The 48,962-nt window shown below is 72.4% G+C and carries 34 protein-coding genes; 7 read left to right on the top strand and 27 right to left on the bottom strand.

Annotation, left to right across the window (positions count from 1 at the left end):
- Nucleotides 1-1,225: phenylacetic acid degradation protein PaaN (paaN, locus tag ACWCXX_RS31165; RefSeq protein WP_451133077.1), on the top strand; the 1,225-nt coding region annotated here is incomplete at its 5' end.
- Nucleotides 1,226-1,306: 81 nt separating this feature from the next.
- On the opposite strand, the gene ACWCXX_RS31170 is transcribed toward paaN, so the two are convergent.
- The 3 genes from ACWCXX_RS31170 to ACWCXX_RS31180 form a co-directional block, all read right to left on the bottom strand.
- Nucleotides 1,307-1,939: a TrmH family RNA methyltransferase gene (locus ACWCXX_RS31170; RefSeq protein WP_451133141.1), complete on the bottom strand. Its 633-nt coding sequence runs from the start codon at nt 1,937-1,939 to the stop codon at nt 1,307-1,309.
- A gap of 155 nt (nt 1,940-2,094) precedes the next feature.
- Nucleotides 2,095-3,384, bottom strand: coding sequence for an HTTM domain-containing protein (locus tag ACWCXX_RS31175; protein WP_451133079.1), 1,290 nt, complete (start codon nt 3,382-3,384; stop codon nt 2,095-2,097).
- Nucleotides 3,381-4,142, bottom strand: coding sequence for a DUF5819 family protein (locus ACWCXX_RS31180; protein ID WP_451133081.1), 762 nt, complete (start codon nt 4,140-4,142; stop codon nt 3,381-3,383). Before ACWCXX_RS31180 ends, ACWCXX_RS31175 begins: the two co-directional genes overlap by 4 nt.
- 115 nt (nt 4,143-4,257) lie before the next feature.
- Here ACWCXX_RS31180 and paaA point away from each other — a divergent pair, with 115 nt between their 5' ends.
- From paaA to ACWCXX_RS31210, 6 genes are all read left to right on the top strand, one after another.
- Complete coding sequence (paaA, locus tag ACWCXX_RS31185; RefSeq protein ID WP_451133083.1) at nt 4,258-5,289, top strand: 1,2-phenylacetyl-CoA epoxidase subunit PaaA; 1,032 nt, start codon at nt 4,258-4,260, stop codon at nt 5,287-5,289.
- The gene (paaB, locus tag ACWCXX_RS31190) at nt 5,286-5,576 is read left to right on the top strand and encodes a 1,2-phenylacetyl-CoA epoxidase subunit PaaB (protein ID WP_093548044.1); all 291 of its coding nucleotides are present in this window, start codon (nt 5,286-5,288) and stop codon (nt 5,574-5,576) included. The genes paaA and paaB overlap by 4 nt, the downstream gene beginning before the upstream one ends.
- A complete protein-coding gene (gene paaC / locus ACWCXX_RS31195) occupies nt 5,573-6,274 on the top strand; it encodes a 1,2-phenylacetyl-CoA epoxidase subunit PaaC (protein ID WP_451133085.1) in 702 nt (233 codons plus the stop codon). Before paaB ends, paaC begins: the two co-directional genes overlap by 4 nt.
- Entirely contained in the window at nt 6,268-6,774 is a 507-nt protein-coding gene (paaD, locus tag ACWCXX_RS31200; RefSeq protein WP_451133087.1) for a 1,2-phenylacetyl-CoA epoxidase subunit PaaD, read from the top strand. Before paaC ends, paaD begins: the two co-directional genes overlap by 7 nt.
- Nucleotides 6,775-7,833 carry a 2Fe-2S iron-sulfur cluster-binding protein gene (locus ACWCXX_RS31205; protein ID WP_451133089.1) on the top strand — a complete coding sequence of 353 codons (1,059 nt, stop codon included), beginning with the start codon at nt 6,775-6,777 and terminating at the stop codon, nt 7,831-7,833.
- A gap of 162 nt (nt 7,834-7,995) precedes the next feature.
- Complete coding sequence (locus tag ACWCXX_RS31210; RefSeq protein ID WP_451133091.1) at nt 7,996-9,183, top strand: acyl-CoA dehydrogenase family protein; 1,188 nt, start codon at nt 7,996-7,998, stop codon at nt 9,181-9,183.
- 269 nt (nt 9,184-9,452) lie between these two features.
- Here ACWCXX_RS31210 and ACWCXX_RS31215 read toward each other — a convergent pair whose 3' ends face one another.
- The 24 genes from ACWCXX_RS31215 to ACWCXX_RS31330 form a co-directional block, all read right to left on the bottom strand.
- A complete protein-coding gene (locus tag ACWCXX_RS31215) occupies nt 9,453-9,797 on the bottom strand; it encodes a rhodanese-like domain-containing protein (protein ID WP_451133093.1) in 345 nt (114 codons plus the stop codon).
- A gap of 46 nt (nt 9,798-9,843) precedes the next feature.
- Nucleotides 9,844-10,770 (bottom strand): hypothetical protein, encoded by a 927-nt coding sequence (locus tag ACWCXX_RS31220; RefSeq protein ID WP_451133095.1) that lies wholly within the window; start codon nt 10,768-10,770, stop codon nt 9,844-9,846.
- A gap of 239 nt (nt 10,771-11,009) precedes the next feature.
- Nucleotides 11,010-12,488 carry a DUF2252 domain-containing protein gene (locus tag ACWCXX_RS31225; protein ID WP_451133097.1) on the bottom strand — a complete coding sequence of 493 codons (1,479 nt, stop codon included), beginning with the start codon at nt 12,486-12,488 and terminating at the stop codon, nt 11,010-11,012.
- Between the two features lie 260 nt (nt 12,489-12,748).
- Entirely contained in the window at nt 12,749-13,963 is a 1,215-nt protein-coding gene (locus ACWCXX_RS31230) for a nitric oxide synthase oxygenase (protein ID WP_451133099.1), read from the bottom strand.
- Between the two features lie 134 nt (nt 13,964-14,097).
- Nucleotides 14,098-15,318 carry a 4-nitrotryptophan synthase gene (gene txtE, locus ACWCXX_RS31235; protein ID WP_451133101.1) on the bottom strand — a complete coding sequence of 407 codons (1,221 nt, stop codon included), beginning with the start codon at nt 15,316-15,318 and terminating at the stop codon, nt 14,098-14,100.
- Nucleotides 15,319-16,132: 814 nt separating this feature from the next.
- Nucleotides 16,133-16,861 (bottom strand): class I SAM-dependent methyltransferase, encoded by a 729-nt coding sequence (locus tag ACWCXX_RS31240; RefSeq protein WP_451133103.1) that lies wholly within the window; start codon nt 16,859-16,861, stop codon nt 16,133-16,135.
- A gap of 98 nt (nt 16,862-16,959) precedes the next feature.
- Complete coding sequence (locus ACWCXX_RS31245) at nt 16,960-18,384, bottom strand: acyltransferase family protein (protein WP_451133105.1); 1,425 nt, start codon at nt 18,382-18,384, stop codon at nt 16,960-16,962.
- Nucleotides 18,377-19,330 (bottom strand): alpha/beta hydrolase, encoded by a 954-nt coding sequence (locus ACWCXX_RS31250; protein ID WP_451133107.1) that lies wholly within the window; start codon nt 19,328-19,330, stop codon nt 18,377-18,379. Before ACWCXX_RS31250 ends, ACWCXX_RS31245 begins: the two co-directional genes overlap by 8 nt.
- A 224-nt stretch (nt 19,331-19,554) precedes the next feature.
- Nucleotides 19,555-20,820, bottom strand: coding sequence for a sensor histidine kinase (locus ACWCXX_RS31255; protein WP_451133109.1), 1,266 nt, complete (start codon nt 20,818-20,820; stop codon nt 19,555-19,557).
- The gene (locus ACWCXX_RS31260; protein WP_451133111.1) at nt 20,775-22,127 is read right to left on the bottom strand and encodes an FtsX-like permease family protein; all 1,353 of its coding nucleotides are present in this window, start codon (nt 22,125-22,127) and stop codon (nt 20,775-20,777) included. The genes ACWCXX_RS31255 and ACWCXX_RS31260 overlap by 46 nt, the downstream gene beginning before the upstream one ends.
- Nucleotides 22,121-22,885 carry an ABC transporter ATP-binding protein gene (locus tag ACWCXX_RS31265; protein WP_451133113.1) on the bottom strand — a complete coding sequence of 255 codons (765 nt, stop codon included), beginning with the start codon at nt 22,883-22,885 and terminating at the stop codon, nt 22,121-22,123. Before ACWCXX_RS31265 ends, ACWCXX_RS31260 begins: the two co-directional genes overlap by 7 nt.
- Nucleotides 22,886-23,022: 137 nt before the next feature.
- Entirely contained in the window at nt 23,023-23,688 is a 666-nt protein-coding gene (locus ACWCXX_RS31270; RefSeq protein ID WP_451133115.1) for a response regulator transcription factor, read from the bottom strand.
- A gap of 13 nt (nt 23,689-23,701) precedes the next feature.
- The gene (locus ACWCXX_RS31275) at nt 23,702-24,691 is read right to left on the bottom strand and encodes a TauD/TfdA family dioxygenase (RefSeq protein ID WP_451133117.1); all 990 of its coding nucleotides are present in this window, start codon (nt 24,689-24,691) and stop codon (nt 23,702-23,704) included.
- Nucleotides 24,688-25,698 (bottom strand): 2,3-diaminopropionate biosynthesis protein SbnA, encoded by a 1,011-nt coding sequence (gene sbnA, locus ACWCXX_RS31280; RefSeq protein WP_451133119.1) that lies wholly within the window; start codon nt 25,696-25,698, stop codon nt 24,688-24,690. The genes ACWCXX_RS31275 and sbnA overlap by 4 nt, the downstream gene beginning before the upstream one ends.
- A 30-nt stretch (nt 25,699-25,728) precedes the next feature.
- A complete protein-coding gene (gene sbnB, locus ACWCXX_RS31285; RefSeq protein WP_451133121.1) occupies nt 25,729-26,760 on the bottom strand; it encodes a 2,3-diaminopropionate biosynthesis protein SbnB in 1,032 nt (343 codons plus the stop codon).
- Between the two features lie 17 nt (nt 26,761-26,777).
- Nucleotides 26,778-27,761, bottom strand: a complete 984-nt coding sequence (locus ACWCXX_RS31290) for a TauD/TfdA family dioxygenase (protein ID WP_451133123.1) — start codon at nt 27,759-27,761, stop codon at nt 26,778-26,780.
- Nucleotides 27,758-30,802 carry a non-ribosomal peptide synthetase gene (locus ACWCXX_RS31295; RefSeq protein WP_451133125.1) on the bottom strand — a complete coding sequence of 1,015 codons (3,045 nt, stop codon included), beginning with the start codon at nt 30,800-30,802 and terminating at the stop codon, nt 27,758-27,760. Before ACWCXX_RS31295 ends, ACWCXX_RS31290 begins: the two co-directional genes overlap by 4 nt.
- 79 nt (nt 30,803-30,881) lie before the next feature.
- Nucleotides 30,882-31,709 (bottom strand): ABC transporter permease, encoded by an 828-nt coding sequence (locus ACWCXX_RS31300; RefSeq protein WP_451133127.1) that lies wholly within the window; start codon nt 31,707-31,709, stop codon nt 30,882-30,884.
- On the bottom strand, nt 31,706-32,638 hold the full coding sequence (locus tag ACWCXX_RS31305) for an ATP-binding cassette domain-containing protein (protein WP_451133129.1): 933 nt from the start codon (nt 32,636-32,638) through the stop codon (nt 31,706-31,708). Before ACWCXX_RS31305 ends, ACWCXX_RS31300 begins: the two co-directional genes overlap by 4 nt.
- A 4-nt stretch (nt 32,639-32,642) precedes the next feature.
- The gene (locus ACWCXX_RS31310; protein ID WP_451133131.1) at nt 32,643-32,855 is read right to left on the bottom strand and encodes an MbtH family protein; all 213 of its coding nucleotides are present in this window, start codon (nt 32,853-32,855) and stop codon (nt 32,643-32,645) included.
- On the bottom strand, nt 32,852-36,490 hold the full coding sequence (locus ACWCXX_RS31315; RefSeq protein ID WP_451133133.1) for an SDR family NAD(P)-dependent oxidoreductase: 3,639 nt from the start codon (nt 36,488-36,490) through the stop codon (nt 32,852-32,854). The genes ACWCXX_RS31310 and ACWCXX_RS31315 overlap by 4 nt, the downstream gene beginning before the upstream one ends.
- 14 nt (nt 36,491-36,504) lie before the next feature.
- Nucleotides 36,505-37,275, bottom strand: coding sequence for a thioesterase II family protein (locus ACWCXX_RS31320; RefSeq protein WP_451133135.1), 771 nt, complete (start codon nt 37,273-37,275; stop codon nt 36,505-36,507).
- A gap of 67 nt (nt 37,276-37,342) precedes the next feature.
- Nucleotides 37,343-47,338, bottom strand: a complete 9,996-nt coding sequence (locus tag ACWCXX_RS31325) for an amino acid adenylation domain-containing protein (RefSeq protein WP_451133137.1) — start codon at nt 47,336-47,338, stop codon at nt 37,343-37,345.
- Nucleotides 47,338-48,962: condensation domain-containing protein (locus tag ACWCXX_RS31330; RefSeq protein WP_451133139.1), on the bottom strand; the 1,625-nt coding region annotated here is incomplete at its 5' end. The genes ACWCXX_RS31330 and ACWCXX_RS31325, both read right to left, overlap by 1 nt.

The raw sequence follows: 48,962 nt of genomic DNA on the forward strand, positions 1-48,962 counted from the left end.
GCACGCACAGGACCGCGGTCTCGAAGCCGTGGCGTACGCCTACGAGGAGCAGCTCCGCACACCGGGAAACGCCGACTGGTCCAAGCCCCAGGGCAGGCGCGACCCGCTCCGGCTGCACAAGTCGTTCACCGCCGCACCGCGCGGCATCTCGCTCCTGATCGGCTGCAACACCTTCCCCACGTGGAACGGCTACCCCGGCCTCTTCGCCTCCCTGGCCACCGGCAACCCCGTGCTGGTCAAGCCGCACCCGCGCGCCGTGCTGCCGCTCGCGCTCACGGTGCAGCTGGCCCGCGAGGTGCTCGCCGAGGCGGGCTTCGACCCCAACCTGGTCGCGCTGGCGACCGAGCGGCCGGGCGAGGGCATCGCGAAGATCCTCGCGCTCCGCCCCGAGATCAGGATCATCGACTACACCGGCTCCACCGCGTTCGGCGACTGGCTGGAGGCCAACGCCCGCCAGGCCCAGGTCTACACGGAGAAGGCCGGGGTCAACACGATCGTCCTCGACTCCACGGACGACTACCGCGGCATGCTGTCCAACCTGGCGTTCTCGCTCTCCCTGTACAGCGGCCAGATGTGCACGACCCCGCAGAACCTGCTGATTCCCCGGGACGGCATCACCACCGACGCCGGCGACAAGTCGTACGACGAGGTGGTGGCCGACATCGCCGGCGCGGTGACCGGTCTGCTGGGCGACGACGCCAGGGCGAACGCGCTGCTCGGCGCCCTGGTCAACCCGGATGTGAAGGCACGCCTGGAGGCGGCCCCGGACCTGGGTGAGGTCGCCCTGGCCTCCCGTGAGGTGCCCAATCCCGAGTTCCCCGACGCCGTGGTCCGCACCCCTGTCGTCGTCAAGCTGGACGCTGCCAAGCCGGACGACGAGCAGCACTGCCTGTCGGAGTGCTTCGGCCCGGTCGCCTTCGCGGTGGCGGTCGACTCGACGGCCGACGCCCTGGACCTGCTCCGCCGCACGGTCCGGGACAAGGGCGCGATGACGGTCGGCGCGTACACCACCTCGCCCGAGGTGGAGAGCGCGGTGGTGGACGTCTGTCTGGACGAGTCGGCCCAGCTGTCGCTGAACCTGACCGGCGGGGTGTACGTCAACCAGACCGCGGCCTTCTCCGACTTCCACGGCTCGGGCGGCAACCCTGCGGCGAACGCGGCGCTGTGCGACGGGGCCTTCGTGGCCAACCGCTTCCGCATGGTGGAGGTCCGCCGCCAGGCGTGATCACCGGCGGAGAGGTGTGGGCATCCAGGCCGGACGCCCACATCTCCCCCGCCCGCCCCGTTCCGGCCCGGCGATCGCCCCTCAGTTCTCCGGGATCTCCGCGTACCGCTGCACCCACGCGTGCATGGCGATGGCGGCCGCGGCCCCCGCGTTGATCGAGCGCGTGGAGCCGAACTGCGCGATGGAACACACCATCGCCGCATGCCTGCGGGCCTCCTCGGTCAGCCCGGGGCCCTCCTGCCCGAAGAGCAGCACACAGCGCCGCGGCAGCTCGGTCCGCTCCAGCGGCACCGCCCCCGGCAGGTTGTCGATCCCGATGATCGGCAGCCCCTCGGCCTCCGCCCACGCGGTCAGCGATTCCGTGTCGGGGTGGTGCCGCACATGCTGGTAGCGGTCGGTGACCATCGCGCCCCGTCGGTTCCAGCGCCGCCGGCCCACGATGTGGATCTCCTTGGCGAGAAAGGCGTTCGCGGTGCGCACCACCGAGCCGATGTTGAAGTCGTGGCCCCAGTTCTCGACCGCCACATGGAAGTCGTGCCGCCGCAGATCCAGATCGGCGACGATCGCTTCCCGGGTCCAGTACCGGTAGGCGTCGCCCACGTTGCGCCGGTCGCCGTGGGCGAGCAGCTCGGGGTCGTACCGCTCGTCCGAGGGCCAGGGCAGCGGATGCGGCCCGACGCCGATCTCCGTCCCGAATCCCTCGTCGTACTGCATCGGCTCTGCGGACGGTCCGTGCTCCTCCGACGGCGCGTGCCCTGCCGAGGGAGCACGCTCCGCCGGGGGGACGTGCCCTGCCGGGGAAGCCTGCTCCGTCACCGTCACGGATGCGCCACCGGCACGACCGGTGCTGCCGCTCTCACTGCTGCTGCTCACCCGACGAGCGTATGGCCCCCGTCGCCGCTGCGCTGCGGGGCCTCCTCGTCGTCGGCGGGACCGCGCTGATCGGGGACCTCCTTCTCGCGCGAGAACAGCAGTTTCCGCGCGAGGGTCACCCGGCCCCCGAGCCAGACCAGGAAGACGGTCGGCAGGAAGACGGAGTCGGCGGCGATCATCGCCATCGAGAAGAAGGGCAGCCCGAGCAGCAGGGCGATGCCCGCGTGCTCACAGATCATGGCGACGAGCAGGACGTTCTTGACCCGTCGGTTGAACAGGGTGAAGGGGAACGCGACCTGGACGATGACGGTTCCGTACGTGATCAGCATCACCATCACGCCGTTGGAGGCGAGGATGTCCGACAGTCCGGGCCACGGCGTGAAGTAGTCGAGCTTGAGCGGATAGTAGAGCGCCGTGCCGTCCTGCCAGCGCGAGCCCTGGATCTTGTACCAGCCGGCCGTGGCGTAGATGAGGCAGACCTCGGCCATGATCACGACGAGAGTCGCGTTGTGGGCGAGGTTGGCGATGACGTCGAGCAGGATGCGCGTCTGGCTCCGCGGGGCGTAACGATTCACGGCCCACCAGGCGCCCTCGCCGATCCACAGGATCCACAGGAGTGTGGGCAGCCACCAGGTACCGCCGAGCCCGTCCGTCGCACTGGCCGCGATCAGCACCACGCCGAGCACCGCCCACAGCGCCGGTCCGACCACGTTCCCGCGCGTCGAGCGCCGCGGAACATCGGCTTCCGTGCCCGCCTCCCACGCCGCTGCCTTCGCTTCCTCCGCCTCTTCCTCCGCGCGTGCCGCGCGCGCCGCACGCCGGGCGTCCAACGACCAGACCTGCCCGCAGCGCGTGAGCACCAGGTAGATCGCCATCAGGTGGATGACGTTGTCGCCGCCGTCGCCCATGAAGATGCTGCGGTTCTGCAGGGAGAGGACCCCGGCCATGAAGAGGACCGACATGGCGCGCGTGTGCCACCCGACCATCAGCAGCGCCGCGGAGATCAGCGCGACCGCGTAGACGATCTCGAACCAGACCGTGCTGTCCGACCACATGAGGGCAGTGAAGGCCTGGTTGCCGGATATGAGCTGCTGCGCCATGTCCCAGCGCCAAGGGGCCTCGGGCCCGTACATCTCGTGGCGGTGCGGCAGCTCGCGCAGCAAGAAGAGCAGATAGGTGGCCGAGAAACCGATCCGGATGACGGCGCTCTGGTACGGGCCGAAGGCCGAGGAGGTGATGCGCTGGACGGCGCGGGCGACCTTGCGGTCGAAGGAAAGCGTGCTCACTTGTCCGCCCCTTCGGCATCTGCGGGAAGGTCGGCGGAGGTGATGTTCCACCAGGGCAGCACCCGGTAGGACGGCCTTGTACTGATCTTCTCGTCGCTCCACTCGGGTGCCGCGACGGACCGCGTCTCGGAGCGGATCTGGATGCGCTCGACGGTGCCGCCGTAGTCGTGTTCGCTCAGGCGCAGCATCGCGATGCGGCGGATGTAGCGCTCGGAGAGTCGGCCGCGAAGGCCGTTGGCCCGGTTCTCGTTGTCGTGGGAGCCGAGGTAGAAGTCCCAGCCGCGGCGGAGTTCGTTCTGATGGACGTGGCTGGGGAGGAGGTTGCCGCGGATCGCCTTGCCGTCCTCGCCGGAAAGGCTCATCCAGGGGGTGGTGCGGCGGCCGTCGGGGCCCGATATCTCGGCGCGCACGTGCACGGCGATGTTCTGCTGGAGCGGGTTCGGGGCGAAGAGCTTCCAGTTCTGTTCGAACTCGGGATAGACCCAGTCGTCGACCGCCTCGCCGTGCTGCTTGGTCAGCGTGTTCGAGGGGGCGACGTGCAGGAACACCATGGCCAGCTGGGTACAGGCGACCACGCCGATCACCGACAGCACGACCGCCGCCACGATCTGGTACGGAAGCGACAGGGCGGCCATCCCGCCACGGGTGCTCGTCTCCGGTTCCCCGTCGGCGGCGGAAGGGGGGTCCTCACGCGGTACCGGCCCCGGCCCCGCGTCGCCGTTCCCGCTCTCGGCGCCCCTGTCGTCGTACGAATCCATCCCGCCCCGATCCCCGTCGCTCCCCGGTCAGTTATCCACAGGGTTGACACCCTACGGGCCGCCGACTCACCATTGAAGACATTGAACCGAACGATCGGTCGGTAGGGAGTCCGGGATGGCGGCAGTGACTGCGGACCAGGCGGCGCAGGCGGGAGCGGGCGGTCCCGAAGGGGCGGACGGGGCCCTGGAGGCAGCGTTCGACGCCGCGGTGGCGGCGGACGAGCGCATCGAGCCGCGCGACTGGATGCCCGAGGCGTATCGCGCCTCGCTGGTCAGGCAAATGGCCCAGCACGCCCATTCCGAGATCATCGGGATGCAGCCGGAGGCCAACTGGATCTCGCGGGCGCCCTCACTGCGCCGCAAGGCCATCCTGATGGCCAAGGTGCAGGACGAAGCGGGGCACGGGCTCTACCTCTACAGCGCTGCGGAGACCCTCGGCACCGGCCGCGAGGAGCTGCTCGACAAGCTCCACGCGGGCCGCCAGAGATATTCGTCGATCTTCAATTACCCGACGCTGACCTGGGCGGACGTCGGTGCCATCGGCTGGCTCGTGGACGGTGCGGCGATCACCAACCAGGTGCCGCTGTGCCGCTGCTCCTACGGCCCGTACGCCCGCGCGATGGTCCGTATCTGCAAGGAGGAGTCCTTCCACCAGCGCCAGGGGTACGAGCTGCTGCTCACCCTCAGCCGCGGCACCCCGGCACAGCACGAGATGGCGCAGGACGCGGTGAACCGCTGGTGGTGGCCGTCCCTGATGATGTTCGGCCCGCCGGACGACGCCTCGGCCCATTCCGCACAGTCGATGGCCTGGAAGATCAAGCGCCACTCCAACGACGAGCTGCGGCAGCGCTTCGTGGACATCTGCGTCCCCCAGGCCGAAGCGCTGGGCCTCACCCTCCCGGACCCCGATCTCCGGTGGAACGAGGAGCGCGGACAGCACGACTTCGGCGCGATCGACTGGAAGGAGTTCCAGGAGGTCCTCAAGGGCAACGGCCCGTGCAACGAGCAGCGCCTCGGCCAGCGCCGCCGGGCACACGAGGAGGGCGCCTGGGTCCGTGACGCGGCGGTCGCCTACGCCGAGAAGCACTCGACAGCACACACGACGGCGCGGACCGCGACCGTACCGAACGGGGAGGCGACAGCATGAGCAGCTCGACCGAATGGCCCCTGTGGGAGGTGTTCGTGCGTTCGCGCCGCGGGCTTTCCCACACCCACGCAGGCAGCCTGCACGCCCCGGACGCGGAAATGGCCCTGCGCAACGCGCGCGATCTGTACACCCGCCGTTCCGAGGGCGTCTCCATCTGGGTGGTCCCGTCCGCGCAGGTCACAGCCTCTTCGCCGGACGAGAAGGACTCCTTCTTCGAGCCGGCCGGTGACAAGCCGTACCGGCACCCGACGTTCTACGAGATCCCGGAAGGGGTGAAGCACCTGTGACCGCGGCCCTCGCCCTGGGCGACGACGCGCTGGTGCTCTCGCACCGGCTGGGGGAGTGGGCGGGCCACGCCCCGGTGCTGGAAGAAGAGGTGGCCCTGGCCAACATCGCCCTGGACCTGCTGGGGCAGGCCCGGGTGCTGCTCTCCCTCGTCGGTGACGAGGACGAGCTGGCCTACCTGCGCGAGGAGCGCGCCTTCCGCAACGTCCAGCTGGTCGAGCAGCCGAACGGCGACTTCGCCCACACCATCGCCCGCCAGCTCTACTTCTCCACCTACCAGCGGTTGCTGTACGAGCAGCTGGCGGCGGGCAAGGGCCCGTTCGCCGGTCTGGCGGCGAAGGCCGTCAAGGAGGTCGCGTACCACCAGGACCACTCCGAGCACTGGACACTGCGGCTCGGCGACGGCACGGACGTGAGCCACGAGCGGATGCAGAACGCCGCGGATGCCCTGTGGCGGTTCACCGGCGAGCTGTTCCAGCCCGTCGAGGGCGTGGAGATCGACTGGCAGTCGCTGCACAGCGGCTGGCTGGAGTCCGTCACCGCGGTGCTGGAGCGGGCCACGCTGACCCTGCCGGCCGGTCCGCAGTCCGGGGCGTGGACGGCGGGCGCGGGACGCCAGGGCATCCACACCGAGCCCTTCGGCCGGATGATCGCCGAGATGCAACATCTGCACCGCAGCCACCCGGGGGCGTCATGGTGACCGGGACGCTCCTGGAGGAGGAGCTGCGCCGGCTCGCGGGCTCCGTACCCGATCCCGAGCTGCCCGTGCTGACCCTGGACGAGCTGGGCGTGCTCCGGGGCGTGGACGTCCTCGCCCCCGGCAGGGTCACCGTGCGCCTCACCCCGACCTACACCGGCTGCCCCGCGATCGAAGCCATGTCCGCCGACATCGAACGGGTGCTGCACGACCACGGCATACCGGAGGTCTCCGTGGTCACCGTGCTCTCACCGGCCTGGTCCACGGACGACATCAGCGCGGAAGGACGGCGCAAGCTGGCCGATTTCGGCATCGCACCCCCTCGCCCGCACGATGCCGCGGCCCCCGCCGGGGGCCCGGTGCCGCTCACGCTCTCGGTGCGCTGCCCGCACTGCGGCTCGACCGACACGGAGCTGCTGAGCCGGTTCTCCTCCACCGCGTGCAAGGCGCTGCGCCGCTGTGTGACGTGCCGCGAACCGTTCGACCACTTCAAGGAGTTGTAGATGTTCCATCCGCTCCGGGTCCGCACGATCGAACGGCTCACGGACGATTCGGTGGCCGTCACGCTCGCCGTACCGCCCGAGCTGCGCGAGACCTTCCGCCACCAGCCCGGCCAGCACCTCAATGTGCGCTACACGGTCGACGGCGAGGAGATCCGCCGCTCGTACTCGATCTGCTCCCCCGCCACCGAGGAACCGGACGAACCCGTACTGCGCGTGGGCATCAGGCTGGTCGACGGCGGTGCGTTCTCCACGTACGCGCTGAAGGAACTCGCCGTCGGTGACGTGGTCGAGGCGATGCCTCCGATGGGCCGCTTCGTGCTCACGCCCCGTGCCGGGTACTTCGCGGCGATCGTCGGGGGCAGCGGGATCACACCGGTCCTGTCCATCGCGGCCACGCTGCTGGCGCGGGAGCCGGACGCCCGGTTCTGCCTGATCCGCAGCGACCGGACGTCCCTGTCCACGATGTTCCTGGACGAGGTCGCCGACCTCAAGGACCGCCATCCGGACCGGTTCCAGCTGATCACGGTGCTCTCCCGGGAGGAGCAGCAGGCCGGCCTTCCCTCCGGCCGGCTGGACCGGGACCGTCTCGCCGAACTGCTGCCCGCGCTGCTTCCGGTGACCGAGGTGGACGGCTGGTACCTCTGCGGGCCGTTCGGGCTGATCCGGTCCGCGGACCGGGCGCTGCGCGACCTGGGCGTCGACCGGACCCGTATCCACCAGGAGATCTTCCATGTGGACGACGGCCCGATCGCACCCGTCCGCATCCCGGTCGAGTCACCGGCCCACAGCAGACTGACCGCGACCCTGGACGGCCGCTCCGGCACCTGGCCGGTGGAGAAGGGCGAATCGCTGCTGGAGACCGTGCTGCGCAGCCGCGCCGACGCCCCGTACGCCTGCAAGGGCGGGGTCTGCGGGACCTGCCGGGCCTTCCTGGTCTCGGGCGAGGTCCGGATGGACCGGAATTTCGCGCTGGAGCCGGACGAGACGGAGGCGGGCTATGTGCTGGCATGCCAGTCGCATCCGATGACGCCGGAGGTGGAACTCGACTTCGACCGCTGACCGCCCCGCCGCGCCGCTCCCGGGTTCCCGGGCTCCCTGTCCCGCTGTTCTCCTGGTTCTCCTGTTCCGCTGCTCTCCTGTTCCCTTCTCGTAGAACCTGTTCTATCTTGACGGGCCGTCAGATTCGGGTACGGGAGCAGCGGTTCGCGGGAGGCAAGGACAGTGGACTTCACCTTCACCGAGGAACAGCAGGCGGCCGTGGAAGCGGCACGAGCGGTCTTCTCCGGGGTCGCCCCCGACGGAGTGCCCAGCCCCGCTCTCGCGCCGGGCGCGGTGGCCGAGGACATCGACCGGCCGCTGTGGGCCGCCCTCGCCGCCGGCGACCTGCTGGGCCTCCCCCTGGAGCCGCGGCACGGCGGGTCCGGGCTCGACCTCATCGCGCTCTGCCTGGTGCTGCGCGAGTCCGCCAGAGTGCTCGCGCGGGTTCCGTTGCTGGAGACGTGCGCGGTCGCCATGGCACTCCAGCGGTACGGAGACCCCGGGCTGGCCGCCGAGCTGCTGCCCCTGGTCGGCCGGGGCGAACTGGTGCTCACCGTCGGGGCCAATGGCCGCTCGGGCCACGGCCCGGCCGAACTCGCCGTCACCGCCCGCCGGGAGACGGCCGCGAAGGACCACCTGCCGGACGAAGGTTCCGGTGACACCACCGGCGCCGCTTCGGAGTGGGTGCTCGACGGGGTGCAGTCGGCGGTGCCGTGGGCGCAGGCGGCGGACTGGATCGCGGTTCCGGCACACACGGGCGGGGGCGGGGCCGTGGTCGCCCTGGTCAGGCCGGGCCAGGACGGTGTCGAACTGGCCGAGCAGGTCTCCACCAACGGTGAGCGGTTCGCCGAGGTCCGGCTGCGGTCGGTACGGGTCGACCGGCGCGCGCTGATCGGCGGTGCCGGGGCCTGGGAGTGGCTGCGGGCCCTCCTCACCACCGGGACGTGCGCGCTCGCGCTGGGGCTGGGCGAGGCGGTGCTCGCCATGACGAGCGAATACACCGGAAAGCGCGAGCAGTTCGGCTTCCCGATCGCGACGTTCCAGGCCGTCGCCATGCAGGCCGCGGACCGGTACATCGACCTGCGGGCCATGGAAGTGACGCTCTGGCAGGCGGCCTGGCAGATCTCCACCGGGGCCGAGAGTGCCCTGCCCGCGGAGGGCGACATCGCCGTGGCGAAGATCTGGGCATCGGACGGTGTCCGCCGGGTCGTGCAGACGGCCCAGCATCTGCACGGCGGTTTCGGCGCGGACACGGACTACTCGCTGCACCGCTTTCACGCCTGGGCGAAGCAGATCGAGCTGTCCCTCGGCCCGGCAGCGGCCCACGAGGAGGCCCTGGGCGACCTGCTGGCCACCCACCTCCTCGGCTGACACGAGCGGCATCGTCGGCGTCGCCAGCATCGCTGGCATCGCTGGTGCCTTCGACACCACTGGCGTCCTCGGCAGCATCGGCACCCTCGGTACCGCCGGCACCCCTGACGCCGTCGGCATCGCCCACGGCCGAGTCGAGCGCGGACCGACCGGCTGGCCGGTCGGTCCGGCCCCGGACAGCAGGCCGCCCACGGCGATGTCGTGCTCGGTGGGCAGGCTCTGCTGAACGGTGTTCGGCGGCCGGTTGCCCCGGGTCGGGTGGGGCCGGTTCAGAGCACGAAGGCCGGGCTGTCGTCGTCGGTGACCATCGGGCGTCCGGCACCGTCCCAGGCGAGCATGCCGCCGTCGATGTTCACGGCATCGATGCCCTGCTGCACCAGGTACTGGGTGACCTGGGCGGACCGGCCGCCGACCCGGCACATCACATGCACGCGTCGGCCGTCGGCGACGGCCTCGGTCAGCTCACCGAAGCGGGCCACGAAGTTGCTCATCGGGATGTGCAGGGCGCCTTCGACGTGCCCGGCCGCCCACTCGTTGTCCTCCCGGACGTCCAGCACGAGGCCGTCCGCCGGAACCGCCGCGACGTGCACCGAGGGCAGCGGGGCGAAATTCATGGGTCATGCCTTCTCTCGTACGTACGCTCCAGGGTCACCGGAAACGCTACTGCACCAGGCCCGCCAGCTCGGCCTCGCGCTGCGCGACCTCGCCCAGCAGCTGCTCGGCGATCTCGTCGAGCAGCCGGTCCGGGTCCTCGGGCGCCATCCGCAGCATGGCGCCGATCGCGCTCTCCTCCAGCTCCTGTGCGAGCACGGTCAGGAGTTCCTTGCGCTGGGTCAGCCAGTTCAGCCGGGCATAGAGCTCCTCGCTCTCGCCGAGCTCCGTCTCCGGTGCCGCGGGGCCCGCTTCCCATTCCTGTGCCAGTTCCATCAGGAGGGCCTCGTCCCCGAGCCCGTAAGCGGCGTTCACCCGGGCGATGAACTCGTCCCGGCGGGCCCGCTCCGTCTCGTCCTGCGCCAGGTCGGGGTGGGCCTTGCGGGCCAGGTCGCGGTAGAGCCTGCGCGCCTCCTCGGTCGGCCTGACCCGCTTGGGCGGCCGCACCGGCTGTTCGGTCAGCATCGCCGCCGCCTCGGGAGACAGCCCGTCCGAGTCGATCCAGTCGTGGAACAGTTCGTCGACGCCGGGCATCGGCATCACGACCGCCCGCGCCTCCTGCGCCTTGCGGATGTCCTCCGGGTCACCCGTCCTGGCGGCACGGGCCTCCGCGATCTGCGCGTCGAGCTCGTCGAGGCGGGTGTACATCGGGCCGAGCTTCTGGTGGTGCAGCCGGGAGAAGTTCTCGACCTCGACCCGGAAGGTCTCCACCGCGATCTCGAACTCGATCAGCGCCTGCTCCGCCACCCGGACCGCCCTCGCGAGCCGGGCCTCGGGCCGCTCCCCCGCAGTGGTGTCGGCCGGCTGTTCTCGCTGCTCGGACGGCTCGCTCGGGCCGTGCTCTTCGTGCCGGGCACGCTGCTCGTGCTGCCGGTCGTTGTCCTGCCGGTCATCGTCGTTCCGGGTGGTCGGCACTCCGGCGGCTTCGTGGGTCACCCGTCCAGCGTATGACCACGGCCGACGCCCAGGGGACGCGCGGTCGGCTCCCACGCTCCCCGCACGCGCGACCGACCCCGCCCCCGCCCCCGTTTCCGACCTTGTTTCCGCCCTCGTTTCCAGCCCTGTTTCCGGCCCCGCTCCCCGGTCCCGCTCCCGGCTCCGTTTCCGACGCCGGTCGCGCTTCCGGTGCCGTGCTCAGTGCCGTCGCCGGACCTCCCGGGTGGTCCCGGCCCCTCTCAGACGCCCAGCTCAGCGGCTATCCGACCCGAACCGATGGCCTGCACCAGCTCCGTGTGGTCCGCCTCCGTACGGTCCGCATAGGTCACCGCGAACGCCGCCACGGCCTCGTCCAGCTCCTCGTTCTTGCCGCAGTAACCGGCGATCAGCCGGGGGTCCGCGCTGTGCGCGTGGGCGCGGGCCAGCAGCGCACCGGTCATCCGGCCGTAGTCGTCGATCTGGTCGGCCGCCAGCGCCGCCGGGTCGACGCTGCCCTTGCGGTTCCTGAACTGCCGTACCTGGAACGGGCGCCCGTCCACGGTCGCCCAGCCCAGCAGGATGTCGCTGACGACCTGCATCCGCTTCTGTCCGAGCACCACCCTGCGCCCCTCGTGGGCCACCTCCGGCACGTCGAAGCCGACGGCCGGCAGGTATGGCGCCAGCGCGGAGGGCCGGGCCTCCTTCACCTGGAGCACCAGGGGCTCACCGCGGTGGTCGAGCAGCAGCACCACGTACGAGCGGGTGCCAACGCTCCCGGTACCGACCACCCGGAACGCCACGTCGTGGATCGCGTACCTGGCGAGGAGGGGTACCCGGTCCTCGGAGATCGTGCCCAGGTAGTCCCCGAGCGCCGCAGCGACCGCCGCGGCCTCGTCGTCCGGCACCCTCCGCAGCACCGGCGGCGCGTCCACGAAGCGGCGCCCGCCGTTCCCCGAGTCCTCGGTCGACTTGGCCGCGAAACGGGCACTGGTGTTGCTGCGGGCCTTCTCCGAGACCCGCTCCAGGGTCCCGAGCAGATCCCGGGCGTCCGTGTGCGAGACGAGTTCCTCGTCCGCGATGGCGTTCCAGGCGTCGAGCGCCGGGAGCTTGGCCAGCAGCCGCATCGTCCGCCGGTACGCCCCCACCGCGTCGTACGCCCCCTGTCGGCAGGTGTCCTCGTCCGCACCGGCTTCGCGCCCGGCGAGCACCAGCGAGGCGGCGAGCCGCTTGAGATCCCACTCCCACGGGCCGAAAACGGTCTCGTCGAAGTCGTTCAGGTCGATGACCAGGCTGCCGCGCGCATCGCCGTACAGCCCGAAATTGGCCGCGTGGGCGTCGCCGCAGAGCTGGGCGCCCACCCCGCTGACCGGGGTGCCCACCAGGTCATGGGCCATCAGCCCGGCCGATCCGCGCAGAAAGGCGAAGGGGGTGGCCGCCATCCGGCCCACCCGGATCGGGGTGAGAGCGGGCACTCGGCCCCTGCTCGACTCCTCCACCGCCCGCACCGCGTCGGGCCGCCCGGCCGGAAGGTCGAGGAAGGCGTGCGAGGCCCTGGGCACCTTCTCCCGCAGGGCCCTGCCCTCCCTCCGCGGCGACCGCGCCACGCCCCCTGACGCCCCGGACGCCCCGCCCGCCCCGGGGGCCCCGGTGGTCCGCCGGGCGAATCCGGGCACGAGCGGGATGCGTGGATCACTCGCCGCGTCCCTCTGAACCGGCACGGTCGCTTCGATTTCACCCATGGTGCGCAGCCTCCCCCGCTCGCCCTGCGCTCCTGGCCCTGTGCCCTGTCGCAGATCAATTGCGAAGAAGGTACCGCCATTGGCCGAAAGCCGTCTGCCCCAGGCGCACCGACCCCCAGGGCACGCCGCCCGCCAGGGCACGCCGGGCGCTTCGAAGCCCTGATCCGGGGTCGCCGGGGCGGAGAAGTCCCACGGACCGTCGGCCCGTGGGACTTCCCTCTCGGGGGGGCGCCGATGTGGTTCGGCACGAAGGTCGCGTACTACGCGCCGGGGCATTTCCCCCGGGCGAGGGAGCGGGCCCGGTCGTCCAGGCGGAAGCTGGGGTTGAGGTCCGCCTCGTCGTAGTAGCGGTGGAAGACGGGCGTGATCCCGCCGGAGACCGGCGGAACGATCCAGCTCCAGTCGGTCGGCACGATCCGGCCCTGGCTCTCCTCCTTCGCCAGGTGGGTGAGGAAGCGGCGCGACTCGGTGTGGTGGTCGGTGATCTTCACGCCCGCCGCCTCGAAGGAGTGCAGGACCGCGACGTTGATCTCCACCAGGGCCCGGTCGCGCCACAGGGTGGACTCGCTGCCGGTGTCCAGACCGAGGTGCCCGGCGACGACGGGCAGCAGGTTGTAGCGGTCCTCGTCGACCAGGTTGCGGGCCGCGATTTCGGTGCCCATGTACCAGCCGTTGAACGGGGCCAGCGGGTAGTCGATGCCCCCGATCCGCAGCCGCATGTTGGAGATGACGGGGACGGAGTACCAGCGCAGGCCGAGCCGCGCGAACCACGGGTGGTCGGGGTGGCTGAGGGGGACCTCCAGGACGAGGTCGCGAGGCGTCTCGAACAACTGCGGCTTGTCGGCCGTCTCCACGACCAGGGGCAGCAGGTCGAAGGGACCCCCGGGAGGTTGCCAGCCCATCTCCCGCACGGCATCGGTGAAGCCGACGAGCGCGGGGTCGCCGGTGACGCCGCCGTCCGGCCCGCGGTGACCGGCGTAGCGGACGAGCTGGTCGTTCCACACCCTCGGGCCGGGCCGGTTCGGGGTGTCGGGGGCGAATACGGATATGACGGGCCGGATGCGTCCGCCGTTGGTGGCCAGACGCAGGTGTTCGCACAGCTCCCGGTGGATCTCGTCGGGGGAGGTCACCCGGCGCAGGTCCCGCACGTTCAGGCTGTTCCAGTAGAGGCGGCCTATGCAGCGGGAGGCGTTTCGCCAGGCGACCCGGGCACCGAAGGTGAGTTCCTCGGGCGTGTGCGTGTAGGTGCCGGATTCCTCGGCCTCCGCGCGCACCTGGCGCAGGCGCTGCGCCAGGGTGACGGACTGTGCGGGGTACTCGGCGTAGTACTGGCCCAGGAAGCCCTCCGCCTCCTCCAGATCGACGGTGCCGTCGGTCGGGGGCGCGGAAGCGGTGGGCGGCTGCGGTGCGGGGATGCCCGGTTCGAGGGCCGTGTGCTGAGCGCAGGTGGGCAGCAGAAGGGTTTCGGACTGCATGGTGCTCCTCGCAGTAGCCTGTGGGTCCGTCCGCCGCCCCCTCCGGCGGAGCGCGCGGCGGGCTCGGTCGGGTGTCGGCCGCGTTGCCCGAACTGTGGGTGGGACCCGACGGTCCCACGTCGCAGCCCGTTCGGTCAGCCGAACCTCAGCGGCAAGGACTCGAGTGACCGGAACTCCAGGTTCGAGTTCCAGGTGGGGTCACCCGCCAGGCCGATCTTCGGGAAGCGCGCGAACAGCGCGGCGAAGAACCACTTGAGCTCGAGACTGGCGATCTGCCGGCCGAGGCACGAGTGCGGTCCCACGCCGAACGAGAGGTGCTTGTTGCTGTTCTGCCGGCCGAGGTCGAACGCGTCCGGCCGCTCGAACATGCGGGGGTCCCGGTTCGCGGCTCCCAGGAAGAGGGCGACGTTCTGCCCTTCCTCGATCTTCACCCCGTTCATTTCGACCGTCGTTCCCGCCACGCGCCACGTGAACTGGTTCGAGGCGTTGTACCGAACCACCTCGTTGGCCACGTTGTCCGCGCAGGCGGGGTCGGTCAGGAAGCGCTGGATCTGGTCCGGATTCGTCGCGAACGACAGCATGCCGCTGCTGGTGGAACCCGGGGTGGTGGGAGCGAAGAGGGCGATGAGCAGCAGGACGAGTTGATGGATCGTCTGCTCCGGCGTGCAGTCGACGTTGTCCGCCTGGGCGGCCGCGAGGCGTGCGATGACCGTGTCCGGGAGGACCGTCCCCCGCTTGCCCCGGACGAGTTCCTCGGAGTACGTGTGCAGATCCGCGAGGTGGTCGAGCAGGAGGTCGAGCTGCAGCGGCTGGTCCTGCGGGCCGGACCAGTAGGTCATGATCGTGTCCACCCGCGGTATGACGAAGTCCAGGTCCTCTTCCGGGACTCCGAAGGCGTGGACGGCGGCGTTCACCGGGAGCTTGGCGGCCAACGCGGGTACGGCGTCGAGCTCCTTCGTGCCCGCGGGGATCGAGGCGACCAGGTCGTGGGCCACGCGCTCGATCACCTGGCTGTAGTGCTCGTGTGCCTCACGGGTGAAAGCCGCACGGGTGGACCGCCGCAGCGCGGTGTGGCGCGGGGCGTCCGTGTACATCATGACGTTCTTGGTGAACCGGTGGTAGATGTTGTCCGGCGCCAGCTCCCGGCCCTCGAACTTCGCGTCCAGCACCTCCTCCATGCGTTCCGCCTTGAAGTCGGAGCTCTTCAGCGCGGCGGCACAGTCCTCGTACCTCATGACGGCCCAGGCATCCAGCCCCTCGCACCAGTGAACGGGCTCGCGCTCCGCGAGAGCGGCGTAGACCGGGTAGGGGTTGGGCACGATGCCCGGATCCGACAGCGGCGACGAATCACGCATGGGGAAAAGCTCCTTTGGGCTTTGGGTTCGAAAATCACCGGCTCGCTGACGGTGAAATGCGGGAGCGGAACAGGACCGGCCCGCGAAAGAAGACCGGACGGACGCACCCCGAGGACTTGGGCACCCCGAGGACTTGAGCATTCCGGGAACTTCGGCATGCCGAGGAAACGGGCATGCCGAGGACGCGGACCGTTCTGATGCACCGGACGAGCGGGGGTTCGATGGGCAGTCGGGGGCGCACCCGGCTTTTCCGCAGAGAAAAACCGGATTGCTCATGCCGCATCTCCCGTGCCACTGAATGGCACACCACCGTTCCGGCCGGGCCGTGCAGGGGAGAGACTATGAGGGCGTGTTTTTCTCTCGTTATCGGACGAACACCGGAAGGTTTTTCACGCCATGCGTTCCCCGTGGGCCGTGTCCTGTGCGAGGGGGTGGACGAGGCGCTCGCGGCAGCCGGGGGGCGCAGAAAAAGGGGGTACGAGGAGGAGCGCGGCGAGGAGCGCAAAGAGGGGCCCCACGAGGGACGTTCGTCGGTGCGGCACCCCTGCCGGGCGCTCGTCGGCGCGGACAGCGGCGGGGAAGGCGCGGGCCGGTATCACGAAGGCGACCCGGCGGGCCCGGGAGGCCGGAGAACCGGAGAACCGGAAGGAGTGGTGACGGGCGGGACGGTGGTCGCGGGGTCCGGGCCGGGCCCCGCGGCCACCGTCCCTTCGCGAGTCCGCGCGACTCACGATGCGCAACGGTGGCCGCGCCCATCTCCGTACCGGCATCGGCCGGACCGGGATCGGCCTAATCAGGATCGGCCGGCCCTGGATCAGCCAAGGGTGAAAAAGATCATCGGGTTGTGCTTGCTGTCGCGGACCGGCTCGTCGAGATTCAGGTCCTTCTTCACCACCCGGAGCTGCGCGATGACTTCGGGAGCCCTCGCGGCCGACGGGGTGAAGTACTCGATTCCCTGTTCGGCGAGCCACTTGATGATCACCGAGCCCTCGCTCAGCGGCTTCGGCCGACGGCCGTGGAAGACGTCGTGCACGCTCGTCGGCGTGCCCGCGGGAACCAGCGGGAAGACGTTCTCGATGTACCAGCGGGCAAACCGGGCCCCGTGGTCGGCGTCGATGAAGAGGTAGTCGGTCCGGGCCGGAAAACGATCCAGCTGCTCACGGACATCGCCACTGGTGAAGGTCCAGCGACCGTCGGAGAGCTCGGACGGCACATTGCGCACCACATGGTCGACCATGTCGAACGAGTAGAGGTGCCCCATCCCGTTGTCGCGCAGTGCGCTGAGAATCCACATCGTGGACCAGCCGTAGAAGGTGCCTATCTCGACGACGCTCTCCGGACGGTGCTCACGCAGCAGCAGATACGTGATCTCGGCCTCGTAGTCGTCGAGTTGCGCCTTCATCGCCTTTCCGCGCTGCCGGAGGAACTCGCGCCGCTGGTCCCTGACGGCGGCCAGATCATCCCGATACTTCTCGTAGAGCGCGCTCACGGATTCGACGGAGAGACCCTGGGGGGCCTTTTCCGCACTCTCTGAAAAAGTCACAAAACTCTCCTTCTTCTGGCTTCGCCCGAGCAGACGGCAAATGATTCGAACCGTACACACGCCGAATATCGGGCCGATATCTTCTGGATATGGGAGATCTATTGGGCGGAACTTCGGGCTTTGAATTCAAGATCACGGAACGCGACCCAGCACGCGGTCAGCACGGCCGCGAAGACGGGAAGCCAGGCAAGGCGGGTGAGCACCCAGAAAACGGTGTCCGGCACGGTGTGGAGACCGAGGAGCCGGTCTCCGAAGGCCAGCGAGACCACCGTGGTGGTGAGCATCGCGGTCTGGTGCCAGAGGAACACCGTCAGGGCCGAGAGGTTGAGCAACGCCACCCCCGCCCAGCAGAACTGACGCGCAGTCGCACGGGGCGGACCCTGCTCACCGGCCCGGCCTCGACCCCCGACCCGGGCCGCGCCCGGGTCCGAGTCGGGGTCCGGGGCCACGCCCGAGGCCGCGCCCGGGGCCGGGGCCGTGCTCGTGCCCGGGTCCGGGTCCGAGGGCTCCGGTCGCCCGACGAGCCGACGGATCGGACCGCACAGCAGCAGGCCGGCACCGCACTGGGCCACGCCGAAACAGACGGCCGCCAGGCTCGGCGGGTCGAGGTTGGACACCTCGGTGCCGGGGACGCCGACCATGCTCGCGGGATAGCCGAAATACAGCGTCAGCACGGCGGTGACGGCCGCTCCGCCGACGAGCATGCCGACGGCATGTCCACGACGGCCCAGTCCGTTCGCCGCGCAGAACGCCCCCAGCGCATAGGGCACCAGCCAGCCCGCGGGAACGTTCAGGGAATGCAGCAGGTCGGCCCATTCCGCGCCGTCCGACAGCCGGTACGTCGTGTCCGTGGTGACGACCACGAGGAAGGCGACGACCGCGCACCGGCCCGCGTACCTCCGTATCAGAGGGGTGGCGACGGTGAGCAGCAGGTACACGCCCAGGAACCAGAGCGGGGACAGGGCCAGCATCAACAGGGTCCGGATCGTCTCGAAGGCCACCCCCGTCAGGGCCAGGCCCAGCAGCACCAGCGACCAGGTGGCCACGAAACCTGCCGTCGGCCGTAACAGCAGCCGTGCCCGTCGGGCCAGCCAGCCGCGGTGGGTCCCGCCGCGCGCCGTCGCGGAGCGGTGGCTCCGGGCCCCGCTCCATCCGCCGACGAAGAAGAAGACGGCCAGGGGCTGGAGCAGCCAGGTCAGCGGGGTGAAGCCCGGCAGGTAGTGCAGCGGGCTGTCACCCGTCAGATGGCCGCTCGCCCGGAGCACGACGGCGCTCACCAGCCAGTGCCCGAGCATCACGCCGAGAACGGCGAAGGCCCGGAGGACGTCGATCGCCCGGTCCCGGGAGGCCGGGCTCGCCTCGTCGAAACGCAGCACCGCCGAGTGGAGGCGTTCCACGAGGGCCCGCCCGGCGGAGTGCTCGGCGATGTGCCCGGCAGCGCCCCCAGCAGGCCGGGGGAACGGGCGGTCCGGCCCGGCCGGGGGAACGGAACCGGAATCCGGGCGGGGACGGGCCTCATCCACCGGTCACCTCCGAGCCGCGCCCCAGACCGACCAGGGCGATGTTCCGCAGGGAGAGGCCGCCCGGTCGCAGGTAGTCGCTGTGCTGGGCCTCTCCCGTGGGAAGGACCCTGGCGCCGAAATCCGCGGACACCGGGTCGGCGCCGAAGCCGACCTTCCCGCCGAACAGGCCGATGCTGGTGTGGGGCACCTTCGCTATCCAGTCCCGGCTGCCCCGGCCGGCCCAGAACGGGACCTTCTCGGCATGGAGTTCGGAGGCCGACTCCGCCCCCGTCCCCGGGCTGCCGAACACGGCGACGCCGCTCAGGCCCGGCTGCGGTCCCGTCCCCGCCCGCAGCGAGTGGGCGCACACCACGGAACCGTACGAATGGCACAGCAGGGTGATGGAGGCGCGGTCGTTCACCTGCCTCAACTCGCGTATCTGGGCCCTGAGAAGGACGCCGCCCGACACGGCACGCGCTTCGGTCAGTACGTCGCGGCTCTTCGTGCGGGGGGCCCGGTAGCCGTACCAGGCGACCACGGCGACCGGTGCGTCGGGAGCGAGTAAGCGCATTTCGCGGTACAGGGCACGGGCGCCGCCGCCTGCCGAGGCGTGGTCCGAGCCGAGGTGGTCGAACGTGTCGATGGTGGTGTCCGACCCGGGCACGAGGAGGGCCACGTGCCGCGCGTGCGCCAGATCGCCGAGCACCTCCACGGCCTGGCCGTCGCCCTCCGTGTCGAGCGCGAGGAACTTCCTTCCTCCGGAGCCGAGCCGGGTGAGCGTCCGGCTGCGGCTGTCGTCGCCCATGCGCTCCGCCGCTCGTGCGGCCTCGGCGGCGTACCGCCGGTTCGCCGCGTACCGGTCGGGGAGGTCTTCCGCGGTGACGGGGGAACGAGCGGGGGCCGAGGGCAGACCGGGGCCGGCCGACGCCGCGCCGGCCGTGACCGAGGCGACTATGCATCCGGCCACGAGCGCTGTCCCTGTTCCCTGTCTGACAAGCGCACCTCGGCGCATGGTTCTCTCCTTTCCGCGGGCATGGCAAAAGGTCCCTGCGGGCATGGGGGCACGAAATTTCTGCGGGCATGGGGCATGAAGCGGCCGACTTGTCACGCCGATGAACGAACAAGTCGGCCGCCAGAACGGAACCGGACCGGGCCGGACCGGAAAGCGAAGTGTTTCGGGGAGGGAAGTCCTCAGATTCGGACGGGCAGTTCCACCACGGCCGTGGTCGAGCCGGAGGCCGGGCTGTCGATGCGCAGAACACCGTCGACCGCCGCCAGCCGTTCCTGCAGCCCCGCCAGGCCGCTGCCCGCGCCGATCCGGGCGCCACCGCGGCCGTTGTCGTGGACCCGGATCGACAGCAGGTCCCCCACCAGCGCCGCGTCCACCGACGCCTGCGTCGCCCCGCTGTGCTTGGAGACGTTCGTCAGCAGCTCGGCGACACAGAAGTAGGCCACCCGCTCGATCACCTCGTCCAGGCGCTCACCGATGGAGACCGTCAGCGCGACGGGAACCCCGGCCTGCGCCGTCAGCTGCGACAACGCGTTCTCCAGCCCCAGGTCGAGGGCGGCCGGGCTGATCCCGTCGATGAGGCGCCGCAGCTCCGCCATGGCCGCGTCGGTCTGGGTCCGGGCCCGTGCGACCAGCGCCCGGGACCGGTCCGGGGTGCCCTCCTGTCCCTCCTCCAGTGCGTCCGACGCCAGCGACAGTGTCATGGCGATCGCGACGAGCTGCGCCTGCGTGCCGTCGTGCAGGTCCCGCTCGATCTGCCGCAGCGTGCGGGTGCCTTCGGCGAGCGCGGTGCCGCGGGCCCATTCGAGGGTCCGCACCCGCTTCTGCGAGGCGCTGGGGCCGAGCAGCGTACGGGCGAGGAGACCCTGCAGCCGCATCGCCGCGCGGACCGCGAACGGGACGAGCGTCAGCACCGCCAGGCCCACCAGCACGGTGGCGGTCCCCAGCACCACGCCCGGCCGGTCGATCAGCGTCCACACCACGGACCAGACCCACAGCGCCGGAAGCCCCAGCACGGCCACGAACGAGCAGACGTCGACCGGGAGTTTGAGGACCAGGTACAGCAGGGTGCGCCAGGCGACCACGTCCGAGAGGCTGCTCCGGACCCACTGCGGCAGGCCCGGAGCCGACTGCGCCGGACCGGGGTCCTCGACCGGCTCCCCCAGCACCGCCCGGATCAGCCGGGCGTGGGCCCGTCCGAGCAACCGCGCCCCCCGCAGCCCCAGGGCGAGGAACGGCAGGCCGATCAGGGTCAGCGACAGCAGACCACCCGCGTAGAGGACGGCCAGCGCGTAGGCGAACCCGACCAGGGAGAAGGGCAGTCCGGCCAGTGCGTAGGCGACCGTCGCCGGTCGTATCGCCCACCACCTGGTGGTGGGCCTTCCGTCGTCCGTCTCCACCGTCATGGCGCGGCCACGGCCGATACGGCGGGCCTCGTCGTGGCCCACGCCCCGCTGAGCATGATGGTCACGGCCGCCAGCGCCATCGCGCCCAGGACCAGGGGGCTGTACGTCTCCACGGGGATCCAGGGCCACGGCTTGTCCGTGGCCGCCCACGCGAACGCCACGCTCACGGGAGCCGCCACGAGGACACCGAGCAGCGCACCGGTCGTCGCGGTCACCACGGCTTCCGCCCCGAGCATCCGGAACAGCTGCCGCCGCGTCGCGCCGGTCAGTGTGAGCAGCGCGTACTCCCGCCGCCTCGTCGACGTCAGCGAGACCAGGGTGTTCACCGTGGCCACCGCGCCGAAGCCGGCCAGCATCGCGAGCTCCACCCCGCGCAGCCAGATGTCGCTCTCGGAGTACGCCCCTTCCGGAACGCCCTGCGTCACGGAGTGCTGGATCGTCCCGGTGATCGCCGTGAACGTCAGGGAGAGCCCGATCAGCAGCGCGATCGGCACCACCGCCGAAGCCATCCGGTGCGCGTGCCCCAGCAGATTGGTGGCGGCGAGCCAGCCGCCCGCCTCGCCCCGGTGCGTACGGCAGGCCAGGCGCAGCGGAACGCCTACCACCGCGACCACGGCCCGTGCCAGCACCGGCCCCAGCAGCCCGACGGCGAGCATGAACACCAGCGCCCCGAGCAGGGCGCCCTGCGCCGCCTTGTCCGCCGGCTGCCCGGAGATGAACACGCACACGCCCCCGGCCCCCACCAGGGCGATCACGCCCGCGATGCCGCGCACCCAGCCCAGCTTGCCGTGCTCGGTCACGGCCAGGGCCATGGCCGTCGACGGCCTGCCGAAGATCACCCGGCGCACGGCGAGTTTCGCCGCGCCGACCCCGACGAGCAGCGTGGCCGCCGTGCCGATCAGCATGGGCCACGGGGACCAGGGCACCGTCGTGGTGGCCGGTGCCATGTCCCGGGCGACGATCTCGGTCAGGAACCATCGCGCGCCCCAGGCGCCGAGCAGCCAGGCCAGGGGCGACACCAGCAGGGTCACCAGCAGCACCTGGAAGCGGACGAGCCGCTTGATCTGCACCGGTGTGGCGCCGCTCGTCCGCAGCATGGCCACGTCGCGGTACTGCTGGCGCACGGAGAAGCCGAGCGTGTTCGCGACCACGAACAGCGACATGAGCATCGCGATCTCGCCGAACGCCCCACCGATCATGCCCAGCCGGGAGGCCCCGTCCGTGCTGATCGCGGTCGCGATGAGAGACCCGAACAGGGTGACGACGGCGACGGCCAGCAGCAGGGTCATGGCCAGCCCGGCGAACGACGCGGGGCGTGCGCGCAGGGCGCTCAGCGCGAGCCTCAGCATGAGAGCCCACTCATCCTCTCGGCGATCAGCGCGGCCGAGGGACGGTCGAGGTCGTCGGCCACGGCCCCGTCGGTGAGGACGACCACCCGGTCGGCGAAGCTCGCCGCGACGGGGTCGTGCGTCACCATCACGCACGTACGGCCCCCCTTGTCCACGCTCTCGCGCAGCAGCCACATCACTTCGCGGCTGGTGGTCCGGTCGAGTGCGCCCGTCGGCTCGTCGGCGAAGAGGATCTGCGGCCGGGCGTACAGCGCGCGGGCCACGGCGACCCGCTGCTGCTGGCCTCCGGAGAGCTGGCCAGGCCGCTCCTTCTTCCGGTCCGACAGGCCGACCTCCGCGAGCGCGGTGGCCACCGCGTCCCAGTCCACCCGGCTGCCGGCGAGCAGGGCGGGCAGGGCGACGTTCTGCTCGACCGTCATCGCGGGCATCAGGTTGTACGCCTGGAAGATGAAGCCCGCCCTGGCCCGCCGCAGCAGCGCCAGCCGCCGCTCCGGCATGCTCGTGATGTCCGTGTCGCCCCAGTGGACCGTGCCGGACGTCTGCCGGTCCATGCCCGCGACGCACTGCAGCAGGGTCGACTTGCCCGATCCGGACGGTCCCATGACCGCGGTGAACGTACCCGCGGCGAAATCGATGTCCACCCCGCGCAGTGCGTGGACGGTCGCGCTGCCGCGTCCGTACGTGCGCTGCAGGCTCCTGACGTGGATTCCGATACCTGTCGCCTCAGCGGGCTGGGCCAGACCGATGCTCAATGACATGGTCCGATTCTCTGTGACACGGTGTCACCGGACCACCGTGCCACCACTTCGGTCCGGGGTTCGGATATCCGCCCCCTCCCCGGCACGCGGCCGGACGGCGGCGGCTCGGGGACCCGGCCGGGTGCGCAGGCACCGGATCAGGTCCTGGTCTCCTGCAGATAGGCGACGACCGCCTTCACCCTGCGGTTGTCGGTGTCGGTGGGCGGCAGGTCGAACTTGGTGAAGACGGCCGCGGCGTGCTTCTCCACCGCGCGTTCCGTGATGACGAGCAGCGAGGCGATGGAACGGTTCGAATGGCCCTGGGCCATCAGGTCCAGCACTTCGCGTTCCCGGGCGGTGAGCCGGTCGAGGCGCCGCTCACGGCTGGTCAGCATGCGGCTGACGATGTCCGGGTCGAGGGCGACACCGCCCTCCGCGATACGGCGCAGCGCGTCGATGAAGTCGGAGGTGGCGGCGACGCGTTCCTTGAGGAGGTAGCCGATGCCGGAGGCGTTGTCGGCGAGCAGCCGGGCGGCCCAGACGGGCTCGGCGTGCTGGGAGAAGACGAGGACGCCCACGTCCGGGTGGTCCGCGCGGAGCCGCTCGGCGGCGTGGATGCCCTCGTCGGTGTGGGTCGGTGGCATGCGGATGTCGACGACGGCGACGTCGGGGGGATCCGCGGCCACCGCCGTGAGCAGTTCCTCCGCATCGCCCGCGGTGGCGATGACCTGGCAGCCGCGCGCGGTCAGCAGTTCCACCATGCCTTCACGAAGGATCACCGAGTCCTCGGCGATGACCACCCGCACCGGGTACCCCCTGTTCACGACTGCCGTCGTGTCATTCAACCAGAACGTATCCGTCGTCCGGCCGCCACTTCCGCGAGCGGCGCAGGGAGGTGAGCGCGAAGGTGCGCTGCAGCCACCGGTCCCGGCCGTCGTAGCGCGGCCGGAAAGCGGTGCGGCCGTGCACGGTCACGTGGTTGTCCACGATCACCAGGTCGCCGGGGAGCAGGCTGGACGTCGCCGACACCTCCTCGAAGAGGGCTCCCAGCTCGGCGAGGGCCGCCGTTCCGGCGGCCGTCGTCGCCCGGGTCGCGGAGAAGTCCACCCGCAGGTCCGGGTCCTCCCACGAACCGCCGAGCACCGGGTGCAGCGGGGCGTCCGCACAGCCCGAACCGAACGAGGGCGGCGCCTCGGTGCGGAATTCCGGCCGGGACAGCGCCTCCCGGGCCCCGGGGCCGAGCCGGTCCAGCACCTCCCGGACGCAGGCGGTGCGGGTCCCGGCGACACCCTCGTGGTCCGCGCGCAGGCACAGCAGCATCACGTAGTCCGGGCGGTACTCGTGGAACGCGTTCTCGGTGTGGAAGGAGAGCAGCACCGAGCCGGCGTTGCCCTGGAACTCCTCCCGCCCCGGCACCGGCACGACGTCCTGCACCAGCGCACCGGACTTCTCCTGCCGGTAGGCGGCCGGGTCGCCGAGACCGGAGGCCACCATGAGGAGGGTCGCGGCCGGGACGGAGGCGTCCCGCTGGACGGATTCGGCGGTCATCGGGGTGTCCCGGTACGCGTCGTCGCCCACCGGGAATCCCCGGATCAGCAGCCGTCCACCGGGGCCCGAGTCCCGGCGGAAGCGGCGTATCGCCTGCCGCAGCGGAGCCGGCAGGCGCTCCCAGGACTCCCGGGCCGCGGCGACGAACTCCGGGGAGTCCACCCGGCCCTCCGCGACGTCGAGCATGTCCCGCGCCACGGCCTCCACCAGGGCGGCCTCGCTCCCGCCGAGCGTGAGGACCGCCTCCTGGCCGGTGTCGGCGTATACGAGTTCGGTCATCGCGCAACTCCCGAGCTGAGCATGGAGACTTCTTCCGGTTCTTCGTAGTCGTCGGCGAGCGCGGACCTGCCGTAGATCTCCTCGACCCAGCTCTCCTGGTAGACCGAGTCCAGGTACCGCTCTCCCATGTCGGGCGAGATGGCCACGGCGGTCCGCTCCTCGCCCGGTGCGTGCTGGTCGAGCCAGCTCAGGGCGCCGCTGATCACCGTCCCGGTGGAGCCGCCGAGGAGGAATCCGCGCCGGGCCAGCCGGTGGCAGGCGCGGACCGTGTCCACCTCCGCGACGTGGATGACGTCGTCCACGTACGACCGGTCCAGGAGCGGCGGGCGGACGCCCGTGCCCAGCCCGGGGATCATCCGGGGCAGCGCCGGGCCCCCGAAGGTCACCGAGCCGACGGCGTCGACCGCCACGACGGTGACCTCGGGCCGGTGCTCCTTGAAGTAGCGGGCGCAGCCCATGAGGGTGCCGGTGGTCCCGGCACCGATGAAGACCACGTCCAGCTCGGGGAACCGCGCGTCGATCGCCGGGGCCGTCGAGCGGTAGTGCGCCAGCGCGTTGTTGGGGTTGGAGTACTGGTTCAGCCAGACGAAACGGTCGTTCGACTCGCACAGTTCCCTGACCAGGCGGAGCCGCGCGCCGAGGAAACCGCCGTCGGCGGCCGGTTCCGTCACGGTGTAGACCGTGCCGCCCAGGGACTCGATGAACTGTTTCGTGGTCAGGTTGCACCGGCTGTCGGTGACGCAGACGAACTCGTAGCCCTTGCTGGCGGCGAGCACGCTCAGCGCGACGCCGAGGTTGCCCGACGACGATTCCACCAGGACGGAGCCGGGCCGGAGCGCCCCGGCGGCCTCCGCCGCCTCGACCATGGACCGGGCGGCCTTCATCTTGATCGAGCCGGCGAAGTTGAATCCTTCGCACTTCAGGTAGAGCTCGCGTCCGAAGGTCCGTCGAAGGTCCACGAAGAGATCGTCCTCGTGGTACTCCTGTGCCTCGGAGATGATCGGCACAGCTACCTCCCGTTCCGGGGCTGTCGCCCCTTAGCCGCCGTACCGGTTCATCTCGTGGAAGAAGTCGTCGACCGTGTTCAGCTCGCCGGCGGACGACAGGCTCCGGTGGACGTGGGCGCCGACGGCCAGGTCGAGGACGCCGAGGCCGAACGGTGAGAACACCACCGTGCGGTCGGCCGGGACGGTCGCCCGGCCGGTCAGGACGTCGTGGAGCGTGCCGTCGAGGAAGTCCCGGTGGCCGACGAGCTGTTCCGCCAGGTGCGGCGAGGTGTTCGCCTTCAGGCAGTGCTCGATGTCGTCGACGTAGTTGGCGGAGTCCAGGACGATCTCCGGCGACAGGTCGCGCAGGGAGACGTGCAGGACCAGCGGGTGGTGGGCGAACAGGGCCGGGTCGGTGACGTGCGGGGTGCCCGCGACGGTCGCGAAGACGACCAGGTCGCTGCTGCGGATCAGGTCGTCCGCGCGGGCGTGCACGGTCACGTGGCCGCTCTCGCCCGAGCGCTCCAGGTAGGAGCTGAAGCCGACGGCGTGCTCGGCCGACAGGTCGTGGACGCCGACCTCCTCGAAGGACCAGCCGGTGCCCGCCAGGTAGGTGTGCACGTAGCGGGCGATGAGTCCGGTGCCGATGAAACCGACCCGGGTGGGGCGGGTCCGGTCGCGGGAGAGGCGGTCGGCGGCGAGCGCGGCGGACGCGGCCGTCCGGCTGGCGCTGATGATCGAGCTCTCCATGCACGCGTACGGGTAGCCGGTGCGCGGGTCGTTGAGGATCAGCACCGCGGAGGCGCGCGGGATGCCCTCGGCGACGTTCTCCGGGAAGCTGGAGATCCACTTGATGCCGTCGACGGCGACCTCGCCGCCCAGCGAGGCGGGCAGGGCGATGATGCGGGAGGAGGGCCGGTCGGGGAACCGCAGGAAGTACGACGGCGGGTTGACCGTCCGTCCGTCCCCGTGCGTGCGGTAGGCCGCCTCGACGATCTCGGTGACCAGCTTCTCCTGCCCGCCCAGTGCGTGCTGCACCTGCCGGCCGGAGATCACTGCGAATGCGGGGCTGTTTTTCGTCATCTGGTTTCTCGGAGCCTTCAGGCGGATCGGGTGGTGGGGTTCGCCATGGCGACGAGCACTTCGCGGGCTCCGTCGTACGGCAGTCGGCTGTGCGCGGTGCGGAGGTTGTCGACGAGCATCACGTCGCCGGGCTGCCACGGCTCGGCCACGGTGAGGGAGTCGTACACCTTGTTGAGGATCTCCACGACGTCCTCGGTGATCTCGCCGCCGTCGCCGAAGCCGGTGTTGAAGGGCAGGGCCTCGCGGCCGTACACGTCGACCAGGTACTCGCGGACCTCGGGCGCCATCGTCCACTCGTTGAGAAAGGCGATCTGGTTGAACCAGACCCGCTCGCCGTCGGCGGGGTGCGACAGCACGGCCGGGCGGCGCTGGCTGGTGCGCAGCCCGTCGCCGACCCACTCGAACCGGATGTCGTTGGCGGCGCAGTACCGCTCGACCTCGGCACGGTCGGTGGTGCCGAACGCCTCGCTCCACGGAACGCCGATGTCCTCGTTGTAGCTGCGGGTGAGCAGCCAGCCCTCGCGCTCGAAGCGCTCGACGAGTTCGGTGGGCAGGGTGCGCAGGACCTCCGCCGCGTCGGCCACGGCCGTGGCGCCGCCGCTCGTGGGGGCGCTCAGGCAGGCGAAGAGCATCGTCTTCGGGAAGGTGAGCGCGTAGCTCAGCTCGTGGTGCATGCACATCGGCTGGTTCGGCGGCCACTTGGAGGACGAGTAGATGCCCTCCTCGTACTTCCAGCGGGGGGCGAACGCCTCGCGTTCGGCCATCAGCTCGCCGCCGAGGGTCTTGAGGACCGCGCCCGCGCCGGCCGCGTCGCGCAGGCCCAGGCCGCGCACCAGGACGGAGCCCTGGGAGGCGACGACCCGGTACAGGGCCTCGCGGTGCTCGGCGGCCCAGGCGGCCGGGTCGTCGACGGCGGGTGCGGTGACGATGGCCGCACCGCCGTCCTCACGCCGCCCGTCCAGTCCGGCGAAGGGGTCCGTGTCGTTCGGCGTCACCATCATGCTCGCTCTCTCTCGTGGTTCCGGTGGACATCGCGCACCGCGGCGGCGGCCTGCGCGGGCCGGGTGCGGAAGAAGTGGTGGCCGCCGTCGGGCAGTTCGTGGACCCCTACGGTCCCGGCGATGCGGCGCCAGGCGTCGAGGTCCTGCTCGTGGCCCCGGGTCGCGGGGTCGTCGGCGGCGACCACCAGGGTCAGCGGGGCCTTCAGCAGGGTGGCGGGCACCGCGCTCCCGGCGCCGTCGGCGAAGAACGCGCCCGCCTCCAGCACGTCGTGCCGGTAGGCGGCGCCGACCAGTTCGGCCCGGCCGGTGTCCGCGTCGGCCAGTTCGGTGTAGCCGGCCTCGCCGGCGAACCGCCGCGTCACCTCCAGGTCGGTCAGGGTGCGCAGCTCGGCGCAGAACCGGCGCCGGGCGTCGGGCGAGCCGACCAGCTGGGCGCCGATCAGGACGCCGCGGACGTCGTGCCCCTGCTCCTCCAGGAGGCGGGCGGTCAGCACGGCGAGGGCTGCGCCGGAGGAGTGGCCCCACAGCAGCACCGGCCCGATTCCGCGCTGGACCACCTCGGCGGCGACGGTCTTGGCGACCTGCTCGATCGGGGCGAACGGCTCCCGCCGGTCGGTCAGGTCGTGGCCCGGCAGCTCGACGCCGTGGACGGAGAGCCCGCTGTCCGCCAACTCGGCGGCGAGGGGCCGGAAGTTGACGGCGTTGCCGCCCGCGTACGGGAAGCAGATCAGCGCGGCGTCCGGGGAGGACGGTTCGAGCAGGTCCTGGAGCAGGCCCGTCTCGGTGGCGGCGCCGTCGACGAACGCGGCCAGCTCCCCGAGCCGGGGGTGCCGGTTGAGGTCCTTGAGCGACACGGCCCGGTCGAGCTTCACGACCAGGCGCACGGCCGACAGGGACGTACCGCCCGAGTCGAAGAAGTGACTGTCCCGCCCCACGCGTGCGGGGTCCAGGCCGAGGACGGCCGCCCAGGCGGCGGCGATGCGCCGCTCGGTGGGCGTGGCCGGGGGCTCGACCCCGTCGTCGTCCGCGCGGGCCAGCTCGGCCAGCCGCTTCTTGTCGATCTTGCTGTTGGCGGTGAGCGGCATCGCGTCCAGCAGGTGGAAGCGGCTGGGCACCATGTACTCGGGAAGCGCGGCGGCCAGCCACGAGCGCAGCTCGTCGACGGGCACCTCGGCGGCACTGGCGTAGAAGGCGACCAGGGTCTGGCCGACGACGACCACGGCGGTGTCCCGGACGCCCGGGACGCCGAGGAGACGGTTCTCGATCTCACCGAGCTCGATGCGGAATCCGCGCAGCTTCACCTGGGCGTCGCGGCGGCCGAGGAACTCCAGCTTGCCGTCGGGCCGCCAGCGCCCGAAGTCGCCGGAGTGGTAAAGCCGTTCCCCCGGCCGGTGCGGGTCGGTGCCGAAGACGGCGGCCGTGCGCTCGGGGTCGTTGATGTAGCCGCGGCCGACGCACACACCGGCGAAGACGATCTCGCCGGGCGAGCCGAGCGGCACCGGCTCCAGCTGCTCGTCGACCACGTACACGCGTACGTTGCGGACCGCCGGGCCGAGCGGCACCCGGTCCCCGGCGGGCGGCGCGTCCATCACCTCGTGGTTGGTGTCGTCGCAGGTCTCGGTCAGGCCGTAGGCGTTGACCATGCGGATGCCGGGGAAGGCCGCGAACCAGCGGTCGACGAGTTCCTTCTTGAGCGCCTCACCGGTGGAGGACAGGCAGCGGACCCGGCCGAGGCCGCCGCCGTGCTCCTCCAGGTGCGACAGCACGACCTCGATGTACGACGGGACCAGCTGCAGCACGTCGGCGCCGCGGGCGATCTCCACGAAGCGCGGGACGTCGAGGATCGCCTCCTGCGGCACGATGAGCGTCGAGCCGCCGGCCAGCAGGGCGGAGACCAGCTGCCACAACGAGATGTCGAAGCACTGCGGGGCCGTCTGGGCGACCACGTCGCCCTCGCCGACGCCGAGGTCCTCGATCTTGGCGTAGAGGTGGTTGAGCATGCCCGCGTGCTCGCACATCACGCCCTTGGGCTCGCCGGTGGAGCCCGAGGTGAAGTAGATGTAGGCGAGCCGGCCGGGGCCGATCTCCAGACCGAGGTCGTCGCCGGGGGTGTCCGGGGCGATCCGGTCGAGGCCGAGCACGGTGACGGACGGACGGTCGCGGACCGCCTCGTCGAGCGTGGTGGTGCTGCCCGGCTCGGTGAGGACCATGGCGCAGCCGGAGCGGTCGAGGGTGCTGCCGATGCGGTCCGCCGGGAAGTGCGGCTCCACCGGGACGTACACGCCGCCGCTCTTGAGGACGGCGAGGACGGCGGCCGCCCAGTCCAGATTGCGCTCGGTCACCACGGCGACGCGGTCCTCGGCGGACAGGCCGCGGTCGAGGAGGGTCCGGGCGATCCGGTTGGCGTGGGCGTTCAGCTCGGCGTACGTGACACTGCGCTCGTCCATGACGGCGGCGACCCGGTCGGGGTGCAGCCGCGCCCGCTCCTCGAACAGCTCGTGGAAACGGCGGTCCGGCAGGGGGCGCTCGGGACCGGCCATGCCGACGAGCTGGACCTGGCGCTCCTCGGCGGAGAGCAGGCCGCGGCCCTCGTGCGGGGCGTCCGGCTCGGCGGCGATCCGCTCCAGAGCGGTGCGGTGGTAGCCCGCCAGCCGGGCGGCGTGCTCGGCGTCGAAGGCCTCCGTGCGGTACGTGAGGACGAGTTCGCCGCCCTCGGCGCGCACCCCGAGGACCACTCCGTCGGGAAGGGCGTCCGGCTCGCCGCCGGTCTGCGTCTCGAAGCCGTGGCCCCGGGCGGGCGGCGCGGTGCGGGCCCGCTCCACCAGGGAGGCCCAGGAACCGCCGGCCACGGGCACGAGGCGGGGCTCCGGTCCGAGGGCGACCTCGTCCTCCCCGCCGAGGACCGCGACGACCTTGGCATGGGCGGCGGACAACTCGGCCGGGCCCGGCGCGAATTCCAGGGAAACGCGGACCGTGGCAATGCCCGGCACCGCATCGGTCGCCGTGTGCCACCGCGGAACGGTGGTGTGACCGGACTGCATGGAAAAGCTCCTCCACTCGGGAGAGAGGGACAGAAGGGAACGTATTGAGGAGGGTTTCTCGCTTGTTATCGATTGCTTTTCAGCGGCGCCGATAACGGGATACGGCCAACGGAATCGCCAGAGTCATGAGGCCCACGCTCCACAGCACGCTGCCGAGGACGGGGGTGGCGGTCGGGCCGCCGACGAGCAGGTTGCGGCAGGCGTCGGTGACCAGGGTCGTCGGGTTGACCGTGGCGAAGGCCCGCATCCAGTCGGGCATGGTGCTGGTCGGCACCAGCATCGAACTGCCGAACTGCAGCGGGATCATCCACAGGAAGCCCACCGACTGCACGGTGTTGGGGCTGCGGATGGCGAGCCCGATGTACGCCGACACCCAGGCCAGGGCGGTGCCGTAGAGGAGGGTGAGCAGCACGGCGGCCATGGCGGACAGGAAGCCGGTCTCGACCCGGAAGCCGATGAGGAGCGCGAAGCCCAGCATGACGAGCTGGCCCAGCAGCAGCCGGCCCATGTCGGCGAGGATCCGGCCGGTCAGCACGGCGGAGCGGGCGATCGGCAGCGAACGGAACCGGTCCATCACCCCGCTGCCGAAGTCGGCCGACAGCAGGTAACCGGTCGACCGGGACGCGAACATCAGCGTCTGGACCATGATCCCGGGCAGCAGGTACTGCCGGTAGTCGCCCGGCCGGTCGCCCCAGATCGCGCCGCCGAACACGTACAGGAAGATCAGGGTGAAGACGATCGGCATGACCACGGAGTCCAGGAGCAGCCCCGGGTCGCTGCGGATCTGCAGCAGGTTGCGCCGCGCGATGGCGAACGAGTGGCGCAGCGTCGCGCGCGGCCCGACCCGGCCGGAGCCGGTGGGCAGCGGCGGGGACTGGGGCGTCACGGGTGAAGACGTCAGGGTCACGCGTCGCTCCTGGTCAGTTCGAGGAAGACCTCGTCGAGGCTGGCGACCCGGGTGTCCACCGAGTCCACGGCCACCCCGGCCGCGGCCACGGCCCGTACGGCACGCGTCAGTTCGTCCGGCCGGACGAGCGGCAGCCGCAGCAGACCGGCCTCCGGGTCGACGCGGCCGTCGAGCCCGTCGAGGGCCAGCGCCCGCACGAGCACGTCCAGGTCCTCCGGGTGGGCGGGGCGCACCTCCAGGGCACGGCCGCCGACGCGGGCGCGGAGTTCCGCGGCCGTGCCGGCGGCGATCACCCGGCCCTTGTCCACGACCATCACCGAGTCGGCGAGCGCCTCGGCCTCCTCCATGTACTGGGTGGTGAGCAGCACCGCCGCTCCGGCCGCGGCCCGCTCCTTCACGACCGCCCACAACTCGTTGCGGCTGTGCGGGTCGAGGCCGGTGGTCGGCTCGTCGAGGTAGACGAGCCGCGGATCGCCCATGAGGGACGCCGCGAGGTCCAGCCTCCGGCGCATCCCGCCGGAGTAGTCGCGGGCGAGCTTGCCGCCCACGTCGGCGAGCCGGAACCGCTCCAGCATCTCGTCGGCCGCCGCCCGTGCCCGCCGGGCGGGCATGTCGAGGAGGCGGGCGATGAGATAGAGGTTCTCGTAGCCCGGGATGTCCCCGTCGACCGCGGCGAACTGCCCGGTCAGCGCGATGCACCGGCGGACCTGCTGCGGCTGGGTGGCGACGTCGTACCCGAAGATCCGGGCCCGGCCGCCGTCGGCGCGCAGCAGGGTCGACAGGATTCGCACCGTGGTGGTCTTGCCCGCGCCGTTGGGGCCGAGCAGGCCGAGCACCCGCCCGGCGGGGAGGGCGATGTCGACTCCGTCGAGGGCCAGTTGGTCGCCGAAGCGCTTCACCAGTCCCTCGGCCTCGATGGCCAGCGTCATGGCGTCAGTGGTTTTCCATCGCGGTGACCAGGCTGCGCGGGCGCATGTCGGTCCAGGTGGCCTCGATGAAGGCGAGGCAGGCGTCGCGGGTGTCCTCCGGATGGGCGGTCCGCCAGCCGGCCGGGACCTCGACGAACGTCGGCCACAGCGAGTACTGGCCCTCGTCGTTGACCAGCACCACGTAGGTGCCGTCCGGGTCCTCGAAGGGGTTGGTCATGACGGTTCTCCATCCAGTTGCGGGGTCAGCACCTCGGCGAGTTCGCCGACGGTGGGGTGTTCGTAGAGCTGGTGCACGGACAGCCGGGCGGCGAGGGTGCCGTTGATGCGGTTGACGAGCCGGGCGGCGCGCAGCGAGCTGCCACCGAGGTCGAAGAAACGGTCGTCGCGGCCGACTTCGCTGCCGAGCACCTCGCCCCAGAGCGCCGCCAGGGCGCGCTCCAGATCGGTGGCCGGGGCGACGAAGCGCCTGCGGCCCCGGCCCAGCGCGGCCAGGGCGCGGGCCAGCAGCTCTTCCGGCTCCTCGTCCTCCAGCCGCTCCACGCGCAGGCAGCGCACGGGCAGGTCCAGCCCCCGCGCGACCCCTGCCACGGCGGCCCGCACATCGGTCTCGGACGCGTCGCCCTCGTAGACGACGATCGCCTCCGCGGTGCGCAGCCCGTCCGGGGCGAGGGCGCGCACGATGTGCTCGTTGCGGCCGTCGAGGCCCACCAGGAGCGTGATCCGCTCCTGCCGCAGCGCGGCGAGCAGTGCGGCGAGCCCCTCGTCCGGGGTGAGCCGGCGAAATCCGCGGGCCTCGGCGGCTCCGGACGGCGCCCCCCGGTTCATGCCGAGGCCGCTCCAGGTGCTCCACGCCAGGCAGTGCACGGGCCTGCCGCGTTCGCGGCCCCAGTGGTCGGCGAAGCCGTGGAGGAAGCCGTTGGCGGACGAGTACGCGGCGAAGGAGCTGCCGCCGAACTCGCCGTTGACCGAGGAGAACAGCACGAGCGGGGTGTCCGGCCGGTCCTCCAGCAGCTCGGCGAGCGCCAGGGTGCCGGTGACCTTCGCCCGGTAGGCGTCCTTGAACGCCTCCGGGGACTCGTGGACGACCAGGTGCTTCTCCAGCTGCTCCCACTGGTGGGAGACGTCGGCCCCGGCCAGGTGCAGCACCCCGTCGAGCGGTGCGCCCCAGCGGGCCTCGGCCTCGGCGACCGCGGCGCGCAGCGCGTCCGGGTCCGCCACGTCGACGGCCCGGTAGGTGACGTCGCCCAGGGCGGCCAGGTCGGCGATCCGCTCGGCGCGCTCGCCCCGGTCGGCAAGGCCGCGCCCGATGAGCAGCAGCTTCGCCCCGTGGGCGGCGAGCAGGTACTCGGCGACGGGGTGGGCGACGCCGCCGCTGCCGCCGGTGACGAGGTAGCGGCCGCCGGTCACGAAGGCGTCGCCGCCGTCCTCGTCCGGGGTCACGGGCCTGAGCCGGGGCACCAGGCGGCGGCCGTCGCGGTGGGCGACGAGGTCGGCGCCGTCGCGCGTGGCCAGCTCGGTGACGACGACGGCGGCCAGGGCTGCCGCGTCGGCCGGGTCCGCCACGTCGACCTGCCGGACGAACGGCAGCGCCCGCTCCGCCGCGACCGTGCGGACGAGTCCGGGCAGGGCCGCCGCGGTCAGGTCGAGGCCGTCGTCGGGGGCCGTCCACAGACCGCGGCCGGTGACCACCAGCAGCGGGGGCGCCGGGTCGAGCGCGGCCAGCTCCTGGACGACGCCCAGGACGTCCAGCGCCACGCCCTGCGGGGTGGGCCCCTGGGCCAGGTGGACGACGGCGCCGACGCGCGCGCCCGGGGTGGTGACCAGCTCGGGCACGCCCGGCTCGGCCGCGAGCCGGTCGCGCAGCTGTGCCGGGACCAGCCAGGGGCCGGGCGGCAGGGCACCGCGCCCGGCGGCGGGCGCCTCCAGCCAGGTCCGCTCGAAGTACCAGGAGCCCTCGGGCTCGTCGAACCACTGCGCGTACGCCCCGGCGTCCAGGTCGGCGATGAGCTGGGCGCGCTGGATCTTTCCGCTGCCCGTCTTCGGGAAGTCGTCCCGCTCGACCGGGATCACGAGGTCGGGCTGGAGGCCCAGCGTCTCGGCGACCTCGGCCCTGATCCCGGCGATCGTGTCGTGGACGGAGGTCCAGTCGTCGGCGGCGGGCACGAAGAAGATGACCAGCCGGTCGGTGCTGTCGCCCGCACCGGCCCAGCCGCACGCGGCGATGCAGGTCGCCTCGGTGCCCTCGGCCCGCGCGGCGATGGACTCCACGTCGTAGCTCAGGACGTTGGCGCCCTGCACGATGATGAGGTCCTTCTCGCGGCCGGTGATGGTGAGCCGGCCCTCGTGCAGGAACGCGAGGTCGCCGGTGTTGAACCAGCCGTCGTCGGTGAACGCCTCGGCATTGGCCTCCTCGTTGCGGAAGTAGCCCGCCATGATCGTCGGCCCGGTGATCTGGAGCCGTCCGACGTGGTCCTCGGGCAGCACCGCGCCGTGCTCGTCGACGATCCGCAGCCGCACGCCCGGGACGGGCGGGCCGACCTCGGTGAACGTGAGGGCGCCGGGCCCCGTGGACCAGCGCAGCGCGCCGCCGAGGGAGCTCTTCTCCACGCTCAGCCGGCCCACGGCCGGGTCGCCCGCCACGAGCGTCGAGTAGGTCACGCCGGAACTCGTCTCCGACATGCCCCAGCAGGGGCGCATCGCGTCGGCGGGCATGCCGTGCCGGGTGAGCAGTTCCAGGAAGCGGTCGGCGGTGCGGCTGACGACGGCCTCGCCCGCATTGCACAGGTGACGCAGCGTCGACAGGTCCCAGGACCGGCCGTCCATGGCCGCGTCGCACTCGTTGACCAGGGCGAACGCGAAGTTCGGGGCCCAGGTGTTGGTGACGCCGTACCGGTCGATCCAGTCGAGCCAGCGCAGCGGGTCGGCGAGGAACGCGTCGATGGACGCGTTGACGTGGCGGCAGCGGAGCACGACGTCCCGCACGTTGTACATGACGATCCCGCCGACGTGGTCGAGCGGCATCCAGTTCAGCGAGACCTCGTCGGGGCCGAAGCCGTTGGCGTGGGCGATGGCCCGGGTCCGGGCCAGGATCGTCCGGCTCGGGTGGCGGACCACCTTGGGCACGCCGGTGCTGCCGGACGTCAGGAGGTGCACGGCCGGGTCGTCGGGCGTGGCGGGGAACCAGTCGGTGCTCTCGGGCCCGGCGCCCAGCTCCTCGGCCACGGCGACGCGGACCTCGTCCACGCCCCACAGCTCGGACAGCTTGCGGACCGCCGGGGCGAGGGTCGCGTCGGTGAGGACCAGCGGCCTGTCGAGCAACTCCCAGGCGTTTCGGAGCTTGGTCGTGACGGCGTTCTCCCGGTCGTAGCCCGGGGCGGCACCGACCGGGGTGGGCAGGTAGCCGCCGAGGACGCACGCCCAGAACGCGGTGACGAACACCCGGTTGTCGGCGAACTGGAACAGCACCGCGTCGCCCGGGGCGGCACCGGTGGAGCGCAGTCCGGTGAGCAGCCGCTGCGCGTCGGCCAGGAGCTGCGGGTAGCTCTGGAACTCCTCGCCGTCGCCGGTCAGGTAGACGGTTCCCCGGTCCGGGGCGAGTTCGGCGGCCCGCCGCAGCGCCTCCTGGAGGGTGGTGGGGAAGGCGGGGTCCTCGGGCAGCTCGCCGCCGTGGGCGAGCGCCGGTGGCCCCGCCGGGGCGGGTGCGGCGTCCTCGGGGCGCGGGGCGGTCCGGCGGACGTGGCCGATCCGGGCCTCGCGGCGCAGCAGGGGTACGGCCCTGCCGACCCCGGGCACGGCCTCGGCGGCCTCGCGCAGCCGGGTCTCGGGGGCGTTCTCGGACGTGTGCGTGTTCATCGGTTCGGCTCCCCTCAGCCCGCGTGGGCGGGCGCACGGCCCAGCAGCCGGCCGGCCAGCGCCTCGGTCAGCTGCGCGCCGCTGTCGTTCAGATAGAAGTGGCCGCCCGGGAAGACCTTCACCTCGAACTCGCCGGTGGTGTGCTCCCGCCAGGCGTGCAGGCCGTCGACCGGGACGCGCGGGTCGCTGTCCCCGCCGAGCGCGGTCACCGGTACCGCGAGCGGCTGGTCGGGGCGGTGGCGGTGGTTCTCCCACAGGGTGAAGTCCGCCCGCAGCGTGGGCAGCAGCAGCCGCATCAGCTCCGGGTCCGTGAAGACCCCGTCGGACGTGCCGTCCAGGTCGCGCAGGGCGGCGGCGAACTCGTCGTCGGGCAGCGTGTGCAGCCGCGGCAGGTCGAAGACGTGGTCGGGCGCCGCCTGCCCGGACACGAACAGGTGCGTCGGCTGCGTCCCGCGCCTGCGCAGCGCCCGCGCCAGCTCGAACGCCAGCAGCGCGCCGCCGCTGTGCCCGAAGAAGGCGTAGGGGCCCTGGAGATAGGGGCGCAGGGCCACCGCCACCGTGCGGACCGCCATGTCCACGGACGTGGGGGACGGTTCGCCGACGCGGTCCTCGCGGCCGGCCAACTGCACGGCCACGAGTTCCACCTCGGGCGGCAGCAGGTCCGGCCACGCGGCGAACGCGCTCGCCCCTGCTCCGGCGTGCGGAAAACAGAAGAGGCGAATCTTGCGGTCCGTCCGCCGGGCGCGTCGGACAAAAGGCGTTTCTGCTATGAGCCTGTCGAGCATGACGATGACCGATCCGCCTCAACTTCGCGGGAACAACGGGAATTTCGCTTCACACTATTGAGCGGCTTTATCGCTCCCCTATTGCGGCCTTTTCCCGGCCGCATTCGAGAGCCGGGGAGATTTGCCCGGCCACGTCGCGCAGCACGGCCGCCCCGATGAGGTCGTGGTGTCCGCAGTCGAGCGCGGTGACGTTCAGCGCCCCGGCCACGTACGGCGCCCAGGCCTCCTCCAGCGCCTTGCCGCCCGCGGCCCCGCCCGAGGTGATCAGCGTGACCTCGCCCCGGTACGGAACCGGCCGGTGCGCGGTGACCACCCTGATCGTGTTGATCATGACGTCGAGGAGCCGTTCGTCGGCCTCGCCGCCCAGCACCTCGCCGACCAGGCCGAGCGCGCGGGCCCGCTGTGCGGACTCGTCGCCGCGGTCGGCGGGGTCGCCGCCCGCGTCGTCGCTCATCACGGCGAGCACATCGGCCCCGGTGAGCAGCCGCTGCTCCTCCACGGGTCCGTCCTGCGCGGGGTCGCCGGGCCGGGCGTCCATGATGGCCAGCAGACCGACCCGCTCGCCCTGCTCCTGGAGGACGGTGGCGACGGCGTGCGCGATGTTGCCGCCCGACGAGTAGCCGAGCAGGTGGTACGGGCCCTCGGGCTGGACCGCCCGTATCCGGGCGACGGCGTCCTCCGCCCACTCGGTCAGCGAGCCCGGCAGCGTGCCGGTGCCGTCGAGCCCCCGCGCCTGCAGGCCGTAGAGGCCCACGTCCTCGGGGAGCCCGCGGAGCAGACCGGCGTAGCACCAGCTCAGGCCGAGCGAGGGCGGCGTGCAGAACAGTGCCGGGCGGTCGCCGCCGCGGCGCAGTTCCACCATCGGGCCCGTGTCGGCGACGGTGTCCATGCGGGCGGCGAGCGCGGCCGGGGTGGGTGCCTCGAACAGGGCCCGCACATCGGTCGCCACGCCCAGGGCGGTGCTGATCCGGCCGGCGAGCCGCATCGCGAGGAGGGAGTGGCCGCCCAGCTCGAAGAAGTTGGCGTCGACGCCGACCCGCGGCAGGTCCAGCGCCTGCGCGAACAGTCCGCAGAGCAGTTCCTCGCGCAGGCTGCGCGGGTCCCGGCCCGTCGCCGAGAGGTCCACCTCCGGCACGGGCAGGGCCTTGCGGTCGAGCTTGCCGTTCGGGGTGAGCGGCAGCTCGTCCAGGGGCACGAGGACGGCGGGCACCATGTGCGCCGGCAGCACCTCGGCCAGGCGGGCCCGCAGTTCCCCGGCGTCGAGCCGGTGTTCCGCGGCCGGCACGGCCCAGCCGACGAGCCGGTCGGCGTGCACCGCCGCGACGGCGTGGGCGACGCCCGGCAGTTCGGCGAGCGCCGACTCGATCTCGCCCAGTTCGATGCGCAGGCCGCGCAGCTTGATCTGGGTGTCGGCCCGGCCGACGAAGACCAGCAGGCCGTCGCGGTCGTGGCGGACCAGGTCACCGGTGCGGTACATCCGCTCGCCGGGCGCGAACGGGTTGGCGACGAACCGCTCGGCGGTCAGGCCGGGGCGGCGGAGGTAGCCGCGGGCCAGGCCGGGCCCGGCGGCGTACAGCTCGCCCACCGCCCCGGGCGGGACGGGCTGGAGCCGGTGGTCGAGCACGTACACGCGGGCACCCCCGATGGGCGTGCCGATCGGGACGGGCCGCCGGTCCTTCGAGTCGTGCACCCAGGAGGCGACGTCCACGGTGGCCTCGGTCGGGCCGTACGCGTTGATCACGCGGCGGCCCTCGGCCCAGTGCGCCAGCAGCTCCGGCTGGGTGGCCTCGCCGCCGGAGACGAGCACCTCCAGGTCCGGCAGTCCGCCGCGCTCCACCCCGGCCAGCACGGACGGCGGGAGGTGGACGTGGGTGATGCGCTCGGCGGCGAGGAAGGCGCCCAGCTCGGCACCGGCGAGGGGGCCCGGCGGGATCACCAGGCAGGCGCCGGTGAGCAGCGCGAGGCACATCTCGGAGACGCTCGCGTCGAAGCTCGGCGAGATCATCTGCGCGACGCGGCTGTCCCGTCCGACGGCGTACCGCTCGGTCTGGTTGGCGGCGAGCCCGGCCAGGCCCCGGTGCGACACCACGACGCCCTTGGGGCGGCCGGTCGAACCGGAGGTGTAGATGACGTACGCGGCGTCGTCCACGTGCGGGCCGGCGTCCGGCACGGTGTCGGGCATCGCCTCGGCGGCCTCGGAGCACTCCCGCAGCGACTCGGGGGAGAGCACGCAGACCGGGCGGGTGTCGTCGAGCATGAACGCGATGCGTTCGGCCGGGTAGTTCGGGTCCACCGGCAGATAGGCGGCCCCCGCCTTCAGCGTCGCCATGAGCGCGACGACGAAGTCGGCGGACCGGGGCAGCCGCAGCGCCACGACCTCGCCGGGGCCCGCGCCCCGCTCGCGCAGCAGGTGGGCGAGCCGGCTGGACCGCCGGTCCAGCTCGGCGTAGGTGAGCGTGCGGGCACCGTCCTGCACCACCGGGTTGCCGGGGGTGGCGGCCACCTGACGGGCGAACAGTTCCGTCCAGGTCAGCGGGGCCGCGGCCGGGCCGGTGCCGTTCCACTCCTCCAGGACGCGGCGGCGCAGCTCGTCGCCGAGGACGTCGAGCCGGTCCAGCGGCTCGTCGGGGGCGGCGACGGCGGCGGCGAGCAGCCGGACCAGGCCGTCGGCGAGGTCCTGGGCGGTCTCCGGGTCGAACAGGTCGGTGGCGTAGCGCACGATGCCGGTCAGCCCGCCCGCCTCGTCCTCCTCCAGGAGGAACGCCAGATCCACCTTGGCGGACTCCGTGTCGACCTGCTCCCCGCGGACGTCGAGACCGGCGAGTTCCGGTTCGGCGGCGTCGAGGTTCTGCAGGGTGAGCATCACCTGGAACAGCGGGTGGTGGGCGAGGGACCGGGCCGGGTTCAGCACCTCGACGAGCCGCTCGAACGGCACGTCCTGGTGGGCGAACGCGGCCAGGTCGGTCTCCCGGACCCGGTCGACGAGCTGGTGCAGCGAGGGGCTGCCGGAGACGTCGGTGCGCAGCACCACGGTGTTGACGAAGAAGCCGATCAGGTCCCGGGTCGCCTCCTCGTCGCGCCCGGCGACGGCGCAGCCGAGCGGGATGTCGGTGCCGCTGCCGTACCGCGAGAGGAGCGCGGCGAGGGCCGCCTGGAGCACCATGAACACGCTGACGCGCCTGGAGCGGGCCAACTCGTCGACGGCCTTGTGCAGTTCGGGGCCGACGGTCAGGGGCGCGGTGCCGCCGCGGAGGGTGAGGGTGGCGGGGCGCGGCCGGTCGGTGGGCAGTTCCAGCAGGTCGGGCGCACCGGCGAGGGTCTCCCGCCAGAACGCGGTCTGCCGGGCGAGCACGCTGTCCGGGTCGGACTCGTCGCCCAGGACCTCCTGCTGCCACAGCGCGTGGTCGGCGTACTGCACGGGCAGCGGCGCCCACTGCGGGGCCCGGCCCTCCCGGCGGGCCGCGTAGGCGGTGCCCAGGTCCCGCAGCAGCGGGCCCATCGACCAGCCGTCGCACGCGATGTGGTGGACGAGCACCAGCAGGACGTGCTCGTCGGCGCCCCGGTGGATCAGCCAGGCGCGCACGGGCAGTTCGCGGTCGAGCGCGAAGCGGTACGAGGCGAGCTCGGCGACGTCGCCGCCCGTCACCTCCTCCAGCACGGGCGAGTCCGGGACGGTCCGCTGATGGGGCCGGCCGTCCTCGTCGCCGAAGACGCTGCGCAGGCTCTCGTGCCGGTCCACCACGTCGGCGAGGGCGGCCCGCAGGGCACCGGTGTCGACCCGGCCGGTCAGCCGCAGCGACAGCGGGACGTTGTACGTGGGCGAGGGGCCCTCGAAGCGGTACATGAACCACAGCCGGCGCTGGGCCGCGGAGAGCGGCACCCGCTCCGGGCGCGGTCGCGGGGCGAGCGGGGGCCGCGTCGGCCGCCCGTCCGGGAGGCCCGTCCCGATCCGTTCGGCGAACCCGGCCACGCTCGGCGCCTCGAACAGGGTCCGGATGCCGACGTCGACGCCGAGTTCGTCCCGGACCCGGGCGACGAGCCGGGCCGCCAGCAGGGAGTGCCCGCCGAGGTCGAAGAACGCGTCGTCGATGCCGACCGACTCCAGCCCGAGCACGTCCGCGAAGATCCGGCACAGGGCCTCCTCGCGGGCGTCGCGGGGCCCGCGGGCGGTGGTGACGGTCTCCGGGGCGGGCAGCGCGTTCCGGTCGAGCTTGCCGTTCGCGGTGAACGGGAGCCGTTCCAGGGCGACGTACGAGGAGGGCGTCATGTACTCCGGCAGCTGCTCGGCGACCTCGGCCCGGACGGTCGCGAGGTCGACGTCGGCGGGCGTCACATAGGCGACCAGTCGCTTGTCGCCCGGCCGGTCCTCGCGGACGATCACGGCCGTGTGCGTCACCTCCGGGTGGCGGCCGACGGCCGACTCCACCTCGCCCAGCTCGATGCGGAATCCGCGCAGCTTCACCTGGTGGTCGACCCGGGCGACGAACTCCAGTTCGCCGTGCCGGTTCCAGCGGCCCAGGTCGCCGCTGCGGTACATGCGCGACCCCGGGGGGCCGAACGGGTCCGCGACGAACTTCTCCGCGGTGAGGCCGCGGCGGTTGAGGTAGCCGCGGGTGACCAGGTCACCGGCGATGTACAGCTCGCCGGTCACCCCGACGGGCGCCGGGCGCAGCCGTGCGTCGAGCACGTACATCCGGGTGTTCCAGACGGGCCGGCCGATGGTGATGACACCGTTCGGCACGCCGTCGCCGGGCGCGATGCGGAATTCGGTGCAGCCGACGGTCGTCTCGGTGGGCCCGTACTCGTTGACCACGGTCACACCGGGGTGGCGGCGGCGCCACTCGTCGAGCAGCTCGCCCATCAACGACTCGCCGCCGAGGACGAGTTGTTCCGTCGGGGAGAACGCGTCCGGCAGCGACAGCAGCAGCGACAGATGGCTCGGGGTGGCCTTGACGAACGCCGGGCGTTCGGCGGGTGCCGCGCCGTCGAGGTCGACGAGCTGCACGGTGCCGCCCGCGGTCAGCGTCGCGAAGACGCCGGTGACGGTGAGGTCGAAGGAGATCGGCGAGTGGACCAGCGCACCGCGCCCGACGGAGTCGTACGCCTGCCGGGCCCAAGCCAGGTAGACGTTGAGCGACCGGTGCTCGACCACGACGCCCTTCGGGCGGCCCGTGGACCCCGACGTGAAGATGACGTACGCGGCGGAGGTGTCGGCCACGGCGGCCGGCAGTGCGACATCCGCCTCCTGCCCGGCCGTGTCGAGGGCGTCCAGGTGCAACCGGGGCCGCCCGCCGGGCAGTTCGGTGTCCGTGGTGGTCAGGACGAGGACCGGGTCGACGTCGTCGAGGACGAAGGCGAGCCGGTCGGCGGGGTGTTCGGGGTCCAGCGGCAGATAGGCCGCCCCGGCCCGGAACACGGCCAGGACCGCCACGACCAGGTCGACGGACTTCGGCAGGGCGATCGCGACGAACGTCTCGGGCCGCACCCCGCGCGCCACGAGGAGCCGGGCGAGCCGGTCGGCCCGGTCGGCGAGTTCTGCGTACGTGACGCTCTCGTCCCCGCAGACGACGGCGGTGGCGCCGGGGGTGAGCGCGGCACGGGCGGCGAACAGCTCCGGCACGGTCGTCCGGGGCACGTCGAGCCCGGGGTGGTTCCAGCCGGCCAGGACGTCGTGGCGCTCCTGACCGGACAGCACCGGCAGCTCCCCGACCGGCAGGGCGGGGTCGGCCGCCACCGCGGCGAGGATCCGCACGAACCGGTCGGCCAGGGCCTGCACGGTCTCGGCGTCGTACAGGTCCGAGGAGTACTGGATCGCACCGCGCAGCCCGTTCGGGCCGCCGTCGCCGGTGTGCTCCTCGGCGAGGAAGAACGACAGGTCGAGCTTGGCGCTGTCGGCGCCCACGTGCTCGCGGGCGACCTGGAGCCCGGCCATCTCGAAGTCGCCGTCCGCGGTGTTCGCGAACGTCAGCATCACCTGGAACAGCGGGTGGTGGGCCATCGACCGGGCCGGGTTGAGCACCTCGACGAGCCGCTCGAACGGCACGTCCTGGTGGGCGTAGGCGGCCAGGTCGGTGCTGCGGACGCGGCGCAGCAGTTCGGTGAAGGCCGGGTTCCCGGAGACGTCGGTGCGCAGCACCAGCGTGTTGACGAAGAACCCGACGAGGTCGTCCAGCGCCTCGTCGGTGCGCCCGGCGACGGCGGTGCCGAGCGGAATGTCGGTGCCGGCGCCCATCCGGGCCAGCAGGGCGGCGATCCCGGCCTGGACCACCATGAACATGCTGACCTGCTCGGACCGGGCCAGCGCGGCGAGCGCGCCGTGCACCTCGGCGGGCACGGTCAGCTCGACCACGCCGCCCGCGCTGCCGGCGACCGCGGGGCGGGACCGGTCGGCGGGCAGTTCCAGCACTTCCGGCGCCCCGTCGAGCGCGGTGCGCCAGTAGTCGAGCTGGCGGGCCATCAGGCTCTCGGGGTCGTCCTCGCCCGCGAGCAGTTCCCGCTGCCACAGGGCGAAGTCGGCGTACTGCACGGGCAGCGGCGCCCACTGCGGGGCCTCGCCCCGGCACCGGGCGGCGTACGCGGCGGCCAGGTCGTCGGCGAGCGGCGCGGTGGACCAGCCGTCACCCGCGATGTGGTGCAGGAGGAGCAGCAGGACGTGCTCCTCGGGACCGGCCTCGAAGAGGGTGACCCGCAGGGGCACCTCCTCGGCCAGGTCGAACGCGTACCCGGCCGCGGCGTCCAGCGCCTCCTGCGAGTGGGGCTCCACGCGCAGCTCGACGGCGGCGGGCAGGACCCGCTGGTACGGCGTGCCGCCGAAGTCGGGGAACACGGTGCGCAGCGCCTCGTGCCGCTCCACCACGTGGGTGAGGGCGTCCCCGAGCGCGGCCCGGTCCAGCGGGCCGGTCAGGCGCAGCACGACCGGCAGGTTGTAGGTGGCGCCGGGGCCCTCCAGCCGGTAGAGGAACCAGAGCCGCTGCTGGGCGTAGGACAGCGGGGGGTGTTCCGGCCGCTCGGCGGGGCGCACCGCGGGCCGGGCCGCCGCCGCCGTGTCCAGGCGGGCGGCGATCCCGGCGGGCGTGGGCGCCTCGAACAGCGCCCGGATCGGCAGCTCCACGCCGAAGGCGGAGCGGATCCGGCTGACCAGCCGGGTGGCGAGCAGCGAGTGCCCGCCCAGGTCGAAGAAGTCGTCGTCCACACCGGTGTGCCGGACGCCGAGCACATCGGCGAACAGCCCGCAGAGGATCTCCTGCTGCGGTGTGGCCGCGGCCCGCCCGGCAGGGGCGCCGACGGGGTCGGGCACGGGCAGCGCGTCGGTGTCGAGCTTGCCGCTGGGGGTCAGCGGCAGCGCGTCGAGGACCACGTACGCGCCGGGCACCAGCTGGTCGGGCAGGCGCGCGGACAGGTGCTCGCGGACGGTGCGGACCAGGTCGCCGCCGCCGGGTCCGGCGGGCACGAGGTAGGCGACGAGCCGCTCCCCGGAGAGGGTGACGACGGCCTGGGCGACGTCGGGGAGTTCGGCCGCGGTGGCCCGGATCTCGTCGAGTTCGACGCGGACGCCGCGGATCTTGACCTGGCGGTCGGCCCGGCCGGCGAACTGCACGGAGCCGTCGGCGTTCCACCGGGCCAGGTCGCCCGACCGGTACATCCGCGAGCCGGGCGGCCCGAACGGGTTGGCGACGAACCGCTCGGCGCTGAGGCCGGGCCGCCGCAGATAGCCGTCCGCGAGCTGCGTACCCGCGAGGTACAGCTCGCCCTCCACGCCGGGCGGGACCGGGCGCAGGGCCGCGTCGAGGACGTAGACCCGGGTGTTCCAGACGGGGAAGCCGATGGGCGCGTTGCCGGGGCGGATCTCCCGGCCGCCGTCCCAGGCGGTCACGTCGATCGTCGCCTCGGTGGGGCCGTACAGGTGGTGCAGGGGGATGTCCAGGACGTCCCGGAAGCGCCGGTGCAACTCCGCCGGCAGGGCCTCGCCGCCGCAGAAGACGCGGCGCAGCGCGGTGCATTCGGCGGTCGCCGGAGCCTCCACGAAGGCGGCCAGCACGGCGGGGATGAAGTGGACCGTCGTGACGCCCTCGGCCCGGATCAGCTCGGCGAGGTAGTCGGGGTCCCGGTGGCCGTCGGGCCTGGCCACCACCATCGTGGCGCCTTCCAGCAGGGGCCAGAAGAACTCCCACACGGACACGTCGAAGCTGGTCGGGGTCTTCTGCAGGACCCGGTCGTCGGCGGCCAGGGGGAACGCGCGCTGCATGCCGTCCAGCCGGTTCACGACGGCGGTGTGCGGCACGACGACGCCCTTGGGCCGCCCCGTCGAACCAGAGGTGTACATGACGTACGCGGCGTCGTCCGGGCGCAGCGGGCGGAGCCGGTCCGCGTCGGTGAGCGGGGCGTCCTCCCGGGCCGTCGCCCCGGCGCTGTCGAGGACGCAGATCGGCGCGGCGTCGTCCAGCATGAACGCGATCCGGTCGGCCGGGTAGCCCACGTCGACCGGGAGGTACGCGGCCCCCGTCTTCACGATCGCGAGCAGCCCGACGACGAGGTCCACCGAGCGCGGCATGGCGAGGGCCACCAGCCGGCCGGGACCCGCGCCCCGCGCGACGAGGTCGCGGGCCAGCCGGTTCGCCCGTGCGTGCAGCTCGCGGTAGGTGACCTCCTCGCCCTCGAAGACCACCGCGACCCGGTCCGGGGCGCGGCCGGCCCAGACCTCCAGCAGGTCGGGCAGGACGGCCGCGGGCAGGTCGAGGTCGGTGGCGTTCCACTCCTCGACGACCTGCCGCCGCTCCTCGGGCAGGGTGGCCTCGATCCGGCCCACCGGACGGTCCGGGTCGGCGGCGACGGTCTCCAGGACGCGCAGGAAGCGCGCGGCGATCGCCTCGCCCTGCGCCCGGTCGAACGCCTCGGGCCGGATGTCGAGCCGGGCGACGAGGCGGTCCCCGGCGATGCCGGTGATCAGGCTCAGCGGGTAGTGGGTCGCCCCGCCCCCGTCGATGTCGGTGATGTCGAGCGGGCCGTCCGGACCGCCCTCCTCCAGGGGGTAGTTCTCGAAGACGAGGATCGAGTCGAACAGCTCGCCGTGCCCCGCCTCGCGCTGGATCTCGGCGAGACTGACGTGATGGTGGTCGAGCAGGTCGCCCTGGCGGCGCTGGAGGGCACCGAACGCGTCGGCGACCGGCGCCGACGGGTCGAGGGCGACCCGGACCGGCACCGTGTTGATGAACAGGCCGATCATGTCCTCGACCCCGGGCAGCCCCGCCGGGCGCCCGGACACCGTGGTGCCGAACACCACGTCGGTGCGGCCCGCGAGCTGCCCGACCACGATCGCCCACGCGCCCTGCACCAGGGAGTTGAGGGTCAGGCCGCGCTCGGCGGCCGTCCGCACCAGCCGGGCGGTGACCTCCGGCGACAGCGCCGCGGCGATCCGCTCCGGCAGCACCGTCCCGGCGGTGGCCCCCGGCGCCACGAGGGTCGGCCCGTCGACCCCGGCGAGCGCCTCCCGCCAGGCGTTCCTGGCCGCCTCGCCGTCCTGCTGCCCCAGCCAGCGCAGGTAGTCCCGGTACGGGGTGACCCGGGGCAGTCCGTCGGTGCGGCCCCCCGCCTCGTACACGGCGAGGAGTTCCCGCACGAGCAGGGGAGCGGACCAGCCGTCCAGCAGGATGTGGTGGTTCGTCAGGACGAGCCGGTGGTCGCCGGGGCCGAGGTGGACCAGGCTGAACCGGATCAGCGGCGGCCGTCCCAGGTCGAACCGGGTGGCCCGGTCCTCCGTCAGGAAGGCGTCCAACTCATCTGCCGTCAGCGTCAGTTCGGCCCATCCCGGCGCCACGCTCCGCGGAATGATCTGCATCGGCCGGCCGCTGGCCCGCATGCGGAAACCCGCCCGCAGGTTGGCGTGCCGCTGCATGACCGCCTCGGCGCTGCGTCGCAGCAGCTCCGCGTCGACCGCGCCGGACAGCTCCAGCACCAGCTGGGTGTTGTACACGTCCACGGCCGTCTCGTCGTAGAGGGCGTGGAACAGCAGCCCCTCCTGCAACGGTGTCAGCGGCAGTACGTCCTCAAGGCGTGAACGCTTCATCACCAGTCCCCCAGTTCAGCCTCAAGGCTGTCGATCTCGCTCTGTGTCAGGTCGTCGCTCAGGTCGGACGGAGTCAGCCCGACCGTGTCCGGCCGCTCGTCGGCGAGCTCCGTCAGCGCGGCACGCCACGCCTCCGCCAGCTCCCGCACCGCGGACTCGCCGAGCAGGCCCGGCGCCCACGTCCAGGTCGCCACGAGTTGCGGACGGTCCTCGTGGGTCTCGGTCACCGCGGTGATCTCGACCGCGTGTGTCATCGGCATCTCCGGAGAACGCGGCGCCGGAACCGGCCCGTCCACCGTCTGCCAGTCGCCGTCCGCGCCGTCGCCGCCGCCCGCGACGAACCGGCCCAGGTAGTTGAAGCCGATCTGCGGGGTCACGGCGAGCCCCGGCTCGTCGCCCAGGTGACGCAGCACGCCGTATCCGATACCGGTGTCCGGGAAGGCCCGCAGCTGCTCCTTGACCTGCTTGAGCCCGTCGGTCGGCGTACGGCCCTGCGCGTCCAGCCGCACCGGGTAGAGGCTGGTGAACCAGCCCACCGTCCGCGAGGTGTCCACGCCGTCGGCGATGTGCTCGCGTCCGTGGCCTTCGAGGTCCACCAGGACGGGCCCGGCGCCGCGCCGCTCGGCGACGGCCCTGGCGAGCCCGTACAGCAGGGCGTCGGTGACCGTGCCGTTCACGCTGGCCGGGACGGTGCCGAGCAGGGCCTCGGTGACGTCCGCCGGAAGGGACAGCTCCAACTGCCGTGCGGTACCGGCCGTGTCGATGGCCGGGTCCAGTCGGCGGGTGCCCAGCAGCGGGTCCGGTGTCGCGGCGATCTCCCGCCACACCGGCAGCTCGGCCCGCCGGTCCGCCGCGTGGAGGAGGCCGGCCCAGGTCCGGTACGAGGTGATGACCGGGGCCGGTTCGGGGGTCCGTCCGGCGGCCGTCGCCTCGTACGCGGCGGCCAGGTCGGGCAGCAGGATCTGCCACGACACGGCGTCCACCGCGAGGTGGTGCAGCACCACCAGCAGCGTGCCCGGACGGTCGGGTCCCGCGTCGTACCAGACGAACCGCGCGAGGTCGCCGTCCGTCGGGGACAGCTCCCGTCGTGCCGCCTCGGCGACGCGGGCCGCCTCGACGTCTCCGGGGTCGGTGTTCCGGGCGTCGACCCGGTGGACCGAGGCCCGGACGGCTCCGCGTTCCCGCACCTCGTACGTGCCGTCCGGCAGGTGCCGGAGCCGCAGCATGTCGTGGTGGTCCAGCAGGGACTGGACCGCGCCGACGAGCGCCTGCTCGTCGAGCCCGGCCGGTACCCGCACGGCCATCGACTGGTTGAAGCCGTCGGTCTCGGTGAAGCCCTCCAGCCAGCGCATGATCGGGGTGGCCGGGATCTCACCGATACCGGCGTCCGGCTCCTCCACCGTCGTCGGCACGGCTTCGGCGACCGCGGCCAGCCCGGCGGGCGTGCCCTCCCGGAAGATGTCCCGCGCCGCGACGACCAGACCGGCCGTACGGGCCCGGCTGACCACCTGGACGGACAGGATGCTGTCGCCGCCGAGGTCGAAGAAGTTGTCGTCGACGCCGACGGTGTCGAGGCCGAGGACGTCCGCGAAGATCTGGCACAGGACCTCTTCCCAGGCGTTGG

Source organism: Streptomyces sp. NPDC001732, assembly GCF_053596315.1.

Coding starts and splice junctions, on each gene's coding strand:
- paaA (WP_451133083.1), top strand. CDS start 4,258: ATGGCGGCAGTGACTGCGGACCAGGCGGCGCAGGCGGGAGCGGGCGGT.
- ACWCXX_RS31290 (WP_451133123.1), bottom strand. CDS start 27,761: ATGATGGTGACGCCGAACGACACGGACCCCTTCGCCGGACTGGACGGG.
- ACWCXX_RS31310 (WP_451133131.1), bottom strand. CDS start 32,855: ATGACCAACCCCTTCGAGGACCCGGACGGCACCTACGTGGTGCTGGTC.
- sbnB (WP_451133121.1), bottom strand. CDS start 26,760: ATGACGAAAAACAGCCCCGCATTCGCAGTGATCTCCGGCCGGCAGGTG.
- ACWCXX_RS31275 (WP_451133117.1), bottom strand. CDS start 24,691: ATGACCGAACTCGTATACGCCGACACCGGCCAGGAGGCGGTCCTCACG.
- ACWCXX_RS31315 (WP_451133133.1), bottom strand. CDS start 36,490: ATGAACACGCACACGTCCGAGAACGCCCCCGAGACCCGGCTGCGCGAG.
- ACWCXX_RS31225 (WP_451133097.1), bottom strand. CDS start 12,488: ATGGGTGAAATCGAAGCGACCGTGCCGGTTCAGAGGGACGCGGCGAGT.
- paaD (WP_451133087.1), top strand. CDS start 6,268: ATGGTGACCGGGACGCTCCTGGAGGAGGAGCTGCGCCGGCTCGCGGGC.
- ACWCXX_RS31260 (WP_451133111.1), bottom strand. CDS start 22,127: ATGCTGAGGCTCGCGCTGAGCGCCCTGCGCGCACGCCCCGCGTCGTTC.
- paaB (WP_093548044.1), top strand. CDS start 5,286: ATGAGCAGCTCGACCGAATGGCCCCTGTGGGAGGTGTTCGTGCGTTCG.
- ACWCXX_RS31215 (WP_451133093.1), bottom strand. CDS start 9,797: ATGAATTTCGCCCCGCTGCCCTCGGTGCACGTCGCGGCGGTTCCGGCG.
- ACWCXX_RS31325 (WP_451133137.1), bottom strand. CDS start 47,338: ATGAAGCGTTCACGCCTTGAGGACGTACTGCCGCTGACACCGTTGCAG.
- ACWCXX_RS31295 (WP_451133125.1), bottom strand. CDS start 30,802: ATGCAGTCCGGTCACACCACCGTTCCGCGGTGGCACACGGCGACCGAT.
- ACWCXX_RS31170 (WP_451133141.1), bottom strand. CDS start 1,939: ATGCAGTACGACGAGGGATTCGGGACGGAGATCGGCGTCGGGCCGCAT.
- ACWCXX_RS31320 (WP_451133135.1), bottom strand. CDS start 37,275: ATGCTCGACAGGCTCATAGCAGAAACGCCTTTTGTCCGACGCGCCCGG.
- ACWCXX_RS31205 (WP_451133089.1), top strand. CDS start 6,775: ATGTTCCATCCGCTCCGGGTCCGCACGATCGAACGGCTCACGGACGAT.
- ACWCXX_RS31230 (WP_451133099.1), bottom strand. CDS start 13,963: ATGCAGTCCGAAACCCTTCTGCTGCCCACCTGCGCTCAGCACACGGCC.
- ACWCXX_RS31265 (WP_451133113.1), bottom strand. CDS start 22,885: ATGTCATTGAGCATCGGTCTGGCCCAGCCCGCTGAGGCGACAGGTATC.
- ACWCXX_RS31305 (WP_451133129.1), bottom strand. CDS start 32,638: ATGACGCTGGCCATCGAGGCCGAGGGACTGGTGAAGCGCTTCGGCGAC.
- ACWCXX_RS31180 (WP_451133081.1), bottom strand. CDS start 4,142: ATGGATTCGTACGACGACAGGGGCGCCGAGAGCGGGAACGGCGACGCG.
- txtE (WP_451133101.1), bottom strand. CDS start 15,318: ATGCGTGATTCGTCGCCGCTGTCGGATCCGGGCATCGTGCCCAACCCC.